Below are 56,854 nucleotides of genomic sequence, written 5' to 3'. Positions count from 1 at the left end.
CGGATGCCCTTGGCGAGAAACGGCTCGTCGGTCTCGACCTTTTCCAGTCCGACCGGGCCCTGCTTGCGGGCAATTTCGGCAATGCGCGCCAATTCGTCGACCAGATCGCGCGCCGAGAGTCGGCTCATGGTGAAGGCGAATTTCGCGCCGAGCGGCATGCCGTGCAGGATCGCGCTGAGCGGAAAGCGGATCATGGTGGCGGCGAACGAACCACCGAAGATGATGATGACGGCGTGGATGTCGTAGAACATCCGGAAATCACCACCCATCAGGATCAGCGTCGCCAGTACGATTGCACCGGCTGTCAGGCCAACGAGCGTGGTGATATCCATTCTGAACTCCAACGCGTACGCGAACTACCGGCCATCCTGACCGGTCGCGCGCTCCATTCGGAGCTGGCGCAGAGGAACCCTACGACCGCGCAATTAAAGAGCCGTAAAGGTTAAACTCGAACAGCGATCGTAAAAATGCGGGGCGGCGGCCTGCGCAATCTCAAGGATTCGCTAACCATGCCGACTTGCGCTCACTGCGCCTGGGTGCCGATGCCGGCTGACTTGATGATCGGCCACCATTTTTCGATCTCGGCCTTCTGGAAGGCGGCCAATGCTGCCGGCGTCTGCTGCGCGCGCGGCGCGACGTCGAGGCCGAGTTCAGTAAAGCGCTTCTGGATCGCGGGATCAGCCAACGCCTCTGTTGTTGCCGCATTGAGCTGGCGATGATCTCTTTCGGCGTGCCCTTCGGCGCCCAGAAGCCGAACCAGCCGGACATATAGAGACCGGGCACGCCGCTCTCGTCCGCAGTCGGAATATCCGGCATCGAGGCCGAGCGCGTCGGCGAAAGGTTGGCAAGCGCCTTGATCTTGCCGGCGCGGATTTGCGGCAGCGCCACCGCGCCCTGCACGACCAAGAGATCGACCGTGCCCGAGACTAGATCGGTCATGGCAGGTCCGGCGCCGCGATAGGGAATGTACTGCACCTTCTGCTTGGTCAGGTTCTCGAATAAGACGCCGGTGACGTTCGCCGCCGCGTTCTGGTTGACGAAATTGATCTTGCCGGGGTTTTCCTTCATCCACGCCACGAGTTCGGCCAGCGTGTTCGCCGGCAGGTCTTTCTTGGCGACCATGAGCTGCGGATTGTTCGAGACAAGCGCGATCGGCTCAAAATCCTTTTCGAGATCGTAGTCGAGCTTGTAGATGATGCTGCCGACATGGGTATCCCACTGGCCGATGTCGAAGGTATAGCCGTCAGGCGCAGCACGGGCGACGCGACCGACGCCAATGCTACCGCCGGCGCCGCCGACACTTTCGATCACGATCGATTGTCCGAGCGTCGCCCGCATCCGCTCGCCCATGATCCGCGCGGCAGTATCGGTCGATCCGCCCGGCGGGAACGGTACGATCAGCGTGATCGGCCGCGAGGGATAGGTTTGTGCCTGCACGGCTGCGACACCGAGAAGGAACGATAATGACAGTGCCGCCCAGAACCGTCTTATGGCACTCCCCCTCGCCCGCTTGTTAGATCCAACCCTTTGTCAGTGAATCTCCGCCGAGCGCTTCAGCGCCTCCTTCAGTTTTTCCAGCGTGAAGTCCGGGCTGCGCGCGATCTCCAGGATCGGCGTCTCGCGCCGGCCGCAGAGTTCGGCGGCCTCCGGAATCTTTGCCGCGATGTCGACGGGGATCACGATGGCGCCGTGCTGGTCGGCGTGGATCAGATCGTCCGAATGCACCGTCATACCGGCGACGCGCACCTCGCCGCCCCAATGTTCGGCATGGACCCAGGCATGCGACGGTCCGATCGAACCGGCCAAGGCCTGGAAGCCCGGCGCCCATTGCGGGACGTCGCGGATCGAGCCGTCGGTGATGACGCCGAGACAGCCGAGCGCCTTGTGCACGTTGCTTTGCACCTCGCCCCAGAACGCGCCATAGCCGATATCAGCGCCGTCGATATCCTGGATTACGGTGATGCGCGGGCCGAAGCCGGTGCCGACATATTCGTAATAGGCGATGCGACGCTTCGCCTGCTCGTCGGCGGGAAGCGTGGATTTGAGCACCGAGCGGATCGTCACGGTGCGGGCGTAGCCGACCATCGGCGGCAGGTCGGGGAACGGACAGACCAGCGGCTTTGTGGTGTAGCCGATCAGGCGGCGCTCCGGCGCCACGATCTCCATCGCATTGCAGATCGTCGGAGTGTCGTAGCGCGCCAGCGCCTCTAGAACGGAAGCAGGCAGCGGGGCGGTAACGGCTTTGTTCACGGCGTTCTCTCCTGATTTTTCGGCCCGGCTCTTTGAGGCCGTATGTCACTAGGCCCTATAGCCGAGATTGGGGGAGAACCCAACTCGGCAGCGGCTCATGGCAGCCATATCGGAGAGTGGCGAGGACGCTCAGTTCAGCCGCGCCGGCCGTTCCTCCTCGGTGTCGCTGGGGGGCGGCGAGAATGTCGCCGGAGATGACGGCGCGGTTTCAGCCGTCGGAGCCGGCTGTGCGGCAAGCGCGGCGTTGCGCTCGTGGTCGCGATAGGATTTCCAGCCCCAGGGCAGGCTTACGAGGTAAAGCACAGAACCGATCGACAGGATGTGCCAGGGGTAGCCAATCAGAAGCGCGACGAAGAACACCACAGAGACGAAGACCGGCAGCACCATCTCCGGCGGCACCCGCATCTTCACCGTCTTACCGGAAAATACCGGCAGCCGCGACACCATCAGGAACGCGATCAGCACCGTATAGGCCGCGGTCAGCATTGCCGGCGGCTTGGGGACGCCGAGAAATGCCAGATAGAATGGCAGCATCGCAAGGATCGCGCCGGCCGGTGCCGGCACGCCGGTGAAATAGTTCGCCGCAAAGGCAGGCTTGTTCGGATCGTCGATGCTGGCGTTGAAGCGCGCAAGCCGCAGGCCGCCCGCGATCGCAAACACCATCGCCGCGATCCAGCCGCCGTTGTTCAACTCCTGGAGCTGCCAGAAATACAGCATGAGGCCGGGGGCGACGCCGAAATTGACGAAATCGGCCAGGCTGTCGAGCTCGGCGCCGAATTTCGACTGGCCCTTGATCATGCGGGCCACGCGCCCGTCGACCCCGTCAAGCACCGCCGCAAATACGATCGCCGCGACCGCGAGCTCCATCCGCCCTTCGATCGACAGGCGGATCGCCGTCAGCCCGGCGCAGATCGCGAGCAAGGTGATGACGTTGGGTACCAGCATCCGCACCGGGATCGGGCGAAACCGGCGGCGGCGCAGTTCTGGGTATTTGGGGTCCGGGATCAGCATGCCAGCCAATATATAGCAAGCGCCAGCCCGGTTTGCCATTGGCAGCCGCCTAGCCATTTATGGCGGCCGAAAGTGGTTAATCGGCGCGAAAAGTCCGGCCCTGCTCGGTCGAACCGAAATCGGCCAAGATCGTCTCGCCGGCAATCGCCGTCTGGCCTTCCGAAACCAGCGATCGCGTGCCTTCGGGCAGATAGACGTCGAGACGCGAGCCGAAACGGATCAGGCCGAACCGCTCGCCGGCGCCGATCGATTGGCCTTCGCGCACGAATGAGACAATCCGCCGCGCTACCAATCCGGCGATCTGGACCACGCCGATCCGGCCGTTCGTAGTCGAGATGACAAGCGAGTTGCGCTCATTGTCTTCGCTGGCCTTGTCGAGCTCGGCATTGATGAAGGTGCCGGGCCGGTAGGCGATACGGTCAATCCGGCCGGTCACCGGGCTGCGGTTCACGTGGCAGTTGAACACGCTCATGAAGATCGAAATGCGCGGCAAGGGCCTATCGCCGAGGCCGAGTTCGGCCGGCGGCAGCACCTGAGCAACCATCGAGACGCGGCCGTCGGCCGGCGATACCACGATGCCATCGCGCACCGGCGTCACGCGGACGGGATCGCGGAAGAACAGCGCGCACCAGACGGTCAGGATGGTGCCGATCCATCCCAGCGGCGTCCAGAGCCAGAACAGGATCAGGCTGGCCAGCGCAAAGCCGCCGATGAACGGATAGCCCTCCGAGTGGATCGGTGGGATCTGCGCGCGGATGGAGTTCGCAATCGACATTGAGGCTCGCTGTTATCTGGCCGACTTCGCTGCCTTGGAAGTAGCGCCGTATTTGGATTATTCCGCGGCGGTTGCCAAGCGATCTTTGGATTTTGGCTGATCAACGGCCGGCTCATTGAGCGGATCATCGACCGGCGGCGGGGCGCGGTTCGGCGCTTCGTTGCCGTCGTCGATCTGCGCGAGCTTCTCCCGCGCCGCCTCGGCTTCGCGCTGCCTATTCCACATGCTGGCATAAAGCCCGCCGGCTGCCAAAAGCCCGACATGGGTGCCGCGCTCGGCGATGCGCCCTTGATCCAGCACGATAATTTCATCGGCGCCAACGATCGTCGACAGCCGGTGGGCAATCACCAGCGAGGTGCGGCCGCGTGAGACGCGCTCCAGCGCTTCCTGGATTTCATGCTCGGTGTGGCTGTCGAGCGCGGAAGTCGCCTCATCGAGCACCAGGATCGGCGGCGCCTTCAAGACCGTGCGCGCGATCGCCACGCGCTGCTTCTCGCCGCCCGACAATTTCAGGCCGCGCTCGCCGACCTGGGCTTCGTAGCCCTTGGGCGAGTTGCGAATGAAGCTGTCGATCTGCGCCAGTTGCGCCGCCTCTTCCACCTCGGTATCGCCGGCGTCCCAGCGGCCGTAGCGGATGTTGTAGCGGATGGTGTCGTTGAACAGCACGGTATCCTGCGGCACCATGCCGATCGAGGCGCGCAGGCTCGCCTGCGTCACGTCGCGGATGTCCTGCCCGTCGATCAGGATTTTGCCGCTGGAGACGTCGTAGAGGCGGAACAGCAACCGCGAAATCGTCGACTTGCCGGCGCCGGAGGGGCCCACGATCGCAACCGTCTTGCCGGCGGGGACCTCGAAGCTGAGGCCTTTGAGGATCGGCCGCTCCGGATCATAGGCAAAGCGCACGTCCTCGAAGCGCACGCTCCCGGCGCTGACCACGAGCGGCGCGGCGCCCTCGACATCCTTGATCTCCGGATTGCGCGACAGCACGTTGAACATCTTCTCGATGTCGATGATCGCCTGCTTGATCTCGCGATAGACCATGCCCATGAAGTTCAGGGGCTGGTAGAGCTGGATCATCATGGCGTTGACCATGACGAAGTCGCCGACCGTGTTGGTGCCGTTGCGCACGCCCAGCGCGCACATCAGCATGGTCGCGGTAAGGCCGATGGTGAAGATGACCGCCTGCCCGGTGTTGAGCACCGCGAGCGAGGTATAGGTCTTGATGCTGTTATGCTCGTAGCGCTCCATCGAACGGTCGTAGCGTTCGGCCTCGCGCGACTCGGCGCTGAAATACTTCACCGTTTCGTAGTTGAGTAGCGAGTCGATCGCCTTGGTGTTCGCTTCGGTGTCGGAATCGTTCATCTTGCGGCGAATTTCGATCCGCCATTCGGTCGCGATGTAGGTGTAATACATGTAGATCACGACCGTGATCGCGGTGACCAGCACATAGCGCCAGTCGAACTGCCACAGCAGCACCGCCATCAGGAGCGAGACCTCGACGATGGTCGGGATCAGTTGCAGGATCACCATCCGCACGATCACCTCGATGCCGGTGCGGCCGCGCTCCAGCACGCGCGTCAGGCCGCCGGTCTTGCGCTCCAGATGAAAGCGCAGCGGCAATTCGTGCATGTGAACGAAGGTGATGTAGGCGAGTTTGCGCACCGCATGCATCGCGACGCGGGCGAAGATGCCGTCGCGAAACTGCGTCAACACCGCCATCAGCACCCGCACCGCGCCGTAGCTTGCGGTCATCAGCAGTGGCGAGGCGATCAGCCACAGCATCCAGTTCGAGGCCTCGACCGGCGCCGTGCCCATGCCGTTGAGCGCATCGATCGCCCATTTGAAGGTGAACGGCACCGTCAGCGTCGCGAGCTTCGCGAGCAAGAGCAGCACCATCGACCAGACCACGCGCATTTTCAGGTCGGCGCGGTCGCCGGGCCAGATATAGGGCCACAGGTGAACCAGCGTCCCGATCAGGGTCGCCTTTTCGGGAGCGTTGTCGGCCGGCAGTTGGGCGATATCGATGTGCGAATCAGAATCAGCCATCGCTGTCGCGCCCAACGCAAGATGGCGCACCGACCGCCGTCAGATGGTTTCTGATGATCTGCATAGGCCCGTCATATAAAGCGTTTAACTCTCCCGTACAGCCTTGAAAGATAAATCTTTCCCCCGTTTGGTTTGATTTCGGGCCTATTTCTGCTGCATCAGCGAAATCAATCAGACTTGAGGTTTCCTGGGTGCAGTGCCACATGGTCTCCATGGATCAAATCAAAACTGTCTGTGTCTATTGCGGCTCCGGCGCCGGCTCGAGCCCCCGCTTCGTCGAAGCCGCCCACGCTTTGGGAAAGAGTTTTGCCGAGAACAATATCCGGCTCGTCTATGGCGGCGGCTCCGTTGGCCTGATGGGCGCGATCGCCCAATCCACGCTGGATCACGGCGGCCGCGTCACCGGCATCATCCCGGATTTTCTGAAGTCCCGCGAGCTCGCGCTGTCGCGCGTGCAGGAGATGATCGTCACGCCTGACATGCACGAACGCAAACGGCTGATGTTCGAACGCTCGGACGCCTTCGTGGCGTTGCCCGGTGGCATCGGCACGCTGGAGGAACTGGTCGAGCAGATGACCTGGCAGCAACTCGGCCGCCATTCTAAGCCGGTGCTGCTCGCCAACATCGACGGCTTCTGGGAACCGCTGATCGCGCTGCTGGCGCATATGCGCGCCACCGAGTTCATCCGCCCGTCGCTTGACGTTGATGTCCTCAAGGCCGAACGGGTCGAGGACATCGTGCCGCGCCTGCGCGCCGCCGCCGCACTGTCGCCCGAGGGCGCCAAGCAGATGGCGCCGGAGGTGGCGCGGAGGCTTTAGGCCACCACGGCTTCACTCGCTCGGAAACGTCACCGCCTCGATGCGGTTGCCATCGGCATCGATGACGAACGCCGCGTAATATTTCACGCGATCGTGCGGGCGCATGCCCGGTGCGCCATCGGAACGGCCGCCGGCATTGAGGGCAGCGGCGTGAAACGCATCGACATCCCCGATCGTTTTGGCGCGAAGGCAAATATGGGTGCCGCTCTCGGGCGGCACCGGCGTCATCGCGGCGCGCAGGTTGATCCAGAATTCCGGGTAGGTTTTGCCGAAGCCAATGGTCGCGGGACGTGTGACGAGGCGCGAAAGGCCGAGGGCTGCGAGGGTTGCTTCATAGAAACGTGCTGAACGTTCGAGGTCGCTGACGCCGACGGAGATGTGGTCGATCATAATAAAATGGCCTCTGCTCTCTCCCCGTCATTCCGGGATGGTCCGAAGGACCAGACCTCAGGTGCGCAATTGCGCACCATAGTTCGATGCTTCGCATCGCCCCGGAATGACCATATCACCTCACGCAGGCGCGCCTGATTTCACCAGCTTGTACACTACCGAATCCATCAGCGCCTGGAACGAGGCGGCGATGATATTGGGCGAGACGCCGATGGTGGTCCAGCTCTCACCATTCTCGTCCTCGCTCTCGATCAGCACCCGCGTCACCGCTTCCGTGCCGCCATTGAGGATACGCACGCGGTAATCGATCAGCTTCAAGCCTTCAATGTACTTCTGGTACTTGCCGAGATCCTTGCGCAAGGCGACGTCGAGCGCATTCACTGGGCCGTTGCCTTCGGCCGCCGAGATCAGCCGCTCGCCGGCGACGTCGACCTTCACGACGGCGAGCGCCACCGTGATGCGCTGGCCGTTGGCGTTGTAGCGCTGCTCGACATTGACGTCGAACTGCTCGACCTTGAAATACTCCGGTACCCGGCCGAGCGTGCGCCGCGCCAGCAGATCGAACGAGGCGTCGGCGGATTCATAGGCGAAGCCGGCCGCTTCCCGCTCCTTCAATTCCTCGACCAGCCGCGCCAATTTTGGATCGCTTTTCTCGTAAGGGATTCCGGCGCGGTCGAGTTCGGCCATCACGTTGGAGCGGCCGGCCTGATCGGACACCAGCACCTTGCGGTGATTGCCGACGGACTCAGGAGAGACGTGTTCGTAGGTCTGCGGGTCCTTCAGGACGGCGGAGGCATGAATGCCGGTCTTGGTGACAAACGCGCTTTCGCCGACGTAAGGCGCATGGCGGTTCGGCGCGCGGTTGAGCATGTCGTCGAGCGTCCGCGACACCTTCATCAGCGTCGCCATCTTCTCGTCCGTGACGCCGATTTCCAACGCATCGGCGAATTCGCTCTTCAGCCGCAGCGTCGGGATCAGCGAACAGAGATTGGCATTGCCGCAGCGCTCGCCGAGCCCGTTCAGCGTGCCCTGAATCTGTCGCGCACCCGCGCGCACCGCGGCCAGCGAATTGGCCACCGCCTGCTCGGTGTCGTTATGGGCGTGGATGCCGACATGGCTGCCCGGGATGTGCTTTGTGACAGCGCCGACGATGGTCTCGATCTCGTGCGGCATCGTGCCGCCATTGGTATCGCACAGCACCACCCAGCGCGCGCCGGAATCATAGGCGGCCTTGGCGCAGGCGAGCGCGAAATCGGCATTCTCCTTGTAGCCGTCGAAGAAGTGCTCGCAGTCGACCATCACCTCGCGCCCCGCAGCCTTGGCGGTGGCGACGCTGTCGCAGATCGAGGCGAGGTTTTCCTCGTTGGTGGTCTCGAGCGCGACCCGCACCTGATAGGCCGAGGACTTTGCGACGAAGCAGATCGCATCGGCCTTGGCTTCGATCAGCGCCGCCAGCCCCGGATCGTTCGAGGCCGAACGGCCCGGACGGCGCGTCATGCCGAACGCGGTGAATTTCGCGTATTCGAGCTTCGGCTTTTCGGCGAAGAATTCGGTGTCCGTTGGATTGGCACCGGGATAACCGCCTTCAACGTAGTCGATGCCGAGTTCATCCAGCATCTGCGCGATGATCTGCTTGTCATGCAGGGTGAAATCGACGCCGTTGGTCTGCGCGCCGTCGCGCAGCGTGGTGTCGAACAGATAAAGGCGTTCGCGGCTCATGTCGGCGCTCCCGGCGCGGCGCTACCGGCCAACGTCTTCTGCATCGTGGTGTTGGCGAGCCATTCACCGTTGAGCGAGACTGTATTGCGCTGCTTGGCGGTATAGCCGCGCTTTCTGAACAACGGCTCGGCCGTATCGCTTGCATCGACCGTCAGGGTTTTCGCGCCGCGCGCGCCCGCCAGCTTCTCCAGCGCATCGACCAGCATTGAGGCCACGCCCTGCCCGGCTACGCTCGGATGCACGTAGAGCATATCGATTTGGTCAGCGCCCCTCAGCGAGGCGAAGCCGACCGGCGCGTTCTGGATAGTCGCGATCAGCGTCAACTGCCCGGCGAGCTTCTTGCCAAACGCGGCTTCGTCGTCGGCCACCTGAGCCCAGGCTTCCTGCTGCGCCTCGCTATAGTCGTCGCCGGTCAGCCCCTCGATGGCGGCAACGAAGATCGCCGCCAGCATCGGAACATCCGCCGGCAGAAACGGTCGCAAGCCAGGTTTTGGCAATGCCTGTCCCATCGCGTCAAAGCACTCCGAACAGTCGCAGGGCCAGCACGACCGCAGCAACGATCAGCGCCCACTTGATGAAGATGTAATACCGCCAGTGTTTTGGAAACGGGGTATCGGGCTTGTCCATCACGCGATCTCCCAGGTGGTCACGGGCTTACCATCGGCATCCTTGCCGTCTTTGATGGCAACGCCCATCGCGGCGAGCTCATCGCGGATACGGTCGGATTCCTTGAAATCCTTACGCGCGCGCGCCGCCGCGCGATCCGCAATCAGGCGGTCGACCTGTTGCGGATCGATGCCGCTCGCCTGCTGCTTCCGCCCCTTCCACTCCGCAGCGCTCATCGAGAGGAAGCCGAGCAGGCGGAGCGAGGCCGCAAACTCGCCGCGTTCCCGCGCGCCGCCGGACGCCGCCGCGTTGCGCAGGCTGTGCAGGACAGCCATTGCCAGCGCCGTGTTGAGGTCGTCATGGAGCGCCTCGATCATGGCCGGCGACGGCTCGCTGGCGACGGCGTCGGCTGCGATCGCATACCAATCGCCGAGCGTCTTCGCGCTCTCTTCCGCACCCTTCAGGGTCCAGTCGAGCGGTGAACGATAATGCGTCTTGAGCATGCTCAAACGCAGCACCTCGCCCGGCCAGTCGGCCAGCATCTCGCGGATCGTGAAGAAGTTGCCGAGCGACTTCGACATCTTCTCGCTCTCGATCTGCAGGAAGCCGTTATGCATCCAGACATTCGCCATGCGATCGGAATGGAACGCGCAGCAGGTCTGCGCGAGCTCGTTCTCATGGTGCGGAAACACCAGATCGATGCCGCCGCCATGAATATCGAACTTCTCGCCGAGATGCTTCCAGGCCATCGCCGAGCATTCGATGTGCCAGCCGGGGCGGCCTTCCACCTTGATACCTGATGGCGACGGCCAGGACGGCTCGCCGGGCTTCGACGGCTTCCACAGCACGAAGTCGGTGTTGTCACGCTTATAGGGGGCAACATCGACGCGGGCGCCGGCGATCATCTCGTCGAGCGAGCGTTTCGACAGCGCGCCGTAGCGCGGCATCACGGAGTTGGCTTCGTTCATCGCCTGCGGGGAGAACAGCACGTGGTCTTCGGCAACATAAGCAAAGCCGCCGGCGACCAGCTTCTCGATGATCGCCCGCATCTCCGGGATGTGCTCGGTCGCGCGCGGCTGCACCGTCGGGGCCAAGCAGCCGAGCGCGGTGACGTCGTCCTGGTATTGTTGATAGGTCTCTTCGGTGACCTTGCGGATCGCCTCGTTCAGCGGCACGCCGGGATAGTCGCGCGCAGCGCGGACGTTGATCTTGTCGTCGACGTCGGTGACGTTGCGGACATAGGTCACATGATCGGCGCCGAAGCGATGGCGCAGCACGCGAAACAGCACGTCGAACACGATCGCCGCGCGGCCATTACCGATATGGGCGAAGTCATAGACCGTCGGTCCGCAGGCATACATGCGGACGTTATCGGCATCGAGCGGCACGAACGGCCGCTTCTCCTTCGTCAAGGTATCGTACAGACGCAGTTCCATGGAAAACCCATCCCTTGCGGCCGGGCGTCCAGTGATCTCATTTTGAGAAAAGACGGCCTCAGCCAGCGAATCGCTAGCTAATAATCTCGCGGCAAATGGCGCAGATGGCGAGGAGACCGTTCATGGTTCCACCATTGCGGTATCGCAGGCACGCCGTCAAGGCCTTGCTTGTGCCCGATTTGGGGGCGATCAGGCCGCCGAACCCCGCCATTCGCAGCCGCCCTCGGCCCTCATGGTTAATCATTGTTAACGTTTTGGGCCTATTTCTGAGGGCGGTCTCTTCCCGCCGCCGGTGCATCCATGCGACTTTCCTCCGCACTCATTGCCTGTGCCTTCCTGCTCGCCGCCTCGGCCGCCGCCGCCGACAGCCGCGTCTTCATCGTGGCCAACCAGGCCGACGGTTACGGCGTGGACGAGTGCCTCGCCAGAGGCGACAAATGTGGCGCCCATGCCGCCCGCTCCTATTGTCAGTCACGGGAATTTGCGCAGGCGACCGCCTATCGTCGCGTCGTGCCCGACGAAATCACCAACGCGGTTCCGATCGGCGGTGGCGACCACTGCTCAGGCCCGGCGTGCGGCGAATACGTCGCCATTACCTGCCAGCGCTAAAGAGATCTAATCCCGTAATTTCAAGGGCCGGTTTGCCACACCCGCGCCCCGGAAACGACGTGACGCTGCCCCGAGAAGCAGCTATTGGATGCGGCCTTGGCCGCAGAACGCCGCCTTGGCCGCGTCACCAGGCTTTTTGAGCCGCGCGGATCAGCTCTCAATGGCCGGATATGCTGGAAATTCGCAACTCTTCCCTCTCCCTTCGAATTTTGACCTGCGCCATCCTGCTCGGCATCGCCGCACCGGGCGCACCCGCTCTGGCGCAGACGAACGAAGACGCCATGGCGCAGATGAACCAGGACGCCCCGCCCCAGCAGGGCGCGCAGGCCAATCCGATCTGCATCCGGCTCGAAGGACAATTGGCGACGATCGACCGCGGCGCCGGCACCGGCGACCCCGCCAAGGATGAGCAGATCCGCCGCTATCAGGACGCCGAGGCCAAGCAGCAGGCCGAGCTCGACCGGGTCACGCTACAAGCCAAGCGCATGGGCTGCGACAGCTCGGGCTTCTTCTCGCTGTTCAACGGTCGTTCCGCCCAGTGCGGCCCGGTGAACAACCAGATTCAGCAGATGCGCGCCAACCTCGACCAGATCACCACCAGCCTGGAGCGGCTGCGCAGCGGCGGCATCGGCGGCGCTGACCGCGAAAACCAGCGCCGCTCGGTGCTGGCGGCGCTCGCGCAGAACAATTGCGGCCCGCAATATTCCGCTGCCGCGCGCGGCCCTGGCAACTTCATCGACAGCCTGTTCGGTAACAACAACAACACGCTGCCGCCGCCGAGCGCCGATCTCGGCGCGCCATCCGGCACCTACCGCACCGTCTGCGTCCGCACCTGCGACGGCGCCTATTTCCCGGTCTCGTTTGCCACCGTGCAGGCCCGCTTCCAGGACGATGAGAGGACCTGCAAGGCGCTGTGCCCGGCGGCGGAGGCGAACCTGTTCGCCTATCGCAATCCCGGCGAAGACATCAACCAGGCGGTCTCGATCAACGGCCAGCCATATTCATCGCTGCCCAACGCGTTCAAATTCCGCACCGAGTTCAACGCATCCTGCTCCTGCAAGCCTGCGGGCCAGACCTGGTCCGAAGCGCTGAAGTCCGTCGACGACAGGGCGGCGGTCGAACAGCAGGGCGACATCATCGTCACCGAGGAAAGTGCGAGGCGGATGCAGCAGCGCGGGCAGTCGAAAGGCGCGCCGCCGCCCAAGAAGGGCGCCGCGCCCGCAGGCACCACCGCCGCCGCGCCTGCACCGGCGACGGCTCCGGCTGATACGGCGGCCGCGACCAACGACAAGGACAAGCCGATCCGCACCGTCGGCCCGACCTTCATCCCGCCGAAGCAGTAGGCGCCAAACGCCCTACCCTTCGAATGCATCCGCCGAGGCGCGGCCGGCGCGGGCGACCAGCTTTTCGTCGGGCACGGGCAGCGCCTTGCCGTTGTCGCGGAAGCGGTTGGTGATGGGATAGCGGCGGTCGCGGCCAAAGTTCTTTTCCGTCACCTTGACGCCGGGCGCAGCCTGCCGCCGCTTGTATTCGGCGATGTTGAGCAGGCGATCGATCCGCGTCACCATTTCAGCCGGGAAACCGGCCGCGATGATCGTGGCCAGCGGCTCCTCGCGCTCGACCAGACGCTCCAGTATGCCGTCCAGCATCTCGTAGGGCGGCAGTGAATCCTGGTCGGTCTGGTTCTCGCGCAGCTCCGCCGTCGGCGGCCGGGTGATGATGTTGACCGGGATCACCTCGCCCGACGGCCCGAGCGCACCGTCCGGCTTCCACTCGTTGCGCAGGCTCGATAGCCGAAACACTTCGGTCTTGTAGATGTCCTTGATCGGATTGAAGCCGCCGTTCATGTCGCCATAGAGCGTGGCGTAACCGACCGACATTTCCGACTTGTTGCCTGTCGTCACGACCATCGCGCCGGTCTTGTTGGAAATCGCCATCAAGAGCGTGCCGCGGGTGCGCGCCTGCAAATTCTCTTCGGTGATATCGCGCGGCAGGCCGGCAAATGGTCCAGAGAGGATTTTCTCGAAGCCGTTCACCGCATCGGCAATCGGCAGCACCTCGTAGCGGATGCCGAGCGCCTTCGCGAGCTTGGCAGCGTCGTCCACCGACACCTGCGCGGTGAAGCGGAACGGCAGCATCACGCCGCGGACCTGATCGGCGCCGAGCGCATCAACGGCAATGGCCGCGCACAGCGCGGAATCGATGCCGCCGGAGATGCCGAGCAAGACGCCCGGAAAGCCGTTCTTGCGGACGTAGTCGCGCAGGCCCAGCACGCAGGCGGCGTAATCGCCCTTGTCGCCCTCGAGCAGGGGCTCTACGGGGCCCGAGCAGCGCCAGCCCTCGGTGCCCTTGGTCCAGCGCAGCGTGACGATGCCTTCTTCGAACGCGGGCAATTGCGCGGCCACCGACAGATCGGCGTTAAGCGCGAACGACGCGCCATCGAATACCAGTTCGTCCTGCCCGCCGATCTGGTTGAGATAGACCAGCGGCAGCCCGCTCTCGGTGACGCGGGCGACCGCAATCGACAGCCGGAGGTCGTTCTTGTCGCGCGCGTAGGGCGAGCCGTTCGGCACCACGAGAATTTCCGCGCCGGTCTCGGCGAGGCACTCGACGACGTTCTCGTATTCCTCGGACTCTTCGAGCCAGATGTCCTCGCAGATGGGGACGCCGACGCGGATACCGCGGACCGTCACCGGCCCGGCGGCCGGACCGCGCGCGAACAAGCGCTTTTCATCGAACACGCCGTAGTTCGGCAGGTTCGCCTTGAAGCGCAACGCGGCGATGCGGCCCTGATCGAGCAGCGCGCAGGCGTTATAAAGCTTGCCGTCCTCGACCCATGGCGTGCCGATTAGAACGGCGGGCCCCCCGCCCGCCGTCTCGCGCGCCAGCTCTTCGACTGCGGCGCGGCAGGCGGCCTGAAAGGCTGGCTTCAGTACCAGGTCTTCCGGCGGATAGCCGCAGATGAACAATTCGGGCAGCAGCAGGAGGTCGGCGCCATCGGCCGCGGCCTTGTCGCGCGCCGCGCGGGCCTTGGCGGCGTTGCCTGGCACGTCGCCGACCGTCGGGTTCAACTGCGCCAGCGTGATCGTAAAGGTGTCGGTCATGGGAGCGATGGTGCCTTGCACAAGAGCAAACTGCAATTGCTCGCTTTGATGCCTTATCGAGCGAAGTGGATACCGGTTCGCGTGAAGAAAACGCGTCAAAACAAAAACTTAGATATGCGGTTCTGATGCAAATCAGAACCGCATATCTAAATGGCGCCCATGCGTTCCGCGAGGGCGAACAGCCAGAACAGGCCGGCCATCAACAGCGCCACGCCGACCGCCGCCGATCCCATATCCTTGACCTGGCCGATCTTCAGGTCGTGATCGGTTGTCAGGCGGTCGGCGAGCTTTTCGATCGCGGTGTTGAGCAGTTCGACCACCAGGACAAAGGCGACGGCCGCAACCAGTTCCACGCGACGCATCGTGGTCGTGCCGATCAGCCAGGCCAGCGGTACCGACAGCACCAATGCGAACAGTTCCTCGCGGACGGCCTGCTCCGAGCGGATCGCAAAAGCGAGGCCGTTACGCGTGTTGATCGTGGCCCGCCAGAGTCGCAGCAAATCAAAGTCCCGCTGCGGCCGGCATCGGCTGAGCTTTCCCGGCGCGTTCCTGCTTCAGCAGTTCGGCAATCAGGAAAGCTAGGTCGATCGACTGTTCGGCGTTGAGGCGGGGATCGCAGACCGTGTGGTAGCGGTCGTTGAGGTCCTCGTCGGAGATGGCGCGCGCGCCGCCGATGCATTCGGTGACGTCCTGTCCGGTCATTTCCAGATGCACGCCGCCGGCATGGGTGCCTTCGGCGGCGTGGATCGCGAAGAACGACTTCACCTCCGACAGCACCCGGTCGAACGGACGGGTCTTGTAGCCTGATGTGGAGGTAATGGTGTTGCCGTGCATGGGATCGCAAGACCAGACCACAACCCGCCCTTCCCGCTGCACGGCGCGGATCAGCGGCGCGAGATGATCGCCGACCTTGTCGGAGCCGAAGCGGTTGATCAACGTCAGCCGTCCCGGCTCGTTGTCGCGATTGAGGATGTCGATCAGCTTGAGCAACTCATCCGGCTTCAGCGAGGGGCCGCATTTCAGGCCGATCGGGTTCTTGATGCCGCGGAAATATTCGACATGGCCGTGGTCGAGCTGGCGGGTGCGGTCGCCGATCCAGATCATGTGGCCTGACGTCGCGTACCAGTCGCCGGTGGTGGAATCCACCCGGGTCAGCGCCTGCTCGTAGCCGAGCAGCAGCGCCTCGTGGCTGGTGTAGAAATCGGTGGCGCGCAGTTCGGGATGGCTTTCGAGATCCAGCCCACAGGCGCGCATGAAGTTCAGCGCGTCCGAAATACGATCCGCCAGCTCCTTGTACCGGCGGGACTGCGGGGAATCCTTGAGGAAGCCCAGCATCCACTGGTGCACGCTGCCGAGATTGGCAAAGCCACCGGTCGCGAATGCGCGGAGCAGGTTCAGCGTCGCCGCCGACTGCCGGTACGCCATCAACTGGCGCTGCGGATCGGGGATGCGCGCTTCCGGGGTGAAGGCGATGTCGTTGATGATGTCGCCGCGGTAGCTCGGCAGCTCGACGCCATTGATTTTTTCGGTGTTCGACGAGCGCGGTTTTGCGAATTGCCCGGCGATGCGGCCGACCTTCACCACCGGCAGCGCGCCGGCATAGGTCAGGACCACGGCCATCTGCAGCAGCACGCGGAAAAAGTCGCGGATGTTGTTGGCGCCGTGCTCGGCAAAGCTCTCGGCGCAATCGCCGCCCTGCAGCAGGAAGGCCTCGCCGGCCGCGACGCGGGCCAGCGCCTTCTTCAGGTTGCGGGCCTCGCCAGCGAAAACCAGCGGCGGAAACGTAGCAAGCTGCGCCTCGACGTCGGCCAATGCCTTGGCATCGGGATAATCGGGGACCTGCAGCACCGGCTTGGTGCGCCAGCTATCGGGCGTCCACCGCTCGGACATGACGTTAGCTCCTGAGCAAAAACCGCAACTTAGGTTACGAAGGCCGGGTTATACACAGGCCGCGGGCCGACCGCCAGTTAGATTTCCAGTAGTCCTGACAAGCTCTTGCGGCGAAATCCGAATTCGCTTTTGTTATGGCCGCTCGCAAAGCTGGCAGGAGAACACGGTGGCCGAGCCGGGGCTGGACGACATATTTAGCGACGACGTCACGGTGCCCGCGACGGATGGATATCCCCTTGCCGCAACGCTGTTTCTGCCCCGCGGCGCTAAGCGCCATGCGGTCCTGGTCAATTCGGCGACCGCCGTTCCCCGCAAGCTCTACCGGGGCTTTGCCAGTTACCTCGCCCACCGCGGCTGCGCGGTTCTGACCTACGACTATCGCGGCACCGGCGACTCGAGGCCGCAGGCGCTGACCGGCTCCGTCAGGCCGAAATCGCTGGTCGGCTTCAAGGCCTCGATGTCGGACTGGGCAGCCCAGGACATCACCGCGGCGGTCGCCTGGATGCGGGAGCGTTACAAGGCGCTGCCCTTCGTCTATGTCGGACATTCGTTCGGCGGCCAGGCGCTCGGCCTGTTGCCGAACAATTCGGAGATTTCGCGTGCACTCCTGATCGCCGCACAAGCCGGCTACTGGAAACTGATGACAGCGCCGGAGCGCTACCGCGTCTATGCCCTGCTCAATTTTGTCGGCGCTCCGTTGACCCGCGCGCTCGGCTACATGCCCGGCAAGGCCGGCCTCGGCATGGATCTGCCGAAGGATGCATTCCTGCAATGGGTCCGCTGGGTGATGAGCCCGCGCTATCTGTTCGAGGATGCCAGGCTCGAGGCCGTGCAGAACTTCCCGAAATATCAGGGCGCGTTGCGTGCACTCTGCATGTCCGACGATCCCTGGGCAACGCGGCCGGCGGTCGAATTGTTGTGTTCGGGATTTACCTCGACCGCGCCTGAGATCATCACGGTGAGGCCTGCGGATACCGGCGTGAGCAAGATCGGGCATATGGGATTTTTCCGGCCCGAGCATCGCGACACGCTGTGGCGCGGGGCCGCGGAATGGATCCAGGCGGGAGAGTAGCTCACCTCACCACGGCGGCCGCATCACCTTCGTCGCGGGGCAAGACGTACTCGACCGCCAGCAGCCCGCCTTCAACGATGAGAAACGCAACCGCGCCGCCTAGCCAGCCGAAGTACGCAATTGCGAAGGCCAACAGGAGCAAGGCACATACGACATCCGCCAGGATCTTGCCGCTCCGCTCGATCGCGTCCTGTCCTCTGGAAAAGTAAGCCATGGCCTCTCCGTCCACGCGCCATCAACCACGAATGCAACGTGGCACAAAGGCGGGAGTTCCGCTCACCCTCAGCCGCCGATGCCTCGGTCGCGACTTTACGCGTGCCTGACAAGGCCGGCCGTTCCCGGCCGGCTGTTGAAACCAGCTCCCATTTTCCGAATTAGCCTTCTCAATGAGGCGAGAGGCCACTCATGGAAGGAATTCGCGACGCCGCACATCTGTGCATCGATATGCAGAACATCTTCGCCAGGGGCGGCGTGTGGGAAACGCCATGGATGGAAAGGGTATTGCCGGTGATCTCGCAGATCGCCGCACGATATCAGGAGCGGACGGTATTCACGCGCTTCATTACACCCGAGCGGCCGGAAGACCGTCGCGGCCAGTGGCGCGTCTACTTCACCAAATGGGAGCGCGCGACGCGCGGCGATCTCGCGCCCGGCGCGCTCGACATCGTGCCGGCGCTAGCACGATACTCACCGCCGGCTCTGGTCGTCGACAAGCCCGCCTATTCGGCGTTCTTCGGATCGCGGCTCGGTCATCTGCTGGTCGAGCGGCATGTCGGCACCGTGGTGGTGTCAGGCGCGGAGACCGATGTCTGCGTGCTTGCCACGGTGCTCGGCGCGGTCGATCTCGGTTTTCGCGTGATCATCGTGCAGGATGCACTCTGCAGCTCGTCGGACACCGGCCATGATGCGCTGATGACCATGTATCGGACGCGGTTCAACGAGCAGATCGAGCTGGTCAGCGCCGCGGAACTGTTCGACATGTGGCGTCCGGAATAGATGCTCCGGCCACGCCCCGGAACCGCTGCTCCGGCTGCAACGTTGAGACGGCAGTGATCATTTGCGCGAAAGGATCGATCCATGGCGGCGCCGGACGTTCGCAAGGAAATGCCGCCCGTCAAATTGCCGCGCGAGGAATTCGAGAGGCGCTATCGCGGCCGCTTCGTCGATCCGGTCTTCCAGCCACTGCAGCGCGAGCTCGATGCCATCGTCGCGGCGGCATGGGACGCCTATAGCCATTCCCGCAAGGCCCCGCTGACCCGCAAGGCGGGCGCGGGTTTCGCCGATCCCGAGTACGAAATCGCGGTGGACTGGCTCGCCGCACGCGAGGCCATTCTCGAAGCGCAGCGGCGGCACGACTATGCCGCTGCGCAGCCGCGCATTCTCGTCATCAACGGCTCGGCGCGAAGCGAGCATACCTGCCCCGGCGAGACATCCAAGACCTGGCGGCTGGTCAAGCTCGCCGAGCCGGTGCTGGTCGAAATGGGATGTGCCGTCGACATCCTGGATCTGTCGCGGCTAACGTCGGAATATGGCCGGCAGATTCATCCCTGCAAATCCTGCGTCGCCACCGCGATGCCGCTCTGCCACTGGCCCTGCAGTTGCTATCCGAACTATTCGCTCGGCCAGACCGACGACTGGATGAACGAAATCTATCCGCTCTGGGTGGCCGCGCACGGCATCCTGATCGTGGCGCCGGTGAACTGGTATCACGCGCCGACGCCGCTGAAGGCGATGATGGATCGCCTGGTCTGCGCCGATGGCGGCAATCCCGATCCGACCTCGACGCACGGCAAGCACGCCGACCAGGCCAAGGCGCTCGAACTGAAGGGATGGCCGTATCCGCGCCATCTGGCCGGCCGGCATTTCGGCCTTGTGATTCACGGCGACAGCGGAGGCGCGGAAACGCTGCGCCGCTCACTGTCGGACTGGCTGACCGACATGGCGCTGATCTCGGCCGGCCGCACCGCCGAAGCCGAGGGCTATATCGGCTACATGGAGCCCTACGCCACTTCGCATCAGGCGCTGGATGAGGACCGTGAATTCCACGACGAGGTACGCAATGCGGCACGCGCGCTCGGGAATGCAGTGAAGCTGGCACGCGCGGGGAAGCTGGAGAATCCGGCGAAGGATCTTGTCGATCCCGATCCGAAGTAGCTTCGTAGGATGATGGAGCGACTTGTCCGCCGCAGCTCGCCAGAGCGAAGGCGGAAGCGATACCCATCCTACATGCTATCGCTCCCCTACTTCCCGTAACTATAAAACCCCTGCCCGGTCTTGCGGCCGAGATGACCGGCGGCGACCATTTCCTTCAAGAGCGGCGCGGGGCGGTATTTCGGGTCGTTGAAGCCCTGGTAGAACACTTCCATCACCGACAGCATGGTGTCGAGACCGATCATGTCGGCGAGCGCCAGCGGGCCGATCGGATGGTTGCAGCCGAGTTTCATGCCGGCGTCGAGGTCTTCCGCGGTCGCCAGTCCCTCCTGCAGCGCGAAGATCGCCTCGTTGATCATCGGGCAGAGGATGCGGTTGACCGCAAAGCCCGGGCTGTTCTTCGCCGTGATCGACACCTTGCCGATCCGTTTTGCAAAGGCTTCCGCCTTGGCATGGGTATCGTCGGAGGTTTGCAAGCCCCGGATCAATTCCAACAGCGCCATCAGCGGCACCGGATTGAAGAAGTGCATGCCGATGAAACGGTCCGGCCGGTCGGTCGCCGCCGCAAGTTTCGTGATCGAGATCGAGGACGTGTTGGTCGCGAGCAGCGCCTGCGGCCGCAGTTTCGGGCAGAGGTCCTTCAGGATCTTGACCTTTAGTTCCTCATTCTCGGTGGCTGCCTCGATCACGAGATCGCAGGTGGAAAACTTCGCCGTGTCCGTGGTCGTCGTAATGCGCGCCAGCGCCGCCTGACGGTCGGCGTCGGTCATCTTCTGCTTGTTGACGAGGCGCTCCAGGCTGTTGGCGACCACAGACATGCCGCGGGTGAGCGCTGCATCGGAAATATCGGTCATGACCACCGGAAGGCCCGCCGCCGCGCACACCTGCGCGATCCCGTTGCCCATCGTGCCTGCGCCTACGATACCGATCTGCTCAATCATTATTGGCCTACCTCTGTTCTTGAATACTGAATGACGTCGTTATCAGAATGCGGCGGATGTCGGTAGCCCGAGCCCGTAGGATGGGTGGAGCGACTTGTCCGCCTTAGCTCAACGAGCGTAGGCGGAAGCGATACCCATCATTCGTGTTGCGCAGCAGATGATGGGTTTCGCAAGGGCTCAACCCATCCTACGATTCTGCCTACTCCGCCGCCTGCCTCACATACCTCGCCGTCGGCGTCCGCATCGTCACCAGTTCTTCCGCCGCCGTCGGGTGCAGCGCGATCGTCGCGTCGAAATCGGCCTTCGTCGCCTTCATCTTTACTGCGATGGCAACCGCCTGGACGATTTCGGCGGCGGTGTCGCCGACGATGTGACAGCCGAGCACGCGGTCCGTGGTGCCGTCGACCACGAGTTTCATCAGCACGCGGGTGTCGCGGCCGGACATCGTCGCCTTTATCGGACGGAAATCGGCCTTGTAGATGTCGACATGGCTCACTTGCGCGCGGGCCTGCGCTTCGGTCAGGCCCACCGTGCCGACCTCGGGCTGCGAGAACACCGCCGTCGGAATGGTGGCGTGGTCGACTGCTACCTGCCGCTTGCCGAACACGGTGTCGGCGAAGGCATGGCCTTCGCGGATTGCGACCGGCGTCAGATTGAGGCGATGGGTGACGTCGCCGATCGCATAGATGTTGTCGACCGACGTCTTCGACCACTCATCGACGGCGATGCCGCCATTGGCTGGGTTGATGGCGACTCCGGCCTTCTCGAGCCCGAGATTGGCGACGTTCGGGTGGCGGCCGATAGCGAACATCACCTTCTCTGAGGCGATGCTCGAACCGCTAGATAGATGCGTGGTGTATTCGTTGCCGTGCTTGTCCACCTTATCGATGGTGCAGCCGGTGATGATCGTAATCCCCTGCTTCTCCATCTCGGCGCGCACGTGCTTGCGGACGTCCTCATCAAAACCGCGCAGAATGTTGTCGCCGCGATAGATCACGGTCACGTCGGAGCCGAAGCCGGCAAAGATGCCGGCGAATTCCAGCGCGATATAGCCGCCGCCCTGGATCACGATGCGCTTCGGCAGTTCGGTGAGGTGAAACGCCTCGTTGGAGGAAATCACGTGCTCGATGCCGGGGATCTCCCGCCCATGATTAGGCGCGCCGCCGGTCGCGATCAGGATGTATTTTGCGGTGACCGTTTCGCCGGTCAACAGGCGCAGCGTGTGGGCGTCTTCCAGCACGGCGCGCGTCTTGACGATGCGCGCGCCTGATTTCTCGACATTGGCAGCGTAGATGCCTTCGAGGCGGGCGATCTCCTTGTCCTTGTTGGCGACCAGCGTCGGCCAATCAAAGGAGAATTCGGGAATGGTCCAGCCGAAGCCGTTTGCATCCTCGATCTCGTGGCGGACGTGCGAGCCGAGCACGAACAGCTTTTTCGGCACGCAGCCGCGGATCACGCAGGTGCCGCCCATCCGGTATTCTTCGGCAACCATGACCTTTGCGCCATGGCCGGCAGCGATGCGGGCGGCGCGAACGCCCCCCGAACCACCGCCGATGACAAACAGATCGACGTCGAACTTAGCCATCTCAACCCCGCCCGAAGTCGCCCGTTTGCTCTCTTATATTTGACGCGTTTTCTTCATGCGAACCGGAAGTCCACCCTCGGATCAAGTCCGAGGGCATGCTTCGCTTGAAAATCAGATGTCCTTGCCGCGCTTCTTCATCTCGGCGCGGAACTGGCCGTTGATGACTTCAGCAAATTGCTGTGCCCACTGGTTCATGTAGGACATGCTGAACTGAATGGCGCGGGGCTCGTTCGCGAGCAGCTTCTGGCCGAGCGGCGACTTGTAGAAGGTCACGAGGTCCTTCAACTCCTGCTCGGTGAACTCATTGGCGTAGACCTGCGCCATGCCTTCGCCGATCTCCTTTTCGCGGCCGGCCAGATTCTTGGCGACGATCACGGCGACCTCGTTGAGATCCTTCTGATAGTTCAGATTGCTCTGCATCAGCACGTTCTTGGTCTGCTCGACGAGATTGGGAACGGCGTTGGCATACATCGCGGCCGCATTCTTCATCGCCAGGATTTCCTTGGCGGCGGCGATCGCCGCCGGTGAACCGGGCTTGAGTGGCGCGGTCGCAGGCGCCGCCGGCGCGTTCTTCTGCTGCGCGCCGGCCGGAGCGCCGGTCAGGGCTAGCCCCACCGCAAGGCCGGCCGCCGACAAAATCCGTGAAAGCCTCTTCATTCCAATTCTCCTCGATTACCGGCGTTACCGCCGCTCAACTACGCGAATTCCCTGGGCACCTGCCAGGACGGCGGTGCTGGCCAGGCCAACGAACAACCCGTGTTCGACGACACCCGGGATCAGGCTCAACAGGCCCGCCAGACGCGGCGCATCGGCGATACGCCCGAGATGGGCATCGACAATCCAGTGGCCGCCATCGGTGACAAAAACGTGGCCGTCCTTGCCCTTGCGGAGCCCCATTTGCCCGGAAACGCCGCTTTGGGCAAATGCCGCGCCCATGGCCCGCTGGGTGGCGGCCAGCCCGAACGGAATCACCTCTACAGGTAGGGGGAAGCGGCCGAGAACATCGACCCATTTGGTATCGTCGGCAATCACGATCATGCGATCGGACGCCGCCGCCACGATCTTCTCCCGGAGCAGCGCCCCACCGCCACCCTTGATCAGGTTGAGGGCGGGATCGACCTCGTCGGCACCATCGACGGTGAGGTCGAGCCGGTCGACTTCATCAAACGTGGTCAGCGGAATTTTGCAGGCTTCGGCCTGGGCGCGGGTCGCTTCCGAAGTCGGCACGCCGATCACCTTCATCCCGCCGGCAACCCTTTCGCCGAGCAGTTCGACAAAATGCTTGGCGGTCGAGCCGGTGCCGAGCCCGAGCTTCATGCCATCCTGCACATGCTCCAGCGCCCGTGCCGCCGCTTGCCGCTTAAGTCCATCCATATCCACGCTGACGATGCTCCCAGAATCCGCTGATCCGCGGGCGCATGTCTAGCGTCGTTTTGGCCTTGGGAACAGCGCCGTGGCCCGTCTAAATTGCCAGAAATAGGTTGTCCGCTGTGTCGGGGCTGCACTTGCATGAAGGCGCGCCTGCCGCTAGCGAATTCCGGATGAGCCTTCCCCGCACTGTAGTCTTCGACCTCGACGGCACGCTGGTCGACACCGCGCCCGACTTGATCGCCGCCCTCAATTTCGTGCTTGATCGCGAAGGATTGCCGCCGGTGCCGCTGCGCGCCGCGCGCAACATGATCGGCGCGGGCGCCCGCAAGCTGATCGAACGGGGGCTGGAGCTGGAAGGCCGTGCGACAAGCACTGACGACATCGACCGGCTCACCAGGGATTTTGTCTATTATTACGGCGCCCATATCGCGGTGGAATCGCGCCCTTTCGAGGGGCTGGAGGCCGCGCTCGATGATCTTGAGGCGCAGGGCTGTCGTTTTGCGGTCTGCACCAACAAGCTGGAATGGCTGTCGAAGCGGCTGCTCGACGAACTGGGCTTGAGCGGACGGTTCGCCGCGATCTGCGGCGCCGACACGTTCGGCGTCTCCAAGCCCGACCCCGTGATCCTGCAGCAGACGGTGGCGCGCGCCGGCGGGGATATTGGCGCGACCATCATGGTGGGCGACGCGGGACCTGACGTCGGCGTCGCCAGGCGGGCCGGCGTTCCCGTGATCGGGGTCGAATTCGGCTACACCGACGTTCCGATCGCCCAGCTTAAGCCCGACCGGTTGATCGGGCATATGCGCGAATTACCGGCCGCCGTGGATGGGCTCAGCGGCCGCTTTACGGATTTAACTGCTTGATTTTACAGCTATTATTGGATCGCCACAGGTCCCCCACTCTGCCCCGCGGCGCATTTGAGAGGTTGCGATTGTAGGCGCCTTACAAGGTACCTAGATTATGCTAGCGAACCAGCGCGCGGCCCCTTTAGAGGCAGTTTGAATGAGCGGCTCTCCGTCACCCGACCATCTGATACGTCCGATGATCGATCCCTTCGGCCGGACCATCCGGTATCTGCGCGTGTCGGTCACCGATCGCTGCGACCTGCGCTGCTTCTACTGCATGTCCGAGGACATGACGTTCCTGCCGAAGAAGGATCTCCTGACGCTGGAGGAACTCGACCGGCTGTGCTCAGCCTTCATCGCCAAGGGCGTGCGCAAGATCCGCCTCACCGGCGGCGAGCCGCTGGTCCGGCGCAACGTGATGTCGCTTGTGCACTCGCTGTCGCGGCATCTTGGAACCGGCGCGCTCGATGAGCTGACGCTGACTACCAACGGCTCGCAACTGGCGCGCTTTGCGGCCGAACTGCGCGACTGCGGCGTCCGCCGCGTCAACGTCTCGCTCGACACGCTCGATGCCGCAAAGTTCCGCACCATCACGCGCTGGGGCGATCTCGACCAGGTTTTGGCCGGCATCGAGGCTGCGCGGGACGCAGGGCTTGCGGTCAAGATCAATGCGGTGGCGCTGAAGAACATGAACGAGGAAGAGATCCCCTCGCTGATGGAATGGGCGCACGGCAAGGGCATGGCGTTGACGCTGATCGAAGTCATGCCGATGGGCGACATCGGCGAAGGGCGGATCGACCAGTATGTGCCGTTGTCGCTGCTTCGTGCCCGCCTTGCGCAGCACTACACGCTGACCGATCTCGACGACGACACTGGCGGCCCGGCCCGCTACGTCCGCGTCACCGAGACCGGCGGCAAGCTCGGCTTCATCACGCCGATGACGCATAATTTCTGCGAGTCCTGCAACCGCGTACGGATCACCTGCACCGGTACGTTGCACACCTGCCTCGGCCATGAGGATGCCTCCGATCTGCGCAAGCCGTTGCGGGCCTCCGCCGATAACGACCTGCTCTCGGAAGCGATTGATCGCGCCATCGGGCTGAAGCCGAAGGGCCACGACTTCATTATCGACCGCCGGCATAATCGCCCGAGCGTCTCGCGCCACATGAGCGTGACCGGCGGCTAGTTACCGCGGCCCGATATCGTCCGACGCATTTTCCGATTGACGCTGTTGCAGCGCGCTGGAATGGTGCGGCTGCTTCACGCCAGCATGGCTGGACAGGCCACCGCACCTAAACGGAGCGGCAAAGACGGCGGAAGCGCAAAAAGGGGGAGGACGATCGATGCAATCGATCGCGACATCGGCGGTGGCATCGTGGCCACCGCCCGGGCAGGTATGATGCGGCCGTTGTTAGCGCTCAGTGCCGGGATCGATCTGCTCAACGAAAAGATCGGCAATCTCTGCAACTTTCTGGTCCTAGCAGCGTGCACGGTCAGCGCCGGCAATGCGATGATCCGCTACGCGTTCGGCTATAGCTCCAACGGCTGGCTCGAACTGCAGTGGTACATGTTCGCCATCTTCGTGATGTTCGGCGCCTCCTACACCTTCAAGCGCAACGAGCATGTTCGGGTCGAAATCTTCTATTTGATGCTCTCCGAACGCGGCCAGCTCTGGCTCGACCTGATCGGAACGCTGTGCTTCCTGATCCCGGCCTGCCTGCTGCTGACCTGGCTGTCCTGGCCGTTCTTCCTGCAGGCCTACGCCGTCGGCGAGGAATCCAGCAACGCCGGAGGCCTGTTGCGCTGGCCGATCAAACTGGTCGTGCCCGCAGGCTTCGTGATGCTCGCACTGCAGGGCGTGTCCGAGGTCATCAAGCGCGTCGCCGCGCTGCAGAATCTCGTGACCATCGATGCCAGGTACGAAAGACCGGTGCAATGATCACGCTGGAAATGATGCCGCCGCTGATGTTCGGCGGACTTATTCTGGCGATGCTGATCGGCTTTCCCGTCGCATTCACGCTGGCGGCGGTCGGATTCTCGTTCGGCTTTCTCGCGATCCATCTCGGCTTTTTCGACTTCAGCTTCATGCAGGCGATTCCGGGCCGCATCTTCGGCAGCGTGCTCGCCAACGAATTGCTGCTGGCGATCCCTTTCTTCACCTTCATGGGCGCCGTCCTCGAACGATGCGGCCTCGCCGAAGACATGCTGGATTCGATGGGCCAGTTGTTCGGCCCGGTGCGCGGCGGACTAGGCTACTCCGTCATCATCGTCGGCTTCATTCTCGGCGCGATCACCGGCACGGTGGCGGCCCAGGTCATCGCCATGGCACTGATCTCGATGCCGGTGATGATCCGCTATGGCTACAACATGCGCTACATCACCGGCGTGCTGGCGGCCTCGGGCACCATCACCCAGTTGGTACCACCGTCGCTGGTGCTGATCGTATTGGCCGACCAGCTCGGAAAGTCGGTCGGCGATATGTATCTCGGCGCTTGGGGACCGTCGCTATTCCAGATCGCGCTGTTCGCCGGCTACACGTTTCTTCTCGGCATCATCAAGCCGGACCACGTGCCACCGGTGCCGAAGTCGGCGTTGACGCTGACCGGCTGGCCGCTGTGGCGAAAATGCCTGATGGGAATCATCCCCTCGGCGGTGCTGATCTTCGTCGTGCTCGGCACCATGATGCTGGGCCTGGCGACGCCGACCGAAGCCGGCGCCATGGGCGCCGTTGGCGCCGTCGTGCTTGCCGCAATACACCACAAGGAATTCCGCGCGGCCGGTAACAGGATTCTGCTGATCGGCATCGTCGCCGCAGGCGTCGGAACGATTCTCGGAATCCTCTATACGGGCAGCTTTCTCTTCAAGATTGCCTTCGCAATCACCTATCTCGCCGTGATCTGGATTTGTCTGGAAGCCGTGCGCATTCCCGACCTCCGCGACCTCATCCGTCAGGGCTATCAGTCGACGATGCGCCTCACCTCGATGGTGGTGTTCATCCTGATCGGTTCGACCTGCTTTTCCGTGGTGTTCCTCGGCGTCTCCGGCGGCGTCTGGCTGGAGCACATGCTGACCTCGGTGCCCGGCGGGGTCTGGGGCTTCCTGATCTTCATCAACTTGTTCATCTTTTTCCTGGCGTTCTTCCTCGACTTCTTCGAGATCGCCTTCATCATCCTGCCGATGGTTGCGCCGATTGCACAAAAGGTGCTGGCGCCAGTGGTCGGCGCGGATGCGGCTTTGATCTGGTTCGGCGTGATGCTGTGCGTCAACATGCAGACGTCGTTCCTGCATCCGCCGTTCGGCTTTGCGCTGTTTTACCTGCGTGGCGTGGCGCCCAAGGAGGTGAAGAGCTCCGACATCTATTGGGGAGCGATCCCCTGGATCGGCCTGCAGGTCATCATGGTCGCGCTGGTGATCGCTTTCCCCTGGACCGTTACCGCGTTGCTGGACAAGCCGGTGAGCGCGGAGGACATCAGCAAGATCAGAATCGAGGTTCCGCAGATCGAATTGCCGCCGCTGGATTTAGGTCCTCTCAAGCAGCAGTAGCAATTGCGCCGGCAAACAATGACTCGTTGACCAAAGTCGTGCCCCACAGCCTGCCGCCTGGGCCAAGGCGCAATGGTAATTCCGCAGACGAAATATTCCCCTTCAATATCAACAAACTTCCGATTGACGGCAGCAGCGAGCGCTGGTTTGGTGCATCGGCTTCATGCTAGCTCGGCAGGATAAGCCGGCTGCGCCCAACAGCGCGGTCAAGACGGCAGAGGCGTCAGTCTGGGAGGGTCATCGTTGCAATCGCTCTTGAAATTGAGCCGGGGAATCGACGCGTTCACGCGGTGGACGGGCAAACGCCTGGCGTGGCTCATTCTGATAGCCGTGCTCATCTCGGCCACCAACGCGATCGTGCGCAAGAGTTTCGACGTTTCGTCGAATTCCTGGCTGGAGCTGCAGTGGGTGCTGTTCGGCGTCGTCTTTCTGCTGTGCTCGCCGTGGACGATGCTCGACAACGAGCACATCCGCATCGATATCGTGAACAACCTGTTTTCCAAGCGCTGGCGGGATATCATCGATATCATCGGCCACGTATTTTTCCTGATGCCACTCTGCATCGTGATGATCATCACGGGCGGTCCGTTCTTCATGCGCTCGGTTGAAATCAACGAACAATCAGGCAATGCCGGTGGTCTGCCGCAATGGCCGGCCAAATCGCTGATCATCATCGGGTTCGTGTTCCTGTTCGCTCAGGGCATTTCCGAACTGATCAAGCGAATCGCGGTGATGCGCGGCCTGATTCCGGATCCACACGCATCGCAGATGCATGCTCTCGAAGCCGAGGTCGAACACCTCGTCGAGGCGATCGAAAAACGCTGATCGTCGGCGCGCGATCTCAGGGGGACTAGATGACTGCTTTTCTCATCGCCAACATGGCGCCGATCATGTTCGCGTCACTGGTGATTATCCTGCTGCTGGGCTATCCGGCGGCATTTTCGCTCGGCGCGGTTGGACTGATCTTCGCCTTTGTCGGCATCGAGCTGGGCGAGTTCCGGCCGGACTTCCTGCAAGCGCTGCCTGAGCGCGTCTACGGCGTGATGAACAACGACACGCTGCTCGCGATTCCGTTCTTCACGTTCATGGGACTAGTGCTCGAACGGTCGGGCATGGCCGAGGATCTGCTCGATACTATCGGACAATTGTTCGGCACGATCCGCGGCGGCCTCGCCTATGCCGTCATTTTCGTCGGCGCGTTGCTCGCGGCGACCACAGGTGTCGTTGCCGCTTCCGTCATCTCGATGGGCCTTATCTCGCTGCCGATCATGTTGCGCTATGGCTACGACCGAAGGATGGCGACCGGCGTTATCGCCGCTTCCGGTACGCTGGCGCAGATCATTCCTCCCTCTCTCGTCCTGATCGTGATGGCCGACCAGCTCGGCAAGTCGGTCGGCGACATGTACGAGGGCGCGTTCATCCCGGGAATGGTGCTCGCTGGCCTGTATGCCGTTTACGCGTTCCTGGTAAGCATGATCTTTCCCAAGGCCGCTCCGGGTCTGCCAGCAGACGCGGTCGGTTTTCGCGAGCCTGATGGCAGCCGCGGACTTTGGTCGCTCGGCGTTCTCTTCATAGTCAGTTGCGTGTTCGGCTGGTTCATGATGCGCCATTCGGAATCGCGCGGCGCCGATTACGTCGTGCTCAGCATGTTCTATGGCATCCTGTTCGCCTTCTTCGTGGCGGTAGCGAACTGGCTCATTCATAAGTTCACCGGCTTCCGTTTCCTTTCGGCGATGGCGCAGCAGACGACGTTTGTGATGGTGCCGCCGCTGTTCCTGATCTTCCTGGTGCTCGGCACCATCTTCGTTGGCATTGCCACGCCGACGGAAGGCGGCGCGATGGGTGCAGCCGGCGCCCTCATTCTCGGTGCCGCCAAGCGCCGGCTGAGCTGGGATCTGATCCGGCAAGCAACGGAATCGACGGCCAAACTGTCGGCCTTCGTGATCTTCATCCTGATCGGCGCGCGCGTTTTCTCGCTGACGTTCTATGGCGTGAACGGCCACATCTGGGTCGAACATCTCTTGACCTCCCTGCCCGGCGGCCAGATCGGCTTCCTGCTTTTCGTCAACGCCCTTGTCTTCGTCCTGGCCTTCTTCCTCGACTTCTTCGAACTGGCCTTCATCATCATTCCGTTGCTCGGACCCGCGGCGGAAAAGCTCGGCATCGACCTGATCTGGTTCGGCGTCATCCTCGGCGTCAACATGCAGACGTCGTTCATGCACCCGCCGTTCGGCTTCGCGCTGTTCTATCTGCGATCGGTGGCGCCGAAGGAATCCTATGTCGACCGCGTCACCGGCAAGCGCATGGATCCTGTGACGACCGGCCAGATCTATTGGGGCGCGGTGCCGTTCGTCGTCATCCAGGTCATCATGGTGATATTGGTCATCATGTTCCCGGCGATGGTGATGCACTACAAGGGCGTGGCGTCGACCATCGATCCGAACTCGATCAAGATCGAGGTGCCGCAGATCGAATTGCCGCCGCTGGATTTCGGGCAGCCCAAACAATAGCGCCCCGGCTCACATCATCCGCTTCCCCCAAACAAAGAACCCCGGAGCTTTCGCTCCGGGTTTTTTTGCTTTGGCAGGTTCGACGAAATCAGCCCTGCGAGTGACGCGCCATGAAGCCATCGTATCCGAGTTCGGCCACCTGGAACCACTGATAGCCGTTGTTCGAGAACGACGTCAGCGATTCATACACCTTCTTGAAATCGGCGTTGCTGGCTGCGACTTCGCTGTGCAACTCCTTCGCCGCCTTGTAACAGGCTTCCATCACCGGCGCCGGGAACGGGCGCAGCTTGGCGCCGGCTGCGATCAGCTTGCGCAACGCGGGCGGATTGGCCTGATCGTACTTCGCCATCATCCAGTTGTTGGCGTAGTGACCAGCCTGCTCGAGAACCGACTGGTAGTATTTCGGCAAGGCATTCCACTTGTCGAGATTGACGAAGGCCAGCAGCATCGGGCCGCCTTCCCACCAGCCGGGATAATAGTAGTTGGGTGCAACCTTCGCGAAGCCGAGCTTCTCGTCGTCGTAGGGGCCGACCCACTCTGCGGCATCGATGGTGCCCTTTTCGAGCGCCGGGTAAATGTCGCCGCCCGCGATCTGCTGCGGGACGACGCCAAGCTTCTGCAGCGCACGACCGGCAAAGCCGCCGATGCGCAACTTCAGCCCCTTCAGGTCCTCGGGCGTCTTGATCTCCTTGCGGTACCAACCGCCCATCTGCGCGCCGGTGTTGCCGGCGAGCAGCGATGTCACGTTATACTTCTTGTAGAATTCGTTGAGCAGATCCCTGCCGCCGCCAAGCATGTACCAGGCCTGGTTGAGACGCATATTCGGCCCGAACGGCACCGCGGAGCCAAAGGTGAAGGTCGGATCCTTGCCGAAATAGTAGTATGATGCGGTATGGCCGATCTCGACGGTGCCGTTCTGCACGGCGTCGAGAACCTGCAGACCGGGGACGATTTCACCGCCGGCAAATGTCTGGATCTGGAACTTGTTGTCGGTGGCTTCGCCGACCATCTTGGCCATCAATTCGGCACCGCCATAGAGCGTGTCCAAGGACTTCGGCCAGCTCGTCGGCATGCGCCACTTGATTTCGGGCAAGCCCTGCGCAATCGCGGGCGCTGCGATCGTTGCAGCACCTGCCGCACCCAAGCCGGTTACTTTGAGAAAATCTCTTCGCTTCATATTCCATCCCTTTTGGTTGTGCCGGTCAGCCTTCGTGTCGAGGCTTGGAATCGAGCATGGAACATCCGGCCGCCGATTTCCATAAGCAATTGGATGCAAACGCGAAAAAGCCCGACCTTCTTGCGAAGGCCGGGCTTTCTCGTAAGCTTTTGGGACAGGTATCCGGGTCCGATCAGCCGCGCGTGCGCGAACGGATCATGAAGCTGTCATAGGTATATTCGGCGACCTGCCACCACAGATACTGGTCGGAGCGATAGGCCTGCATCGCTTCAATTGCTTTCTTGAAGTCCGCGTTCTTGCCGGAGATTTCGGCCCACAATTCGTTGGTCGACTTCAAGCAAGCTTCCAGCACTTCGTTGGTGAACGGACGAAGCTGCGTGCCGCTGGCGACCAGACGCTTCAGTGCCGCGGGATTCAGCATGTCATAGCGCTGGTTCATCCAGGCATTGGTATTCGCTGCCGCGTTGGTGAGAATGGCCTGATAGCCCTTTGGCAATTCATTCCACTTCTCCAGATTGGCGAAGGCGTGAACCGTCGGGCCGCCTTCCCAGAAGCCGGGGTAGTAGTAGTACTTTGCGACCTTCGCGAAGCCGAGCTTTTCGTCGTCGTACGGGCCGACCCACTCCGCGGCATCGATGGTGCCCTTTTCAAGTGCCGGATAAATATCGCCGCCGGCGATCTGCTGCGGCACCACGCCAACCTTCTGCAGGACCTGGCCGGCGATGCCGCCGATGCGCATCTTGAGGCCCGACAGATCAGCGACGGTCTTGATCTCCTTGCGGAACCAGCCGCCCATCTGCGTGCCAGTATTGCCGCAAGGAAAGCCGATCACGCCGGACTTCTTGAAGAACTCGTTGGCGAGGTCGTTACCGCCGCCTTGCGCCAGCCAAGAGTTCTGCTGGCGCGCATTGAGACCGAACGGCACGGCCGAGAAGATCGCAAAGGTCGGATCCTTGCCGACGTAATAGTACGAAACGGTGTGGCACATCTCGACGGTGTTCTTGGAGGTCGCGTCGAGTGCCTGCAGACCCGGAACCAGCTCGCCGGCCTGGAAGACCTGGATCTGGAATTTGTTGTCGGTCATTTCAGCGACCTGCTTCGCCAGGTGCTCGGCACCGCCGTAGATCGTGTCGAGCGACTTCGGGAAGCTCGACGTCAGGCGCCATTTGATCTCAGGCGATGATTGCGCGATCGCCGGCGAGGCAACGGCTGTCGCGGCAGCACCGGCCGCTGAAACCTTCAAAAAATCACGACGCTTCATTCAAGCTCTCCTTCGGGTCGTTCCCCAAATTTTCCTCGAGCGTTCCTCCGGCGGGACGAATTCCACGGCATCCGGGGCGCTCTGGCGGGGGCGCTTTAACACGGAAGTTCGCGCCAGAAAACGCGACAAAGGCATGACTGCACTGATTAAACGAAAGTCGTATGGGGGCGGATAAGGCGACCCTAGGCCGCGGCAATCGCGCCCTGAAGCTGGTCGCGAACCTTGGTCCCGATAGCCCGGTAGACCGCAGCATGCGGGCCATCAGGCTCGCTCGCGACCACCGGATTACCTTCGTCCGAGGTGGTCCGAATCGACATGTGCAGCGGGATTTCGCCCAGGAATGGGACACCCAGCCGCTCCGCCTCATGGCGCGCGCCGCCATGGCCGAAAATGTCCGAGCGCGTGCCGCACTCGGGACACTGGAAGTAGCTCATGTTCTCGACGATGCCGAGCACCGGCACGTTGACCTTCTTGAACATCGCAAGCCCCCGCCGCGCGTCGATCAGGGAGAGGTCCTGCGGAGTTGAGATGATCACCGCTCCCTTCAGCGGCACGTTCTGCGCCAGGGTCAATTGCGCGTCCCCCGTACCGGGCGGCATGTCGACGACGAGAATATCGAGCATGCCCCACGCCACGTCACGCAGCATCTGGGTGATCGCCGACATCACCATCGGCCCGCGCCAGATCATCGCGGTGTCTTCCTCGACCAGGAAGCCGATCGACATAATCGAAAGCCCGAAACGCTTGATCGGAATCATCTTGCGGTCGGCGTTGAGCTGCGGCTTTTCGCTGATGCCGGTGAGCCGCGGCACCGAGGGGCCGTAAATGTCGGCATCGAGCAGCCCGACGCGCAGGCCGAGGTCGCGTAGGCCAAGCGCCAAATTGAGCGCGGTGGTCGACTTGCCGACACCACCTTTGCCCGAGGCCACTGCGATGATGGCGGCAACGCCAGGAATCTCCGCCTGCTTCGACATCGGCGAGGCCGCGCCCTGCGGCGGGCGGTGGGCGGAAGCGGGTTGCACGCCATGCGCATGCCGATGCGCCGCGGGCGCGGCCTGCGGAGCACCGGGCTTGCGCTCGGCCGTGAGCGCGATCATCGCCGTGCTGACACCGGGGATCGCGCGCACTGCAGCTTCGGCTTGCGCGCGCACGCTTTCCCAGGCTCTAGCCTCGGCGGCGTCGACATTGATGGAGAAGAACACCTTGCCGTCGGTGACCGAGATCAGTGACAGCACGTTGGCATTGGTCAGTGGCACGCCGCGCGGCGAGGCCACCCGGCTAAGGGCATCGAGAACCTGTTGCTGTGTTACGCTCACTCGCGCATCTCCTGAAGCCCTTGCAGTTCGGAGCGAGAACCGGGTCCTACTCGCTTGTTTTGACGCGCATTCTTGACGCGAACCGACCCGCACCGGACCAAGTCCGAAAGCGGAGCCGCGTTCCAATACGCTAGAGCATGATCTCTGCGCAAACGCGTTCCGCGTTTGTCGCGAGGGAAAACCGGCCCCCACTTTTCCGGATCATGCTCGTCCGATGCGACCCATAGAGCGGTTCAGCGCAAAAGGCTATCTCGCTCCTACGTCATCCTGCCGCTCGGCGGGGGCGGCAGCCGCCTGCTCCTTCGCCGCCTCGTAATTCAGCTCGATCATCACGCCATTGGGGTCATTGACGAAGATCTGCCAGAGGTCACCGCCCGGAACCTGCCGGGAGTCGTACGCCATGCCCTTCTGTTCCAGCCGCCGTTTCATGCCGTCAAAGCCGTAGCTGGCAAACGCGACATGGTGGACAACACCGGAATCGGGCTTCTGCGGCTCGTCGGTCTTGGAGATATCGACGAGGTGCACCACCGCCTTGCCCTCGCTGTACATCCAAGCCCCGGGAAATGCGAAGTTCGGCCGGGCGCCCTTTTCCAGGCCAAGAATGTCCTCATAGAACCGGACCGTATCGGCAAGGTTGCGGGTCCGGATGTTGAAATGGTCGAGCACGCCCACGCTGACGCCCATGCGATGTCACTCCCTTTTTTGTGAGGTTCTTGAGGAACTATCCTAGCACGAATCCGGCCGCGCCCACCAACGAAGGCGTTGCCCTCCCCTGCGCAGCGGTTATGGTGCGGCTCCTCCAAAAACACCGTCCGGCCGGCCCAACGTCGCCGGCGAAAACTCCAAGGTAACACACATGGCTAAAGTCGCTTTTCTCGGTCTCGGCGTAATGGGCTTCCCCATGGCAGGACATCTGGCGAAAAAAGGCGGCCACGAGGTGACCGTGTACAACCGGACCGGGGCCAAGGCGAAGGAGTGGGCGGACAAGTTCGGCGGGCGCACCGCGCCGACGCCGAAGACTGCGGCCGAGGGTCAGGATTTCGTGATGTGCTGCGTCGGCAACGACAATGACCTGCGCGCGGTCACGATCGGCACCGATGGCGCCTTCGCCGGCATGAAAAACGGCGCGGTATTCGTCGACCACACTACCGCATCCGCCGAAGTCGCCCGCGAGCTCGATGCTGCCGCCGTCAAGGCCGGCTTCAAGTTCATCGACGCGCCGGTGTCCGGTGGCCAGGCGGGTGCGGAAAACGGCGTGCTGACGGTGATGTGCGGCGGCAAGGAAGACGCCTATGCCGCTGCCGAGCCGATCATTTCCGGCGCTTACGCGAGAATGTGCAAACTGCTCGGGCCCGCCGGCGCCGGCCAGCTCACCAAAATGGTCAACCAGATCTGCATCGCAGGTCTCGTTCAGGGCCTGTCGGAAGGCATTCATTTCGCCAAGAAGTCCGGGCTCGACGTCGCGGCCGTGATCGAGACCATCTCCAAGGGCGCGGCGCAGTCCTGGCAGATGGAGAACCGCTACAAGACCATGAATGACGGCAAGTTCGACTTCGGCTTCGCCGTCGAATGGATGCGCAAGGACCTCTCGATCTGCATCGCTGAGGCCCGCCGCAACGGCGCCAACCTGCCGGTGACCGCCCTCGTCGATCAGTTCTACGCCGAGGTCGAGAAGATGGGCGGCAAGCGCTGGGATACGTCGAGCCTTTTGGCCCGGCTGGAGCGGTGAGTTAAAGAAACAGGTTAAGACAAAGCGCAAAGCCCCCGCTTCTTATCCAGTCAGAAGCGGGGGTTCCGTCCGCCCGACAGGTTAATTTTAACTTCCTGTTTACGAGAATTTTTAGCTCTTTAAGTCATCGCTTAATGATTTAGCGGCACAGATAGACAATGCAAAAGCCCGCGCAGTTCGCGGGCAGGATTTTGTGTTGTTCAATGAGTAAGCCCGCAGAGAAGCCCGAAGTTGTCCAGCTTCCGGCAGAAGCGCCGGTCGCATCAGCGGTCAACACCCGGCGCGTGGCGGCGCAGCGGGTGCGCGAGGCGCGGGATCGGTTAACGTCGACCAGCGGGACCCGCCCCGCCTTCGATACCGAATTGCTCCGACAATACGCCCAGACCCGGGTATCTGCTTCCTTCGTGGTCATGCTGCTGGTGGTTGCGACCGGCGTGCTGTTCGGCCTCTGGAAATATGCCGTGCCGGCCGCGGTCTGGACCGTCGGCATGCTCTGCATCCATGCCACCATCATTCGCAACTGCAAGCGCTTCCTCAGCGAGCAGCCTAATCTCGCCGCCACGCGCAAATGGCAAACCCGCTTCGTGCTGCTCGACCTGCTCTACGGCCTGAGCTGGACGGCGATCCTGCTCGACCCTGCCGGCCTCGACGTCGTCTCGAACACGATGATGATGTTCCTGATGCTGCTGGTGATCGCGGTGTCAAGCATGTTGGCCGCGACGCTGCCCATTGCGGCGGTGGCGGCAACCGCGCCGGTGACGGCTGCGATCGCGCTCAATTTCGTGATGGGCGGAACCTTCGACAATTACGCGCTCGCGCTGCTGGCAGTCGCCGCCGAAAGCTATTTTGCGCTGCTTGCCCACCAGCTACATTCGACGACGCTGGAGACGATCGAAGCGCGCGCCGAAAAGGACGCGCTGATCGGCGAGCTCGAACAGGCCAAGGCGATCTCCGACGAAGCGCGGCACCGCGCCGAATCCGCCAACGTCGCCAAGTCGCGCTTTCTGGCGCAGATGAGCCACGAGCTGCGCACGCCGCTTAATGCGATCCTCGGATTCTCCGAGGTGATGAAGAGCGAAATCTTCGGCGCGCATGCGGTGCCGGTCTACAAGGAATATTCCGCCGACATCCACAATTCGGGCGTCCATCTGCTCAACCTCATCAACGAGATTCTCGATCTGTCGCGGATCGAGGCCGGCCGCTACGAACTCAACGAGGAAGCAGTGTCGCTCGTGCATGTCGTCGCCGACTGCCATCATCTGTTGAAGCTGCGCGCGACCAGCCGCGGCATCACCATTCATGAGGTGTTCGAGCACGGCATGCCCAGGATCTGGGGCGACGAGCGTGCCACGCGCCAGGTCGTGCTCAATCTCATATCCAACTCGATCAAGTTTACCCCGCCGGGCGGCGACATCTGGCTTAAGGTCGGCTGGACGGCTTCCGGTGGACAATATCTCAGCGTCAAGGACACCGGCTCCGGCATTGCCGAGGATGAAATCCCGATCGTGCTGGCTTCGTTTGGCCAGGGCTCCAACTCGATCAAATCGGCCGAACAGGGTGCGGGCCTGGGCTTGCCGATCGCCAAGAGCCTGATCGACATGCATGGCGGCACCTTCACGCTGAAATCGAAATTGCGCATCGGCACCGAAGTCATCGTCACCTTCCCGCCGGAGCGCGTGATGAGCGCGCTGGCGCCGATGGCCGAGGAGGCCCCGCCCCTGCAGCCGGACCCCGCAGTCACCGCGGCCGTCGAGGACAAGCGGCGGCCGCGTCACAAGCCGATCATGAGCGCCGGCACGGGGTTGTAGTTGCAAGCGCTTGCGCAAAGGAAGCAAACCACCTCACTATCTACAAATGAGCAAAGAAACGCCGTGTATCGCAGTCTGTATAATGGATCCCAAAACCAAACTCTGCTTCGGCTGCGGACGAACGTTGCCGGAGATCGCGCGCTGGCACCGCATGGAAACGGCAGAGCGATTGGCCGTGATGGAAGGGCTTGCGACGCGCATGATGGATGCGGGCCTGGTTCCGATGCCGCCGCACACCGACCGCGGCTGACCACCGGAGGAAACGGCGGAGGCGCCCAGTGATCCGCATCATGCTCGTTCTGGCGATGCTCGCCGCCACCGCCGGCGCCGTCGTCGCCTATGGCGATCCGAACCAGATCGCGCGCGCCAGCAACTCGGTATCGAAAATGCTGTGGCAACACAGCCTGAAGCCGGCGCCCGCTGTGGAGATCGCGCGCGGCAAGGCCGGCGAATTCGCGCTGCACGCCAAGATCAACGGCGTCAAGGCGCCGATGGTGATCGACACCGGCGCGACGTCGGTGGTGCTGACCTGGGAAACGGCGAAGGCGATCGGCCTGCCGATCGAGATGCTCGAATACAACGTCGAACTCGAAACCGCCGGCGGCCACACCAAGGCGGCGCGGCTGACCCTCGATCGCCTCGCGGTCGGCGGCCTCGTCGAGAAATCGGTCCCGGCGCTGGTGGTGCCGCGCGGGCAGTTGAAGACCAATCTGCTCGGCATGAGCTTTCTGGATCGGCTGGAAAGTTGGGGCGTGCAAGCTGACAAGCTGAAGCTGCACGGCTATCCCGAGGTGGCGACCAACAACAAGCGCTCCCGCTCGGCGGCGAATTAGCGCGTGTACTCATAAATTGATCATGTCCGCTCAACGTCCAAGAGCGGCGCAAAAGCAGACATGCCGATATCGAAGCGATGGGCCAAGTACGGACATTCGCGAATGCTGAAGCACATCGCCAAGTTGTTCGCCATCGAGAAGGACATTCGCGGCCGCAGTCCGAGGAGCGACGCCGCTCGCCGAAGTATTCCAGAAGTGCCATGCGCAAAGCTTGGTCTGATCGGTCAGAAGGGCAAGCTCGCCGACGCTATGCGCTCTCGAGGCGCGCAATCCGCCCCATGGCGGACGTTCCGAGCCTGATGAGGTCGCTCCGAAGCTTGACGATGTTACGATCGTTGGCTTCAGTTTTCACGTCGAGCGGGGAAGGCGCCGCATACGCCTCGTGACGATCTCCGACGCGCTACTTCCGCATCGCCGAAAAAAAATGGTGAAGCCCGGCGCGAAGCGGAGCTTATGAAAAGCCAGGTGGCGGGGCCACGGGGCCAAGCACTGACTCCACACGCCGTGCGAAAGCTAGCAACTGGCTGTCTCGCCCTGGAGCGGAGTCGATCTCAATGCCGAAAGGCAATCCGCTTCGCGAAAGCCCGGCCGGCAGGCTAATTCCTGGCAAGCCGCCACAACTGGCTGGGATTGTGTTTTTTGCGAGCACAAGATCGGAGACTTCCTTGCCGCCGACGACAAATCTGCGCTGCGTTTCAATTGCGGGTGCCGTGCACGGTGTCGTCGGAAAGATGAGGAAGTCGGCGCGATCGAACACCAGCCGCATCATGCGACGTTGGAGCTCCGGGCGATCCTTGTTCAGGACATCATTGTAGGCATCATCCGAACTATAACCGCGGCCGCTAGGTAGCAAGATATGCTCCCAAGCTCCCCTGATTGCTGGGCCCAAATTCTCAAGGATGTCGTCGAATGAAACCGGGATCCCTTGAAGTTTCAGGAACTCCATGATTGCTGGTCGGGTCTCCTTGGCAAAGATGGTCCATGTTGCGCGCTCGGTTAGTTCCCCAAAGTCCTCGCCAAGGTCGACCTCAACGATCTGCGCCCCCGCGTTCTTCAATCTCAGTAGCTTCTCGCGGAAATTAGTTTCGACTTCGCTATCGACGCCGCTAAGGTATTGCTTCGGAGCGTAAGCAATGCGGAGCCCTTTTAGATCAGGATGTGCGCCAATTGTCTGAGAGGGTGATCCGGCCACGACACCATCCAGCAGGATGCAGTCATCGACGTTGCGCGCAAGTACGCCAGTGGTATCAAGAGTGTGTGAGATTGGCGCGACCCCATCGCCCGACCAGCGGCCGGGCGTTGGCTTGAAGCCCACGACACCGCATAGTGCCGCCGGCACGCGGATCGAGCCAACCGTATCACCGCCGAGCGAAGCCGGGACGATCCGAGCAGCGACCGATGCACCCGCACCCGACGATGAGCCGCCCGTTACCTGTGCTTTGTTGTAGGGGTTTTTAGTCTGGCCGTGATGAGGGTTATCGCCGGTCAGACCATACGACATTTCGACGAGATTGTTCTTGCCGAAAACAAGGGCACCGGCGTCGCGAATAGATTCAACAACAAGAGCATCACGGGTCGGCACGAAATCCTTCAGCACGGAGGTGCCGAACGATGTTGCAAGCGCGCGGGTCATATAACTGTCCTTGACGCCAATCGGAACACCAAGGAGAGGCAAGTTCCTGCCTGCAGCCCGCGCCAGGTCCGCTGCTCTGGCTGCTTCAAGGACTGCAGTCTCATCAATTGTGATAAACGAAGCTAGATCGGAATTAACCCGCGCTTGCTGTATAAGCGTGGTCGCATGAGCCTCAGCCGTGATTTCGCCCCGTCTAATGGCTCCAGAAACAGTTGCTACGCCAAGCTCGTGGCCTTGAAGATTAGCGGCGCCAGCATCGATCGTACTCATTCCTGTTATCCTTCCTCGTTTGCCGGCATGACCGCGGGACTTGAGCGGAATAAGCAATGTGGGCTTGTCGTGTTTGCCACCAATGCCGATGCGAAGCTCGATCCGCTTGTCCTGCGGCACATCGGTATTTGTTCTGCTATTCCGCGCTGAATCAGCCTCGTTAGCTCCCGCTATCCGATCTCACCTCTTTCCGTATTCCGTGAACACGTAGTCGCGGTTCTGCACGACCGTGTGGCACCCGAGCCCGCACTTCGCGTCATTTTCCTGCGGCGGACTGCTCGCTACAGTGGCGGGCTTAAACCTATCGGACGCCGCGTCATAGTCGAACGCGGCCCATCCCCATCCGCCGCTGTCCGCGAACCTCTTGCTGTCCTTGACCATGAAACCAACGTCATGCTGCGCACCTGGCACCGTTGGCTGACCGGGCCAGGTTTCTTGTACTTTCGGGCTCCAATGAATTTTCGCCATCTTGGCGCCGTCTGGGAAAGGCTTGCCATTGCCGGGCACGCCTTCCTTATAGGCGTCGATAATTACCGGATTCCCTACGGTCACAGCGATCTTGCCTCCGCTCTCACTGATCGCGATCACTGGCCAGTCCTCGTATCCCCTGAACTCAGAGAACGCGAGCCCATTCGGCACTTGCACAGTGTACTTGTCCTGCGCGGAAATGGCCTTGCCGCCCAAGACGGCAAGCAATACTACGAACGCAAGCGCGGCTAACGCGCTCACTAAACGGAATGTCGAGAAGCGCGTCATGATCAAGCTCCTATGCTATGGCGGCCGAGAGCCTGCTCGGCCTCGTTGTTGTAAGCCCTGACGGCTCGGTCGAATGAGCGGTCCACGGAGTTGATTTTTGTTAGCCTAGGTGAGCCCCGGCTCCTTGATTGGCATTCCAGCGGACAAAAATAACAAATGTCGGAGCACGCCGGTAGATTAAGGCCAGTTTTAGCATATCGGAATTTCCTCCGTGGAGGTTCTATCCGGTACTACAACACCAGTAGCGCACGAAATCGGTTTGGTAGCCGGCGTTAGTGACAAACGACGCCGGAATCCCGCGCGCGTGACAATCAAGTCTTGGCAATAGCAGCGTGCGCCGCGACAGCGATTGAGGCTGGCATCTCCTGGGCGGCATTTATCATCATTGTTTCCACTGCTGCGATGCGCACTCCACTTCCGAGTTGGGTCATTCGCGTCGTTTTGACGGTGTACCGATCACTTCCGGTCCGCCCCGATAAACAGACATCCTCAGTCGCCGTCGGCGACGTTCTCAAAGGTGCCGAAGGCGGAAGTGACTCGCGGCGTCGCGAAACTGCGATTGTGCGACACATCGAGAGCGGCTCTGTTGAGCCACTTCCGCCGCCATCTTTGCCCTGATCGCACTTCTGCAGTTGATCCGGATCGTGATGGGATGGTCCGTCACCTTGAATGACGTGGATGTGCCGTTCTGGCGAGCTGGATTGCGGTCATCGTGGCTGGCGCGTTGAGCTTCGTCGGCTTTCGCGCAGCCATGCGCAGCTAAAGGCGGGTGCCGCCCGCCGCGCTCTCCGCAAGCATCAACCCTTCGGCCTCGCCGCCTTGCGCGCTTTGTTGACTTCCTCGATTTCGGGCTCGATCGAATTCAGGCTCTTGTAGATTTCTGCGAGCACCGTCTTCAGATCCAAAACGTTTTTCGACGGAAAATTGCGAACCGCCACTTCCTCGAAATGGATGGCGATCGGGATCAATTCTTCCACCAGCGTCCGCCCCTTCGGCGTGAGGTTGATCGCAACCGTACGTGCGTTGTCCTTCAGCCGCGTGCGCGTTACGAGGCCTCGCCGCTTCATCTCCCCGATCAGGCGCGACAGCGTCGATATCTCGATCGTCGTCATGGCGGCGAGATCGCCGAGGCGCTGATCGCCTTTCTCCCAGAGCGCGGCCATCACGCGATACATCGGTAGCGTCACGCCGTAGCCCGCGATGCGCCGGGAGAACAGGTCGCCCATCCGCACGCCGACGCGGTTGAGCATGTAGGGCAAGGAATTCGTCAGCCGGTACAAGATCTTGCATCCTGCGTTGGTGCAACTTTTGCACTCATCCAATAGCCGGGCGCCGATCATTTTTCAAGGCAATTGTTGCATTTGAAAATTTTTGATTGACTTGTCATTTGCAAATGCAATTATTGTTCACGAAAATTAAGCCGCCGATCAAGAGCGGATTGTTCAGTGGAGGAAACCATGTCGCTGGATTCGGCATCCGACGAATTGCGTGAAACGTTCAAGCGCGCGTTGCGGCGATTTCCTGCCGCCGTGTCGGTGATCACGTCTGCGGACCAGAACCGCCGCCACGGGATGACGGCGACCGCGGTGACGTCGCTGTCGCTCGACCCACCCTCGCTGATCGTCTGCGTCAACCAACAAACGCTGCTGCACGACATCATGCTGCTGGCTCGCCGGTTTTGCGTCAACGTTCTGCGCCGCGACCAGATCACACTTTCGTCCGCCTTCAGCGGCGCGATGCCTGCCGACGAACGGTTCGGACTTGGCGACTGGATGACCTCGCCCGAGGGCGTCACCTACCTCGCCGACGCCCAGATCAACATCTTCTGCAAGAAGGCCGCCGCCGTCCCCTACGGCACGCATACGATTTTCATCGGCGAAGCTGAGACCGTCAACGTGCGCGATCCGATCGAACCCCTGATCTACCAGGACGCGACCTACTGCTTCTCGGTGCCGCACGACAGCCAGGCTGCGTGATCCGCCAAGCCGCCTTTCAGCCCATCCAAGATACGGAGCAAACCAATGGTATCAGTCGCCCAGTTGAAGGACGTGCCGGCACAGCCGTCGCTTCGCCCTGATATTGCCGAGTTGCGGAGCCGCGTCGCGCAGATCGCGCCGCAGATCAAGGCACGCGCCCACACCACGGAAAAGGCGGGCCGCGTGCCGGAAGAGAACATCACCGCGCTGCGCATGATCGGCTATTTCGATATCGTCAAGCCGGCGATGTTCGGCGGCTACGAGCACGATTTCGACGTGCTGGTCGAATTGAACATCGAGCTTGCGAAAAGCTGCGCCTCGACGGCATGGGTCGGCGGCCTGCTGGCGGCGCATCAATGGCTGATCGCGGGATTTCCGGAAATCGCGCAGCGCGACGTCTGGGATGATAATCCCGACGCGCTGGCCTGCGGCTCCTACGCGCCGGCCGCCAGGGCGATCGAGGTCGACGGCGGCTATCGCCTCACCGGGCGCTGGTCGTTTGCGAGCGGCTGCGACAACGCGCAATGGTCGTTGTGCGCGGCGCTCTTGCCGTCGAAGACGGAAGCCGGCCAGTTTGCGCCGGCCTTCCTGCTGGTTCCGGCCACCGACTACGTCATCGACGATACCTGGAATGTCGTCGGCCTCAGCGGCACCGGCAGCAAGACGCTCGTACTGTCAGACGTGTTCGTGCCCGCGCACCGCCTGCTGTCGTTCGCCGACACCACATCCGGCAAGACGCCGGGCGCCACGGTGCATGCAGCCAACCCCACCTTCTCAATCCCGATGCTGTCGAACATTCCCTCCTGCCTGGCATCTACCGCAGTCGGCGCCGCCGCCGGCGCGCTGGAGGACTATCTTGCCGTTACCTCGAGGCGAATTACGCGCGGCGCGGTGGCCGGCCACAACAACCGCATGGCGGATTTCCCGACCATCCAGTTGCGCGTTGCGGAAGCGGCCGCCTCGGTCGATGCGGCGCGCGAAGTGCTGCTGCGCGATCTCAGGGACCGCGCGGCGACGATCCGCGACGGCAGACCGGTCTCTATCGAGGACCGCATCGTCAGCCGCCGCGGCCAGGCCTTTTCGGTTGCGCTGGCCATCCGCGCCAGTGAGGCACTGAACGCCTCGACCGGCGGGCTCGGCCTCGATCTTTCCAATCCGGTGCAGCGCGCCTGGCGCGACGCCAATGCCGTCGGCCGCCACATCAGCATGAACTGGGACGCCGTCGGCACCATGTACGGCCAGCTCGCGCTCGGGCTGACGCCGCAGGGACAGTACTAACAACATCAGACATCAGCGAGGATGACATGCAGGGCAAGATCGCACTAGAGGAACATTTCGCTATCCCGGACACGCTGATGGACTCAGCGGGTTTCGTTCCGGACTCCTATTGGCCGGAGTTGAAGGACCGCCTGCTCGATATCCAGGACAAGCGGCTGGCGCAGATGGACCGCCACGGCGTCGAAATGATGATCCTGTCGTTGAACGCGCCGGCGGTTCAGGCGATTCCCGACGTCACCCGCGCCAACGAGATTGCGATCCGCGCCAACGATTTCCTCGCCGAAGAGGTGGCAAAACGACCGTCACGATTCCAGGCCTTTGCCGCCCTTCCGATGCAGGACCCCGATCTCGCCATCGTCGAACTCGAGCGCTGCATCAAGACGCTCGGCTTCCGCGGCGCGCTGGTCAACGGCTTCTCGCAAATCGGCGACGGCAAGCGGCCGGTCTATTACGACCTGCCGCAATACTGGCCGTTCTGGGCAGCGGTCGAGCAGACCGGCCTGCCCTTCTACCTGCATCCGCGCAATCCGCTGCCGGAAGACTGCGCGATCTATGAAGGGCATCCGTGGCTGATGGGCCCGACCTGGGCGTTCGGACAGGAGACCGCGGTCCATGCCTTGCGCCTGATGGGATCGGGCCTGTTCGATGCCTATCCAAAACTGAAGATCATCCTCGGCCATATGGGTGAAGGCCTGCCCTACAGCATGTGGCGCGTCGATCATCGCAACGGCTGGGTCAAGGCGCCGCCGAAACATAAGGCGAAGAAGAAGATCTGCGACTATTTCAATGCCAACTTCTTCCTGACCACGTCGGGCAATTTCCGCACCCAAACGCTGATCGATTCCATTCTCGAAATCGGAGCCGACCGCATCCTGTTCTCGGTCGACTGGCCGTTCGAGAACGTGGACCATGCTTCCGACTGGTTCAACAGCGCCAGCATCAGCGAAAACGATCGCCTGAAGATCGGCCGGCGCAACGCCATCGACCTGTTCAAGCTCGATCTCGGCGACTTGGCCGTCGCCGAGCACGGCATCCATCAAGCCGCGGAATAAGCGGCCTCAAACGACATAATCACCATCTGGGAGGGATACGGTCATGGCCGCGCAGGCAATCGATCTTCACGAAGAACTCGCCGAAGCAAAGGTAGGAAAATTTCACTGGCGCCTCGGCGCCATCATGGGACTGCTAACGCTGTTTGACGGATATGACACGTTCAACCCGGCTTACGTCATTCACTACGTCGCAAAGCCCTGGGGGCTGCAGGCCGGCCAGGCGGGACTGTTGATTTCCAGCGGCCTGGTTGGCTTCCTGCTCGGGGCAGCCATCCATGGCATCATTGCCGATCGGCTCGGCCGACGCGGCACCCTGCTCGGCGGCTTGTGGATCACCAGTATCTTCACGCTGCTCACCGCGACTTCGGCGGATTCGTTCCTCTCCTTCTGCATCCTGCGGCTTCTGACCGGCATCGGCCTCGGCGTGCTGCTGCCGCTCGCGACCACCTACATCAACGAGCTGGCGCCGCGGCGCGTGGCGAACACGTTTGCGCTGTGGGGCGTCGCGCTTGGCTGGGCGCTCGGCGGCACCCTCGCCGGCGTCGCGGGCGTGTTTGCAACTCCGGTATTCGGCTGGACGTCGCTGTACTGGATCGGCTCGCTGTCGTTCCTGCTCTTGCCGTTCATGCACATGATGCTGCCGGAATCGCCAAAATTCCTCGCACTCCAGGGCCGTACCGATGAAATCCGCGACATGCTGACGAAGCTTCGGCCCGAGCGCGCCAGCGCCTACAAGTTGGCTGAAATTGCCATCGCGCAAGCGGAGAAGCCGGTCAATTCGGTGGCGGTGCTGCTGCGGTCGAAATATCGACGGACCACATTTGCGATCTGGGCCTCGGCCTTCCTCAGCCTGTTCTGCATCTTCGGCCTTTCGGGATGGATTCCGACGGTGATGATGCAGCGTGGCGAAACCTTTGCCGCAAGCTTCGGCTTCGGCGCGCTGATGCAGATAATGTCGTTCATCGGCGGCCTTGTACTTGGCCACCTCGTCGACCGGTCCGGCTATAGCCGCGGGCTGATCGCGACCTGGTGGGCCTTTGGCGGCCTCGCCGTGTTGTCGCTCGTAGTGCTGAACGTCCACATCGTCAACATCACCTCGGTCGCCGCCGCCGGCTTCTTCATTATCGGCGCGCAATTCGTGCTGAACAATTTCACTGCGGCTTCCTATGAGACCGGCGTGCGCGCCACCGCGGTCGGAATGGAGCTCGGGGTCGCCCGCGTCGGCGCCATCCTCGGCCCGTTCGTGGCTGGTGCGCTTCAGCAATATTACCAGAGCCCGACACCGATGTTCCTGTCGATCGGCATCTCCGCGATTGCCGCCGGCGCGATCATCTTGCTGGCCAGGCGGCCGGCGAGCGCACCCGCAAGCAGCCTTGATGAGGCCGCCGGCTTGCGCAAGGTTGCACAGCCCGCCTCTTGAGCCGGAAGTCCGGCTCTGGGGGGCCTGATCCTGGAGCCGGTCATTCGTCCGCAGGGAGCAACCATGCAAGACTTCACCTACCAGAGCGCGCCGATGCGGGTAGTGTTCGGCACCGGCACGCTGCGTCAATTGCCCGATGAATTGTTCCGCCTCGGCGTTACCCGCGCCCTCGTGCTGGCGACCCCGCGGCAGAAAGATCTGGTCGCCGGCATCCGGGAGATGATCGGCGAACGCTTCGCCGGCGTCTTCACCGGAGCGGTCATGCATACCCTCGTCGAGGTGACGGAACAGGCGATGGAAGTCGTGCGCGAGATTGAGGCCGATGGCGTCGTCGCGATCGGCGGCGGTTCGACCACCGGCCTCGGCAAGGCGATCGCCTTGCGCACCGATCTGCCGCAGATCGTGCTGCCGACCAGTTATGCCGGCTCGGAGATGACGCCGGTGGTCGGCCAGACCAGCGGCGGGATCAAGACCACGCAATCGAGCCCGAAGATCCTCCCCGAGATCGTGATCTACGACGTCGACCTCACCATGACGATGCCGGCAAAACTATCGGTGACATCAGGCATCAACGCCATTGCGCACGCGGTCGAGGCGCTCTATGCGCGGGATCACAACCCCATCACATCGCTGATGGCGCAGGAAGGCATCGGTACGCTGGCACGGGCGCTGCCGAAAATCTGCGCTGAGCCGAGCGACAGGGTCGCGCGCACCGACGCGCTCTATGGCGCCTGGCTCTGCGGCGTCTGCCTTGGCGCGGTCGGCATGGCGCTGCATCACAAGCTCTGCCATACGCTGGGCGGGCTGTTCAATCTGCCGCATGCGGAGACCCACACTGTCATTCTCCCGCATGCCCTCGCCTACAATGCGCCTGCCGCACCTGAGGCGATGACACGCATCGCCGCAGCGCTTGGCGTGAGCGACCCGGCGCTCGGCCTCCACGATCTGGCGCGAAAGCTTGCCGCTCCGCTGTCGCTGCGCGAGATCGGCATGCCCGAGAGCGGCATTGATCAGGCCGCCGACCTCGCCGTGAAGAATCCGTACTGGAATCCGTGCCCGATCGAGCGAGAAGCGATCCGCGAATTGATCGCGCGCGCCTGGCGCGGAGACGCTCCGCAAATCGCCCAATGATCCCCTCGACCGGAGATCGACATGCCTCGCAACCTTCTATGTGACAGGTCGCGCCGCCTCCTTGACCGCCTGGCTCGTGGTCGCCATTCCGGCTGCATAGGCCGCCCCTGCTCCAAGTAGCAGAGCGCAGAAGCTGGCAAACATGACATAAGCGAAGTGTTTGCGCGCCTCCTCGATCTGCGCCTGTGTCGGAGATCTGGTGGCTGCACCGACCGTCTCGCGTCCGGGAACACCCGACAAATACGCGATGCGGGCGCTCGCAGCGTATGATGGTCCAACCAGATTGCTTGCGATGCTGGTCGCCGAAGCCGGAAGCGTCGCGGCCGCCGCAACCACCACGACGGTGGCGACCGCCCAGGCGGCCAGGGCGTGTCCGACGCGGCCGAGGCCCGTCTGATCGGGTGAGTTAGCTGCCGCGACGGCACCCCCTACGAACGCGGCGATGATCCCTGACACCGCCCACCAGACGAATGCCGCCCAGCCGGCGCCGGCGGGCGCGGATTGCGCAGTCGGGACATCAATCGCAAGCAGGCCAATGCCGAACCCGAGCATCGTCAGCAAAATCTGGACTACCAGCGAAGCAAAGACGCCGGCCAGTACGGCCGACCAGGTCCAGTTGAAGAAAGCGCTTGGAAATGTGCGGGAAGCCATGACCAATTCCCTCCATTTGTTTGTTTTGGTTCCAATGCTGCAAGCAAACTTTGGTTCCTGGCGAGGAACAGTCCCCAGCCTTTGTCGATTGATTCCAGACACTCCACACTCCTAGGAGGATGGACATGACATTTGGTAGAGGCGCGCTGCTGTGGCTTTTGGGAATTCCTCTTCCTGTCATCCTGTTGCTTGCGCTGTTCTGGCGTTAGCTGCAATGTGAGAGCCGCTGGCAGCTCGAGATCAAGAGCTCGCGATGCGTGAAATTTTGCACCGAGGGCACGGTCGGTTTTGATTTGATCGTACCGCGGCGGCAGCCTGTCGAATTTGCCCCTGTCGTCCGCCGGCAAGATAGGAGAGAAGGCGACGCCGTGCGACCGCGCCGCCTGGCGCTTACGCTGCAATCGAAGTTGTCGCGCGGTCCTCAACTAGCGCGATCGCATCGCGCAGCACACCGGCGCCGGCGCCCGGCCTGGTGCCCTTCTCCGCGAGATGGCGGCGAAAGGCGCGCGCGCCGGGGACGCCGTGAAACGCGCCGACAAAGTGCCGCGTCATCGCATGCAGCTTTGCGCCTTGCGCTAACTGGTCTTCGATGTAGGGCAACATCGCCTCGAAGACGTCCTTCATCGTTGCGTGAGGTGCCACCTCGCCGAACAATTCCTGATCGACATCGAGTAGGCGCCACGGCTCCTGATAAGCCGCCCGCCCCAGCATCACGCCGTCGACATGATCCAGATGCCGCTTCGCCTCCGCAATACTGCCGATGCCGCCATTGATGATAATAGGCACATCCGGCAGCACCGCCTTGAGCCGGTAAACCCTGTCATAATCGAGCGGCGGGATGTCGCGGTTTTCCTTCGGCGACAATCCGTTGAGCCAAGCCTTGCGGGCATGGACGATCAGCGCGTCCGCGCCGGCCGCAACCACGCCGCGCGCCAGCACGTCGAGCGCCACTTCCGGATCCTGGTCGTCGACGCCGATCCGGCATTTCACCGTCACGGGAATCTTGACCGCACGCTTCATCGCGACGACGCCGTCCGCGACCAGCGCCGGCTCCGCCATCAGGCAAGCGCCGAAGCGGCCATCCTTCACGCGGTCGGACGGACAGCCGACATTGAGATTGATTTCGTCGTAGCCAAAATCCTCGCCGATCCTCGCGGCGGTCGCGAGATCATCGGCAACGGAACCACCGAGCTGCAGCGCCACCGGATGCTCACTTGGATCGAAGCCGAGCAGCCGCCTCCGGTCGCCATGAATAATCGCGCCGGTCGTCAGCATCTCCGTGTAAAGCCGCGCGCGCCGGCTCATCAGACGATGGAACACGCGGCAGTGCCGGTCGGTCCAATCCATCATGGGTGCAATGCAAAATCGATGCGCTAACATGTTGATGTTATTTCGCTTTATCATTTCGTCTGAATATGTGTTTTTTGGGCGGACAGAGATTTTCAAGCTGACAGTGGAGGCGTTTTCCTTTCGTTTCAAGTGTTTACGCAATGGCTTCGCAGTCTTCCAGAACTCTCGCGGCCCGCGCGGTACGGCGTTGCAGTACCGGATGAGCTCGTGCAGTACCGGGCTGGTTCGCGCGCTCCTTAATCAATCACATCTACTTCGGCAGCAAAGTACCGTGCTGGCTTGGCTGCGCCTAGGGCTGCAAGAGCGCCATCGTAGTTTCGGCGATGCTAGAGTAAGAATGCTTGCGCACGTGCGGTCAGGCAGCAGGAATAAGGAATCGCGAGCTTGTTAGCGATCACGGTATAGATGTCGATATTGGAGCCCGGCGCCCCGACAGAAACAATCAACGCATATCGTGCCGATCGATGGGATCCATACAATCGCGTCTCTTTCGGCAAGCTCAGCCGCGCTGCCTCGCCAGATATCTGAATGAACAGAACCTTTATCACGGATAGTACCAAGCACCCAATTATCGCTTCCCGCGATCGTGCCTGCCTCCCCCTCCTCCTCAATGGGCCTTGCTCGAACGGATTCCACAGCTCTTGAGTACATCCAGGAGGTCTTTCGAGTTGAAGGGCTTGGTCAGGAACGGAATATTTAGACGCGCGGGCGATGGGGCCCATTCACATCTCCCAAACTTGCAGCCAGCTCCACGTCTCGCGGCGCACACTGCATCGCGCGTTACACGAAGCACTCGGCATCGGGCCGATCGCCTATTTGCGTCACCGGCGGCTATGTTCCGTTCAACCGCCCTTCGCGCCTCAGATGACCTCCGGACGATCTCCGATACGCCATGCAGTATGGCTTCTAGAATCTCGGCAGGTTTTCCGGGTACTATCGTCAACTGTTTAGCGAGTACCCATCTCAAATGCGGCTTCGGCATCTTTCACGCTGAGGAGCTGCGCTGCGAATGTCGTAGCCCAGCTGCGCACCGCCTTCTCGGGGCGCCACCATCAACGTACGAAATCGCAAAAATGGTAGGCCGGCGCATGAGGTGGTGAGAAAAAGTAGCGAGGGAGCGCTACCAACGCACCCCGCTTGGGCGGCGCATCTCTTTCAATGTTCCGCGCAAAGTTCACTACGAGCTTGAGCTCAAGTTCGGAGATGCGACTCCGAGTCGCGGCGGCCGCCCAATGCAACGGGCTGGTCTGCGCCTTGGGCAACCTCACCCTGTTCCGTCGGTGGAACAAGTCTGATCTTTTCTGACCGCACAAAGAGGCACCCCTTTGTGCACTGCGCTAGCGGAACGTCGGCTGGCCTTCCTGAGTTAGGCCGGTCCAATCCAGTTCAGGAGCATCCGATGGACGAGCACGCTTACAGGGCTTTTGAGATCGGGGACGACGGGCGTGTGATTGCTCGTCGGGATCTGATTTCCTGCTTCAATGATGAGGACGCGCGGCAACGCGCCGAGCAGCTGGTTATTAATGGGCGTGCCGTTGAGCTTTGGGACGGGCAATGTCTGATAGAGCGCTTCGAGCCTAGTCACTAAGTCGACCAAGTGCTCATACTGAACACCGACTGTTGAATCACTCTTGCGCGGCGGCGCTTGAGGCAAGTTTTCCTGCCGGACGTACGTTCAGAGCACATGGTCAAGAATGTGCCCTTTATCGTTCGCACACCGGCAAAGGGGCCGAAGCCTTGGTACCCGGTAGCTCGGCGCCCCTACCGCTCCGTAAGTGCCCCGCTTGCAATTGGTTTCATGTGGTCAACCCAGACCGATAAGGTGCCTGGCGAGGCTGAAATCGTCCGCTCGATAGCACCGTGGTTAAGGCATCGGTCCTGCTCGTTTCAGTTGTCGCATGGCTGGCTGCGTGCAAAAGCCGAACAGCAGCGGGACGGCGCGGAGCCCTGATGGCTGCCTGACCCACATGCCCGGGCACCCCCTCTTAGCGTCTCTGCCTAGTCACTCGCTGCGCGAATTAAGCACGAGCGTACGATCGGAGGTGAGGCGGATAGGAACCGGCCCGAATGCGCCGAGTTGAAATCCCGAACCATTCTTTCATTGGAGGAGACGATGGGACTTTTGTCGAAGGACATTCAGAGCATGGATGACCTGCTGCTGCACGGCCTGCACGACATCTATTACGCCGAGCAGGAGATCACCAAGGCGCTGCCGAAGATGATCGATCAGGCAACGAACCGCGATCTGTCGCAAGGCCTGAAGAACCACCTCGAGGAAACCAGAAAGCAGATCGAGCGCCTCGACCAGGTATTCAAGAAGCTCGGCAAGACCCCGCAATCCACCGACTGTCCGGCGATCGACGGCCTGATCAAGGAGGCCGACAAAACGGCCGGCGAAGTCGAGGATAAGTCCGTGCTGGATGCCGCGATCATCGCGAGCGCGCAAGCCGTCGAGCATTACGAGATCGCCCGCTACGGTACCTTGATCGCCTGGGCCGAGGAACTCGGCCACGACGACATCGTCCGATTCCTCAACACCAACCTCAACGAGGAAAAGGCGGCCAACACCAAGCTGAACACGGTGGCGCTGCGCAAAGGCGTCAACCGCAAGGCTGCAAGCTGATGGAGGGAATCATGAGACGGACGATGATCGTAATCGCCTGCATCCTGCTGGGAACGCCGGCGCTGGCGCAGTCGGTCGGTGAGAAGACCGGAGTCAATTCCATGCTCGGCGTCAGCCCCTCCACGGCGGATTTCGTCAAGCAGGTCGCGATCTCCGATATGTTTGAGATCGAGTCGAACAAGCTCGCCCAGCAGAAGGGCAACGCGGCGGAGAAGACTTTCGCCTCGCAGATGGTGACGGACCACACCAAGACCAGCACCGAGCTGAAGGGGTTGGTCAGCAGTGGCAAGGTCAAGGCCGAATTGCCCGCCGCCCTCGACTCTTCGCATCAGAGCAAGCTCGACAAGCTCAAGGGCACGAGCGGCAACGACTTCAGCTCCGAGTTCAGCTCGATGCAGGTCAGCGCTCACAAGGACGCCGTCGACCTGTTCGAGCGCTATTCCAAGGGCGGCGACAATCCGGACCTGAAGGATTGGGCTGGCAAGACCCTGCCCGCGCTCAAACATCACCTTCAGATGGCGCAGGATCTCGACAAGAAGCCGCCACCTACAGTCGGCGAGGGCAAGAAATAGCCGCGACGAAGGGGGCCGCTGTTGCGCGGCTCCCTTCCCGGGGGAGCTGCCGCAGGCGGTCGCGGCCCCAAGACGGCCCGTGATTTTCTGCAGAGGGGCAGATTGCGAGAATCCGGCGCCCCTCACCTACACTTGAGCTTGCTCGGACCGGCTTCGGCGCCTGTCTTGAGAACGTTTTTTGCGTACGAAACGCATCAAACGCTCGACGGATCTGCACTATTGCCAAGTGGAAACATCCCGATATAGTAGCAGTGACTAACGAGCGCAACTCGATCGCGCAATAGCAGCGATATTGGAGAATGCTCGATGAACAAAGTGCTCGCTGTTCTATTGGCTGCCTCATTCCTCTGTTTGGCAGAGCTGCTTTCTCCTGTTATTCCCAACGCAGTTGCGCAAAGCGTCACTATCGATCGCGATGGTGTTCGGATCGATCGCAGGGGGCGCATTGACCGACAGGACGCAATACGGATTGCACGACGCAACGGCGTCGACAGGCTCCGGAACGTCGATAGGCGCGGCAGATACTGGGTGGTCACCGGCGAAACGCGTCGGGGGCGCGACATCTTAAGGCTAACCATCGACGCAAGAAGCGGCCGCGTGATTGGACGCCGTTACATTCATCGCTGAACTTAAGCCTTGGTTGTACTAAGCGGCACTACTTTGTCGCACGTACTTGTGGCGATCCGCGGTTCGTGAGGGGCAAATGTTCTCCGTCTATTCCTGCCGTTTAGTCGCGCTATGTTCGCTGCTTCTCCCGACAAGTGAAGCGCAAGCCCAGCAAGTAAACCAGACCACGCTTTTCAACAATGTCAGGGTATTCGATGGCAAGCGCCCGACCTTGTCTGAACAGACGAACGTTCTGGTCCGAGGCAATTTGATCGAACAAATCTCGCCGTCGCCGATTCCGGTCGATCGAAGCGCCACCACGACGATCATCGAGGGAGGCGGACGCACACTGATGCCCGGCCTGATCGACGTGCATTGGCACGCGATGTTGATCCGGGTGACGCCGGCACAGTCGCTCGGCGACGTCGGTTACCTCAATCTCGTGGCTGGCAACGAGGCGACTGACACTCTGATGCGCGGCTTCACCACCGTACGCGATGTGGGCGGGCCGGTGTTCGGTCTCAAGAGCGCCATCGACGAGGGCATCGTCAAGGGCCCGCGCATTTATCCGTCCGGTGCCGTGATTACTGTCACGAGCGGGCATGGGGATTTCCGTCAGCTAACTGATCTGCCGCGGACGATCGGCGGCATGCTGACACGTATGGAGCAGACTGGCGGCGCGATGGTTGCGGACAGTCCCGACGAGGTGCGATTGCGCGTCCGCGAACAGTTCATGCAGGGGGCCTCCCAAGTCAAATTGACGGCAGGCGGCGGGGTGTCGTCACCCTTCAGTCCGATTGATGTGACCACATTTACCGCGACCGAAATGCGCGCCGCCGTTGAGGCAGCCGAGAATTGGGGCACGTACGTTACCGCGCATGCCTTTACGCCACATGCGATTCAAGTGGCTATTGCGGCTGGCGTGAAGTGTATCGAGCATGGCATGCTGATGGACGACGCAACCGCCAAACTGTTCGCCGAAAAAGGGATCTGGTTAAGCATGCAGCCACTCCCCGAGGACTTGCGGCTGGGCTTTCCAGTGGGTTCAGTTCAGCGAGCCAAGGCGGATGAGGTCTGGCCGGGCATAGGCCGGACTTACGAACTGGCGAAGAAGTACAAGATCAAGACCGCGTGGGGCACTGACGTCCTATTCTCTGCCGCGCTGGCGCGCCAACAAGGGGCAATTCTGGCCTCGCTCACTCGCTGGTACACACCCGCCGAAGCGCTAATCATGGCAACCTCGACTAACGCCCAACTGCTGGAACTCTCCGGAAAACGAAATCCCTATCCGGGAAAGCTCGGCGTCGTGGAGCGGGGAGCGCTCGCCGATCTCTTGCTCGTCGATGGCAATCCGCTAGACAACATCAGCCTCATTGCCGATCCTGCCAACAGCTTCAAGGTCATCATGAAGGACGGTACGATTCACAAAAATACTCTGGCCAAGTGAGGACGTGCTGAGCCTGCTTTTCGGAATTGCGTCGTCGGCTCTCGGCTGGGCGGTCGCCGCAAGCGGCTTTCTTTGCCGGATTGTTCTCATCGCTTGGGCCGCCCTGGCGATCTACTATTCGAATCTGCCGATCGCCGGGCTGCGTCTGGGGTTCGCTGCGGCTTTTGCTGCGTTCGCGGTCTGGGCTCTGTGGTTTTCGCGCCAACAGCGTATGCCCCTTGTCTTCCTCGTCGTGTTTTTCGGTGTGGTCGGCTGGTGGATATTCATCAGTCCAACGCACAATCGCGAGTGGAGACCGGAAGTTGCGGTGATGCCGCGGGCGTTTTTCAACGGTGACCGTGTGCGCCTGACCGGTGTCCGTAACTTCGATTATCGCACGCGGAATGACTTCACGGTACGCTACGAAGAGCGGGAGGTGTCGCTCTCGCATTTGATCGGCCTCGATTTTTACGTGTCCTACTTTTCTGAGGGGCCGGTCGGGCACACCTTCGTGAGCTTCATTTTCGACAACGCGCCGCCGCTTGCTATCTCGATCGAGACGCGGCCTGAGGTGGGCGAAGGCTTTGCGCCCATCGCCTCTCTGTTCAAGCAATTCGAGTTGATCTACGTGGTGGGCGAAGAGCGTGACGTCGTGGGCGTACGTACCAACCAACGTCGGGAGCCGGTGTATCTCTATCGCCTCAACACCTCGGCCGATGATGCACGCCGACTGCTGATGGTTTATCTGACGCGGATCAACGAACTCGCGGATCAGCCGGAGTTTTATCATCTGCTGACCAACAGCTGCACCGTCAATATCGTGCGCTATGCGAACGCCGCTGGCCGGAGGGGCCGGTTCGACATTCGCCATCTCCTCAATGGGCTGATCGACAGTTACCTCTACCACTCGGGCCGGATAGACACGACGCTGCCGTTTGACGAACTGCGGCGAAGATCCCTGATCAACGCGCCTGCGCAGGCGGCCGAGGGCCAAGCCGATTTCTCGCAGCGGATTCGCGCATCCTTGCCGACAATACTCCTGCCCTGAATGGATGCCGACGTCAGGGGTCTTATCGTCGCCAACCCACGGCATCTGCTCTTTGTCAGTCCACGTTCGCTTTGGGTCTTGGCCGTGTAAAAACGCCCTTCCCAGGGAAGTCGAAGTCGATGAGAGGCCAGGATCGGTTCAGTCTCAGGCTGCGATTGCAGCCATCAGCGGCTTGGCTCCGACGATGTTCATGACCCGTGTCAGATTATAGGCCAGGACCGAGAGAGCCATCTCGGCGGCTACTTTTGGAAGCGTTTTGGTGAGGA

General features: G+C 62.1%; 53 protein-coding genes and 1 pseudogene (1 of these 54 cut by a window edge). 27 read left to right on the top strand and 27 right to left on the bottom strand.

The annotated features are described in order from the left end of the window. The 6 genes from KJQ96_RS31505 to KJQ96_RS31480 form a co-directional block, all read right to left on the bottom strand. Window positions 1-332, bottom strand: the beginning of a protein-coding gene (locus tag KJQ96_RS31505; protein WP_028349767.1) for a motility protein A. 442 nt of this gene lie to the left of the window's left edge; 332 of the gene's 774 nt are visible here — the first part of the coding sequence; it begins with the start codon at window positions 330-332; the stop codon falls past the left edge of the window. Between the two features lie 160 nt (window positions 333-492). Beyond that, window positions 493-1,437 carry a tripartite tricarboxylate transporter substrate-binding protein gene (locus KJQ96_RS31500; protein ID WP_309142497.1) on the bottom strand — a complete coding sequence of 315 codons (945 nt, stop codon included), beginning with the start codon at window positions 1,435-1,437 and terminating at the stop codon, window positions 493-495. A gap of 93 nt (window positions 1,438-1,530) precedes the next feature. Beyond that, window positions 1,531-2,250 (bottom strand): RraA family protein, encoded by a 720-nt coding sequence (locus KJQ96_RS31495; RefSeq protein WP_213290248.1) that lies wholly within the window; start codon window positions 2,248-2,250, stop codon window positions 1,531-1,533. A 129-nt stretch (window positions 2,251-2,379) separates the two neighbouring features. After that, window positions 2,380-3,261 carry a phosphatidylcholine/phosphatidylserine synthase gene (locus tag KJQ96_RS31490; protein ID WP_249734758.1) on the bottom strand — a complete coding sequence of 294 codons (882 nt, stop codon included), beginning with the start codon at window positions 3,259-3,261 and terminating at the stop codon, window positions 2,380-2,382. 76 nt (window positions 3,262-3,337) lie between these two features. Next, window positions 3,338-4,036, bottom strand: coding sequence for a phosphatidylserine decarboxylase (locus tag KJQ96_RS31485; RefSeq protein ID WP_028349771.1), 699 nt, complete (start codon window positions 4,034-4,036; stop codon window positions 3,338-3,340). A 57-nt stretch (window positions 4,037-4,093) separates the two neighbouring features. Then, on the bottom strand, window positions 4,094-6,082 hold the full coding sequence (locus KJQ96_RS31480) for an ABC transporter ATP-binding protein/permease (RefSeq protein ID WP_213290246.1): 1,989 nt from the start codon (window positions 6,080-6,082) through the stop codon (window positions 4,094-4,096). A gap of 212 nt (window positions 6,083-6,294) precedes the next feature. On the opposite strand from KJQ96_RS31480, the gene KJQ96_RS31475 reads away from it, so the two are divergent. Next, on the top strand, window positions 6,295-6,900 hold the full coding sequence (locus KJQ96_RS31475) for a TIGR00730 family Rossman fold protein (protein WP_213290245.1): 606 nt from the start codon (window positions 6,295-6,297) through the stop codon (window positions 6,898-6,900). A gap of 12 nt (window positions 6,901-6,912) precedes the next feature. On the opposite strand, the gene KJQ96_RS31470 is transcribed toward KJQ96_RS31475, so the two are convergent. From KJQ96_RS31470 to cysS, 4 genes are all read right to left on the bottom strand, one after another. Further along, on the bottom strand, window positions 6,913-7,290 hold the full coding sequence (locus tag KJQ96_RS31470; protein ID WP_213290244.1) for a VOC family protein: 378 nt from the start codon (window positions 7,288-7,290) through the stop codon (window positions 6,913-6,915). 120 nt (window positions 7,291-7,410) lie between these two features. After that, window positions 7,411-9,009 (bottom strand): citramalate synthase, encoded by a 1,599-nt coding sequence (gene cimA / locus KJQ96_RS31465; RefSeq protein WP_213290243.1) that lies wholly within the window; start codon window positions 9,007-9,009, stop codon window positions 7,411-7,413. After that, window positions 9,006-9,518 (bottom strand): GNAT family N-acetyltransferase, encoded by a 513-nt coding sequence (locus KJQ96_RS31460; RefSeq protein ID WP_213290242.1) that lies wholly within the window; start codon window positions 9,516-9,518, stop codon window positions 9,006-9,008. The genes cimA and KJQ96_RS31460 overlap by 4 nt, the downstream gene beginning before the upstream one ends. Window positions 9,519-9,635: 117 nt before the next feature. Then, the gene (cysS, locus tag KJQ96_RS31455) at window positions 9,636-11,051 is read right to left on the bottom strand and encodes a cysteine--tRNA ligase (protein WP_213290241.1); all 1,416 of its coding nucleotides are present in this window, start codon (window positions 11,049-11,051) and stop codon (window positions 9,636-9,638) included. A gap of 300 nt (window positions 11,052-11,351) precedes the next feature. Here cysS and KJQ96_RS31450 point away from each other — a divergent pair, with 300 nt between their 5' ends. Both KJQ96_RS31450 and KJQ96_RS31445 read left to right on the top strand, forming a co-directional pair. Next, window positions 11,352-11,660: a hypothetical protein gene (locus KJQ96_RS31450; RefSeq protein WP_213290240.1), complete on the top strand. Its 309-nt coding sequence runs from the start codon at window positions 11,352-11,354 to the stop codon at window positions 11,658-11,660. Between the two features lie 170 nt (window positions 11,661-11,830). Continuing rightward, a complete protein-coding gene (locus tag KJQ96_RS31445; protein WP_213290239.1) occupies window positions 11,831-13,003 on the top strand; it encodes a DUF2865 domain-containing protein in 1,173 nt (390 codons plus the stop codon). Between the two features lie 12 nt (window positions 13,004-13,015). On the opposite strand, the gene KJQ96_RS31440 is transcribed toward KJQ96_RS31445, so the two are convergent. From KJQ96_RS31440 to KJQ96_RS31430, 3 genes are all read right to left on the bottom strand, one after another. Next, window positions 13,016-14,764 (bottom strand): NAD+ synthase, encoded by a 1,749-nt coding sequence (locus tag KJQ96_RS31440; RefSeq protein WP_213290238.1) that lies wholly within the window; start codon window positions 14,762-14,764, stop codon window positions 13,016-13,018. 146 nt (window positions 14,765-14,910) lie between these two features. Next, complete coding sequence (locus KJQ96_RS31435; protein WP_213290237.1) at window positions 14,911-15,264, bottom strand: diacylglycerol kinase; 354 nt, start codon at window positions 15,262-15,264, stop codon at window positions 14,911-14,913. Between the two features lies 1 nt (window position 15,265). Next, window positions 15,266-16,654 (bottom strand): class II 3-deoxy-7-phosphoheptulonate synthase, encoded by a 1,389-nt coding sequence (locus tag KJQ96_RS31430; protein ID WP_213290236.1) that lies wholly within the window; start codon window positions 16,652-16,654, stop codon window positions 15,266-15,268. A gap of 166 nt (window positions 16,655-16,820) precedes the next feature. On the opposite strand from KJQ96_RS31430, the gene KJQ96_RS31425 reads away from it, so the two are divergent. Further along, window positions 16,821-17,726 (top strand): alpha/beta fold hydrolase, encoded by a 906-nt coding sequence (locus tag KJQ96_RS31425; RefSeq protein ID WP_309142496.1) that lies wholly within the window; start codon window positions 16,821-16,823, stop codon window positions 17,724-17,726. 1 nt (window position 17,727) lies between these two features. Here KJQ96_RS31425 and KJQ96_RS31420 read toward each other — a convergent pair whose 3' ends face one another. Then, the gene (locus KJQ96_RS31420; RefSeq protein WP_213290234.1) at window positions 17,728-17,940 is read right to left on the bottom strand and encodes a hypothetical protein; all 213 of its coding nucleotides are present in this window, start codon (window positions 17,938-17,940) and stop codon (window positions 17,728-17,730) included. 191 nt (window positions 17,941-18,131) lie between these two features. Here KJQ96_RS31420 and KJQ96_RS31415 point away from each other — a divergent pair, with 191 nt between their 5' ends. Both KJQ96_RS31415 and KJQ96_RS31410 read left to right on the top strand, forming a co-directional pair. Next, complete coding sequence (locus KJQ96_RS31415; RefSeq protein WP_213290233.1) at window positions 18,132-18,722, top strand: cysteine hydrolase family protein; 591 nt, start codon at window positions 18,132-18,134, stop codon at window positions 18,720-18,722. 81 nt (window positions 18,723-18,803) lie between these two features. Continuing rightward, complete coding sequence (locus KJQ96_RS31410; RefSeq protein ID WP_213290232.1) at window positions 18,804-19,880, top strand: flavodoxin family protein; 1,077 nt, start codon at window positions 18,804-18,806, stop codon at window positions 19,878-19,880. A gap of 86 nt (window positions 19,881-19,966) precedes the next feature. Here KJQ96_RS31410 and KJQ96_RS31405 read toward each other — a convergent pair whose 3' ends face one another. The 4 genes from KJQ96_RS31405 to rpiA all read right to left on the bottom strand — a co-directional run bounded on the left by KJQ96_RS31405 (window position 19,967) and on the right by rpiA (window position 23,783). Further along, the gene (locus KJQ96_RS31405; RefSeq protein WP_028349788.1) at window positions 19,967-20,818 is read right to left on the bottom strand and encodes a 3-hydroxybutyryl-CoA dehydrogenase; all 852 of its coding nucleotides are present in this window, start codon (window positions 20,816-20,818) and stop codon (window positions 19,967-19,969) included. Between the two features lie 199 nt (window positions 20,819-21,017). Next, window positions 21,018-22,403 carry a glutathione-disulfide reductase gene (gene gor, locus KJQ96_RS31400; protein WP_213290231.1) on the bottom strand — a complete coding sequence of 462 codons (1,386 nt, stop codon included), beginning with the start codon at window positions 22,401-22,403 and terminating at the stop codon, window positions 21,018-21,020. A 111-nt stretch (window positions 22,404-22,514) separates the two neighbouring features. Beyond that, window positions 22,515-23,060, bottom strand: coding sequence for a DUF2059 domain-containing protein (locus KJQ96_RS31395; protein ID WP_028349790.1), 546 nt, complete (start codon window positions 23,058-23,060; stop codon window positions 22,515-22,517). Between the two features lie 24 nt (window positions 23,061-23,084). Next, entirely contained in the window at window positions 23,085-23,783 is a 699-nt protein-coding gene (gene rpiA, locus KJQ96_RS31390; RefSeq protein WP_213290230.1) for a ribose-5-phosphate isomerase RpiA, read from the bottom strand. 161 nt (window positions 23,784-23,944) lie between these two features. On the opposite strand from rpiA, the gene KJQ96_RS31385 reads away from it, so the two are divergent. The 6 genes from KJQ96_RS31385 to KJQ96_RS31360 all read left to right on the top strand — a co-directional run bounded on the left by KJQ96_RS31385 (window position 23,945) and on the right by KJQ96_RS31360 (window position 30,672). Then, window positions 23,945-24,637: an HAD hydrolase-like protein gene (locus KJQ96_RS31385; RefSeq protein WP_213290229.1), complete on the top strand. Its 693-nt coding sequence runs from the start codon at window positions 23,945-23,947 to the stop codon at window positions 24,635-24,637. Window positions 24,638-24,776: 139 nt separating this feature from the next. Beyond that, a complete protein-coding gene (moaA, locus tag KJQ96_RS31380; protein ID WP_213290228.1) occupies window positions 24,777-25,805 on the top strand; it encodes a GTP 3',8-cyclase MoaA in 1,029 nt (342 codons plus the stop codon). A 213-nt stretch (window positions 25,806-26,018) separates the two neighbouring features. Continuing rightward, window positions 26,019-26,558, top strand: a complete 540-nt coding sequence (locus KJQ96_RS31375) for a TRAP transporter small permease subunit (protein WP_213290257.1) — start codon at window positions 26,019-26,021, stop codon at window positions 26,556-26,558. Next, on the top strand, window positions 26,555-28,162 hold the full coding sequence (locus KJQ96_RS31370) for a TRAP transporter large permease subunit (RefSeq protein ID WP_213290227.1): 1,608 nt from the start codon (window positions 26,555-26,557) through the stop codon (window positions 28,160-28,162). Before KJQ96_RS31375 ends, KJQ96_RS31370 begins: the two co-directional genes overlap by 4 nt. A gap of 243 nt (window positions 28,163-28,405) precedes the next feature. Continuing rightward, window positions 28,406-28,987 carry a TRAP transporter small permease subunit gene (locus KJQ96_RS31365; protein ID WP_213290226.1) on the top strand — a complete coding sequence of 194 codons (582 nt, stop codon included), beginning with the start codon at window positions 28,406-28,408 and terminating at the stop codon, window positions 28,985-28,987. A gap of 29 nt (window positions 28,988-29,016) precedes the next feature. After that, window positions 29,017-30,672, top strand: coding sequence for a TRAP transporter large permease subunit (locus KJQ96_RS31360; protein WP_213290225.1), 1,656 nt, complete (start codon window positions 29,017-29,019; stop codon window positions 30,670-30,672). An 88-nt stretch (window positions 30,673-30,760) separates the two neighbouring features. On the opposite strand, the gene KJQ96_RS31355 is transcribed toward KJQ96_RS31360, so the two are convergent. The 4 genes from KJQ96_RS31355 to KJQ96_RS31340 all read right to left on the bottom strand — a co-directional run bounded on the left by KJQ96_RS31355 (window position 30,761) and on the right by KJQ96_RS31340 (window position 35,110). Further along, complete coding sequence (locus tag KJQ96_RS31355) at window positions 30,761-31,849, bottom strand: TRAP transporter substrate-binding protein (protein WP_213290224.1); 1,089 nt, start codon at window positions 31,847-31,849, stop codon at window positions 30,761-30,763. A 172-nt stretch (window positions 31,850-32,021) separates the two neighbouring features. After that, a complete protein-coding gene (locus tag KJQ96_RS31350) occupies window positions 32,022-33,110 on the bottom strand; it encodes a TRAP transporter substrate-binding protein (RefSeq protein ID WP_213290223.1) in 1,089 nt (362 codons plus the stop codon). A 182-nt stretch (window positions 33,111-33,292) separates the two neighbouring features. Beyond that, window positions 33,293-34,426 (bottom strand): Mrp/NBP35 family ATP-binding protein, encoded by a 1,134-nt coding sequence (locus KJQ96_RS31345; protein ID WP_213290222.1) that lies wholly within the window; start codon window positions 34,424-34,426, stop codon window positions 33,293-33,295. A gap of 246 nt (window positions 34,427-34,672) precedes the next feature. Continuing rightward, window positions 34,673-35,110 carry a VOC family protein gene (locus KJQ96_RS31340; RefSeq protein ID WP_213290221.1) on the bottom strand — a complete coding sequence of 146 codons (438 nt, stop codon included), beginning with the start codon at window positions 35,108-35,110 and terminating at the stop codon, window positions 34,673-34,675. Between the two features lie 166 nt (window positions 35,111-35,276). On the opposite strand from KJQ96_RS31340, the pseudogene KJQ96_RS31335 reads away from it, so the two are divergent. The 4 genes and pseudogenes from KJQ96_RS31335 to KJQ96_RS31320 all read left to right on the top strand — a co-directional run. After that, window positions 35,277-36,155: pseudogene (locus KJQ96_RS31335) on the top strand (NAD(P)-dependent oxidoreductase); the annotation flags it as partial. Between the two features lie 203 nt (window positions 36,156-36,358). Beyond that, entirely contained in the window at window positions 36,359-37,963 is a 1,605-nt protein-coding gene (locus KJQ96_RS31330; protein ID WP_213290219.1) for a HAMP domain-containing sensor histidine kinase, read from the top strand. A 46-nt stretch (window positions 37,964-38,009) separates the two neighbouring features. Next, complete coding sequence (locus tag KJQ96_RS31325) at window positions 38,010-38,213, top strand: DUF1289 domain-containing protein (RefSeq protein WP_213290218.1); 204 nt, start codon at window positions 38,010-38,012, stop codon at window positions 38,211-38,213. Window positions 38,214-38,241: 28 nt separating this feature from the next. After that, entirely contained in the window at window positions 38,242-38,796 is a 555-nt protein-coding gene (locus tag KJQ96_RS31320) for a TIGR02281 family clan AA aspartic protease (protein WP_213290217.1), read from the top strand. Window positions 38,797-39,247: 451 nt separating this feature from the next. Here KJQ96_RS31320 and KJQ96_RS31315 read toward each other — a convergent pair whose 3' ends face one another. From KJQ96_RS31315 to KJQ96_RS31305, 3 genes are all read right to left on the bottom strand, one after another. Further along, window positions 39,248-40,819, bottom strand: coding sequence for an amidase family protein (locus KJQ96_RS31315; protein ID WP_309142495.1), 1,572 nt, complete (start codon window positions 40,817-40,819; stop codon window positions 39,248-39,250). A 60-nt stretch (window positions 40,820-40,879) separates the two neighbouring features. Further along, complete coding sequence (locus KJQ96_RS31310; RefSeq protein ID WP_213290216.1) at window positions 40,880-41,455, bottom strand: cytochrome P460 family protein; 576 nt, start codon at window positions 41,453-41,455, stop codon at window positions 40,880-40,882. A 797-nt stretch (window positions 41,456-42,252) separates the two neighbouring features. Next, complete coding sequence (locus tag KJQ96_RS31305; protein ID WP_213290215.1) at window positions 42,253-42,735, bottom strand: MarR family winged helix-turn-helix transcriptional regulator; 483 nt, start codon at window positions 42,733-42,735, stop codon at window positions 42,253-42,255. 177 nt (window positions 42,736-42,912) lie between these two features. On the opposite strand from KJQ96_RS31305, the gene KJQ96_RS31300 reads away from it, so the two are divergent. The 5 genes from KJQ96_RS31300 (at window position 42,913) to KJQ96_RS31280 (ending at window position 48,312) form a co-directional block, all read left to right on the top strand. Then, window positions 42,913-43,431 (top strand): flavin reductase family protein, encoded by a 519-nt coding sequence (locus KJQ96_RS31300; protein ID WP_213290214.1) that lies wholly within the window; start codon window positions 42,913-42,915, stop codon window positions 43,429-43,431. 45 nt (window positions 43,432-43,476) lie between these two features. Further along, window positions 43,477-44,709, top strand: coding sequence for an acyl-CoA dehydrogenase family protein (locus KJQ96_RS31295; RefSeq protein WP_213290213.1), 1,233 nt, complete (start codon window positions 43,477-43,479; stop codon window positions 44,707-44,709). A 26-nt stretch (window positions 44,710-44,735) separates the two neighbouring features. After that, window positions 44,736-45,761: an amidohydrolase family protein gene (locus tag KJQ96_RS31290; protein WP_213290212.1), complete on the top strand. Its 1,026-nt coding sequence runs from the start codon at window positions 44,736-44,738 to the stop codon at window positions 45,759-45,761. A gap of 43 nt (window positions 45,762-45,804) precedes the next feature. Continuing rightward, on the top strand, window positions 45,805-47,181 hold the full coding sequence (locus tag KJQ96_RS31285; protein ID WP_213290211.1) for an MFS transporter: 1,377 nt from the start codon (window positions 45,805-45,807) through the stop codon (window positions 47,179-47,181). Between the two features lie 63 nt (window positions 47,182-47,244). Next, window positions 47,245-48,312, top strand: coding sequence for a maleylacetate reductase (locus tag KJQ96_RS31280; RefSeq protein WP_213290210.1), 1,068 nt, complete (start codon window positions 47,245-47,247; stop codon window positions 48,310-48,312). 36 nt (window positions 48,313-48,348) lie between these two features. Here the strand turns inward: KJQ96_RS31280 and KJQ96_RS31275 are convergent, their stop codons facing one another. Both KJQ96_RS31275 and dusA read right to left on the bottom strand, forming a co-directional pair. Next, window positions 48,349-48,963, bottom strand: coding sequence for a hypothetical protein (locus KJQ96_RS31275; RefSeq protein WP_213290209.1), 615 nt, complete (start codon window positions 48,961-48,963; stop codon window positions 48,349-48,351). A 390-nt stretch (window positions 48,964-49,353) separates the two neighbouring features. After that, on the bottom strand, window positions 49,354-50,343 hold the full coding sequence (gene dusA / locus KJQ96_RS31270) for a tRNA dihydrouridine(20/20a) synthase DusA (protein WP_213290208.1): 990 nt from the start codon (window positions 50,341-50,343) through the stop codon (window positions 49,354-49,356). A gap of 1,369 nt (window positions 50,344-51,712) precedes the next feature. Here dusA and KJQ96_RS31260 point away from each other — a divergent pair. The 6 genes from KJQ96_RS31260 (at window position 51,713) to KJQ96_RS31235 (ending at window position 56,588) form a co-directional block, all read left to right on the top strand. After that, window positions 51,713-51,901, top strand: coding sequence for a hypothetical protein (locus tag KJQ96_RS31260; protein WP_213290206.1), 189 nt, complete (start codon window positions 51,713-51,715; stop codon window positions 51,899-51,901). 525 nt (window positions 51,902-52,426) lie between these two features. Then, window positions 52,427-52,936, top strand: a complete 510-nt coding sequence (locus KJQ96_RS31255; RefSeq protein WP_213290205.1) for a ferritin-like domain-containing protein — start codon at window positions 52,427-52,429, stop codon at window positions 52,934-52,936. A gap of 11 nt (window positions 52,937-52,947) precedes the next feature. Beyond that, window positions 52,948-53,508 carry a DUF4142 domain-containing protein gene (locus KJQ96_RS31250; protein ID WP_213290204.1) on the top strand — a complete coding sequence of 187 codons (561 nt, stop codon included), beginning with the start codon at window positions 52,948-52,950 and terminating at the stop codon, window positions 53,506-53,508. Window positions 53,509-53,814: 306 nt separating this feature from the next. Then, window positions 53,815-54,135, top strand: a complete 321-nt coding sequence (locus KJQ96_RS31245; RefSeq protein WP_213290203.1) for a hypothetical protein — start codon at window positions 53,815-53,817, stop codon at window positions 54,133-54,135. 76 nt (window positions 54,136-54,211) lie between these two features. After that, window positions 54,212-55,561, top strand: a complete 1,350-nt coding sequence (locus KJQ96_RS31240) for an amidohydrolase family protein (RefSeq protein WP_213290202.1) — start codon at window positions 54,212-54,214, stop codon at window positions 55,559-55,561. Window positions 55,562-55,565: 4 nt separating this feature from the next. Beyond that, window positions 55,566-56,588, top strand: a complete 1,023-nt coding sequence (locus tag KJQ96_RS31235; protein WP_309142494.1) for a DUF4105 domain-containing protein — start codon at window positions 55,566-55,568, stop codon at window positions 56,586-56,588. The last annotated feature ends 266 nt before the right edge of the window (window positions 56,589-56,854 follow it).

The sequence above is a fragment of the Bradyrhizobium sp. sGM-13 genome, from assembly GCF_018398875.1.
GTDB lineage: Bacteria > Pseudomonadota > Alphaproteobacteria > Rhizobiales > Xanthobacteraceae > Bradyrhizobium.
The sequence above is the reverse complement of the archived record's forward strand: the minus strand, read 5'-3'. Positions and strand labels throughout refer to the sequence as shown.

Excerpts from the sequence above, each read along its gene's own strand:
- KJQ96_RS31450 (WP_213290240.1), top strand. The coding sequence starts at position 11,352 with ATGCGACTTTCCTCCGCACTCATTGCCTGTGCCTTCCTGCTCGCCGCC.
- KJQ96_RS31240 (WP_213290202.1), top strand. The coding sequence starts at position 54,212 with ATGTTCTCCGTCTATTCCTGCCGTTTAGTCGCGCTATGTTCGCTGCTT.
- KJQ96_RS31490 (WP_249734758.1), bottom strand. The coding sequence starts at position 3,261 with ATGCTGATCCCGGACCCCAAATACCCAGAACTGCGCCGCCGCCGGTTT.
- KJQ96_RS31385 (WP_213290229.1), top strand. The coding sequence starts at position 23,945 with ATGAGCCTTCCCCGCACTGTAGTCTTCGACCTCGACGGCACGCTGGTC.
- KJQ96_RS31275 (WP_213290209.1), bottom strand. The coding sequence starts at position 48,963 with ATGGCTTCCCGCACATTTCCAAGCGCTTTCTTCAACTGGACCTGGTCG.
- KJQ96_RS31405 (WP_028349788.1), bottom strand. The coding sequence starts at position 20,818 with ATGATTGAGCAGATCGGTATCGTAGGCGCAGGCACGATGGGCAACGGG.
- KJQ96_RS31470 (WP_213290244.1), bottom strand. The coding sequence starts at position 7,290 with ATGATCGACCACATCTCCGTCGGCGTCAGCGACCTCGAACGTTCAGCA.
- KJQ96_RS31370 (WP_213290227.1), top strand. The coding sequence starts at position 26,555 with ATGATCACGCTGGAAATGATGCCGCCGCTGATGTTCGGCGGACTTATT.
- KJQ96_RS31330 (WP_213290219.1), top strand. The coding sequence starts at position 36,359 with ATGAGTAAGCCCGCAGAGAAGCCCGAAGTTGTCCAGCTTCCGGCAGAA.
- KJQ96_RS31475 (WP_213290245.1), top strand. The coding sequence starts at position 6,295 with ATGGATCAAATCAAAACTGTCTGTGTCTATTGCGGCTCCGGCGCCGGC.
- cimA (WP_213290243.1), bottom strand. The coding sequence starts at position 9,009 with ATGAGCCGCGAACGCCTTTATCTGTTCGACACCACGCTGCGCGACGGC.
- KJQ96_RS31300 (WP_213290214.1), top strand. The coding sequence starts at position 42,913 with ATGTCGCTGGATTCGGCATCCGACGAATTGCGTGAAACGTTCAAGCGC.
- KJQ96_RS31255 (WP_213290205.1), top strand. The coding sequence starts at position 52,427 with ATGGGACTTTTGTCGAAGGACATTCAGAGCATGGATGACCTGCTGCTG.
- KJQ96_RS31280 (WP_213290210.1), top strand. The coding sequence starts at position 47,245 with ATGCAAGACTTCACCTACCAGAGCGCGCCGATGCGGGTAGTGTTCGGC.
- KJQ96_RS31415 (WP_213290233.1), top strand. The coding sequence starts at position 18,132 with ATGGAAGGAATTCGCGACGCCGCACATCTGTGCATCGATATGCAGAAC.
- KJQ96_RS31340 (WP_213290221.1), bottom strand. The coding sequence starts at position 35,110 with ATGGGCGTCAGCGTGGGCGTGCTCGACCATTTCAACATCCGGACCCGC.
- KJQ96_RS31420 (WP_213290234.1), bottom strand. The coding sequence starts at position 17,940 with ATGGCTTACTTTTCCAGAGGACAGGACGCGATCGAGCGGAGCGGCAAG.
- dusA (WP_213290208.1), bottom strand. The coding sequence starts at position 50,343 with ATGTTAGCGCATCGATTTTGCATTGCACCCATGATGGATTGGACCGAC.
- cysS (WP_213290241.1), bottom strand. The coding sequence starts at position 11,051 with ATGGAACTGCGTCTGTACGATACCTTGACGAAGGAGAAGCGGCCGTTC.
- KJQ96_RS31480 (WP_213290246.1), bottom strand. The coding sequence starts at position 6,082 with ATGGCTGATTCTGATTCGCACATCGATATCGCCCAACTGCCGGCCGAC.
- KJQ96_RS31485 (WP_028349771.1), bottom strand. The coding sequence starts at position 4,036 with ATGTCGATTGCGAACTCCATCCGCGCGCAGATCCCACCGATCCACTCG.
- gor (WP_213290231.1), bottom strand. The coding sequence starts at position 22,403 with ATGGCTAAGTTCGACGTCGATCTGTTTGTCATCGGCGGTGGTTCGGGG.
- KJQ96_RS31440 (WP_213290238.1), bottom strand. The coding sequence starts at position 14,764 with ATGACCGACACCTTTACGATCACGCTGGCGCAGTTGAACCCGACGGTC.
- KJQ96_RS31250 (WP_213290204.1), top strand. The coding sequence starts at position 52,948 with ATGAGACGGACGATGATCGTAATCGCCTGCATCCTGCTGGGAACGCCG.
- KJQ96_RS31325 (WP_213290218.1), top strand. The coding sequence starts at position 38,010 with ATGAGCAAAGAAACGCCGTGTATCGCAGTCTGTATAATGGATCCCAAA.
- KJQ96_RS31290 (WP_213290212.1), top strand. The coding sequence starts at position 44,736 with ATGCAGGGCAAGATCGCACTAGAGGAACATTTCGCTATCCCGGACACG.
- KJQ96_RS31360 (WP_213290225.1), top strand. The coding sequence starts at position 29,017 with ATGACTGCTTTTCTCATCGCCAACATGGCGCCGATCATGTTCGCGTCA.
- KJQ96_RS31350 (WP_213290223.1), bottom strand. The coding sequence starts at position 33,110 with ATGAAGCGTCGTGATTTTTTGAAGGTTTCAGCGGCCGGTGCTGCCGCG.
- moaA (WP_213290228.1), top strand. The coding sequence starts at position 24,777 with ATGAGCGGCTCTCCGTCACCCGACCATCTGATACGTCCGATGATCGAT.
- KJQ96_RS31395 (WP_028349790.1), bottom strand. The coding sequence starts at position 23,060 with ATGAAGAGGCTTTCACGGATTTTGTCGGCGGCCGGCCTTGCGGTGGGG.
- KJQ96_RS31430 (WP_213290236.1), bottom strand. The coding sequence starts at position 16,654 with ATGTCCGAGCGGTGGACGCCCGATAGCTGGCGCACCAAGCCGGTGCTG.
- KJQ96_RS31310 (WP_213290216.1), bottom strand. The coding sequence starts at position 41,455 with ATGACGCGCTTCTCGACATTCCGTTTAGTGAGCGCGTTAGCCGCGCTT.
- KJQ96_RS31410 (WP_213290232.1), top strand. The coding sequence starts at position 18,804 with ATGGCGGCGCCGGACGTTCGCAAGGAAATGCCGCCCGTCAAATTGCCG.
- KJQ96_RS31460 (WP_213290242.1), bottom strand. The coding sequence starts at position 9,518 with ATGGGACAGGCATTGCCAAAACCTGGCTTGCGACCGTTTCTGCCGGCG.
- KJQ96_RS31245 (WP_213290203.1), top strand. The coding sequence starts at position 53,815 with ATGAACAAAGTGCTCGCTGTTCTATTGGCTGCCTCATTCCTCTGTTTG.
- KJQ96_RS31375 (WP_213290257.1), top strand. The coding sequence starts at position 26,019 with ATGCGGCCGTTGTTAGCGCTCAGTGCCGGGATCGATCTGCTCAACGAA.
- KJQ96_RS31445 (WP_213290239.1), top strand. The coding sequence starts at position 11,831 with ATGCTGGAAATTCGCAACTCTTCCCTCTCCCTTCGAATTTTGACCTGC.
- KJQ96_RS31285 (WP_213290211.1), top strand. The coding sequence starts at position 45,805 with ATGGCCGCGCAGGCAATCGATCTTCACGAAGAACTCGCCGAAGCAAAG.
- KJQ96_RS31260 (WP_213290206.1), top strand. The coding sequence starts at position 51,713 with ATGGACGAGCACGCTTACAGGGCTTTTGAGATCGGGGACGACGGGCGT.
- KJQ96_RS31355 (WP_213290224.1), bottom strand. The coding sequence starts at position 31,849 with ATGAAGCGAAGAGATTTTCTCAAAGTAACCGGCTTGGGTGCGGCAGGT.
- KJQ96_RS31295 (WP_213290213.1), top strand. The coding sequence starts at position 43,477 with ATGGTATCAGTCGCCCAGTTGAAGGACGTGCCGGCACAGCCGTCGCTT.